This window comes from Blautia pseudococcoides (assembly GCF_001689125.2).
In the GTDB taxonomy this organism is placed as follows: Bacteria; Bacillota; Clostridia; order Lachnospirales; family Lachnospiraceae; genus Blautia; species Blautia pseudococcoides.
Genome location: NZ_CP015405.2, coordinates 2,056,860 through 2,114,530, shown reverse-complemented (window position 1 = coordinate 2,114,530; position 57,671 = coordinate 2,056,860). Strand labels below are relative to the sequence as shown.

47 protein-coding genes and 1 pseudogene (1 of these 48 only partly in view) are annotated in these 57,671 nt (G+C 46.2%); 40 read left to right on the top strand and 8 right to left on the bottom strand.

What is annotated here, in order from left to right; all coding sequences use genetic code 11:
• Together A4V09_RS10100 and A4V09_RS10095 are read right to left on the bottom strand one after the other, a co-directional pair.
• Positions 1-355: the start of an acyltransferase domain-containing protein gene (locus A4V09_RS10100; RefSeq protein WP_065542229.1), read on the bottom strand. Its footprint begins 563 nt before the window's first position; 355 of the gene's 918 nt are visible here — the first part of the coding sequence; it begins with the start codon at positions 353-355; its stop codon lies beyond the left edge, outside the window.
• A gap of 46 nt (positions 356-401) precedes the next feature.
• Positions 402-905, bottom strand: coding sequence for a DUF5721 family protein (locus tag A4V09_RS10095; protein ID WP_065542228.1), 504 nt, complete (start codon positions 903-905; stop codon positions 402-404).
• Between the two features lie 154 nt (positions 906-1,059).
• Between A4V09_RS10095 and A4V09_RS10090 the strand changes: the two genes are divergently transcribed.
• From A4V09_RS10090 to A4V09_RS10065, 6 genes are all read left to right on the top strand, one after another.
• Positions 1,060-1,899, top strand: a complete 840-nt coding sequence (locus A4V09_RS10090) for a DegV family protein (protein WP_065542227.1) — start codon at positions 1,060-1,062, stop codon at positions 1,897-1,899.
• A gap of 257 nt (positions 1,900-2,156) precedes the next feature.
• Positions 2,157-3,542: an MATE family efflux transporter gene (locus A4V09_RS10085; RefSeq protein ID WP_065544721.1), complete on the top strand. Its 1,386-nt coding sequence runs from the start codon at positions 2,157-2,159 to the stop codon at positions 3,540-3,542.
• A gap of 51 nt (positions 3,543-3,593) precedes the next feature.
• Positions 3,594-3,896 carry a GNAT family N-acetyltransferase gene (locus tag A4V09_RS10080; protein WP_408606819.1) on the top strand — a complete coding sequence of 101 codons (303 nt, stop codon included), beginning with the start codon at positions 3,594-3,596 and terminating at the stop codon, positions 3,894-3,896.
• A 27-nt stretch (positions 3,897-3,923) separates the two neighbouring features.
• Positions 3,924-6,395, top strand: a complete 2,472-nt coding sequence (locus A4V09_RS10075; protein WP_065542225.1) for a beta-mannosidase — start codon at positions 3,924-3,926, stop codon at positions 6,393-6,395.
• Positions 6,396-6,410: 15 nt separating this feature from the next.
• Entirely contained in the window at positions 6,411-6,944 is a 534-nt protein-coding gene (locus tag A4V09_RS10070) for an NUDIX hydrolase (protein WP_065542224.1), read from the top strand.
• Entirely contained in the window at positions 6,944-7,567 is a 624-nt protein-coding gene (locus tag A4V09_RS10065; RefSeq protein ID WP_065542223.1) for a YdcF family protein, read from the top strand. Before A4V09_RS10070 ends, A4V09_RS10065 begins: the two co-directional genes overlap by 1 nt.
• A 28-nt stretch (positions 7,568-7,595) precedes the next feature.
• Here the strand turns inward: A4V09_RS10065 and A4V09_RS10060 are convergent, their stop codons facing one another.
• Entirely contained in the window at positions 7,596-8,321 is a 726-nt protein-coding gene (locus A4V09_RS10060; protein WP_065542222.1) for a YesL family protein, read from the bottom strand.
• Positions 8,322-8,386: 65 nt separating this feature from the next.
• Positions 8,387-9,667, bottom strand: a complete 1,281-nt coding sequence (locus tag A4V09_RS10055) for an HlyC/CorC family transporter (RefSeq protein ID WP_065542221.1) — start codon at positions 9,665-9,667, stop codon at positions 8,387-8,389.
• A gap of 313 nt (positions 9,668-9,980) precedes the next feature.
• On the opposite strand from A4V09_RS10055, the gene A4V09_RS10050 reads away from it, so the two are divergent.
• The 15 genes from A4V09_RS10050 (at position 9,981) to A4V09_RS09980 (ending at position 28,638) form a co-directional block, all read left to right on the top strand.
• A complete protein-coding gene (locus A4V09_RS10050; protein ID WP_065542220.1) occupies positions 9,981-11,948 on the top strand; it encodes a hypothetical protein in 1,968 nt (655 codons plus the stop codon).
• Positions 11,949-12,013: 65 nt separating this feature from the next.
• Positions 12,014-12,388 carry a TIGR04086 family membrane protein gene (locus A4V09_RS10045; protein ID WP_065542219.1) on the top strand — a complete coding sequence of 125 codons (375 nt, stop codon included), beginning with the start codon at positions 12,014-12,016 and terminating at the stop codon, positions 12,386-12,388.
• Between the two features lie 133 nt (positions 12,389-12,521).
• Positions 12,522-12,662 carry a six-cysteine ranthipeptide SCIFF gene (scfA, locus tag A4V09_RS10040; protein WP_015541285.1) on the top strand — a complete coding sequence of 47 codons (141 nt, stop codon included), beginning with the start codon at positions 12,522-12,524 and terminating at the stop codon, positions 12,660-12,662.
• Positions 12,663-12,969: 307 nt separating this feature from the next.
• Positions 12,970-14,322, top strand: coding sequence for a thioether cross-link-forming SCIFF peptide maturase (gene scfB, locus A4V09_RS10035; RefSeq protein WP_065542218.1), 1,353 nt, complete (start codon positions 12,970-12,972; stop codon positions 14,320-14,322).
• A gap of 196 nt (positions 14,323-14,518) precedes the next feature.
• Complete coding sequence (locus A4V09_RS10030; RefSeq protein WP_065542217.1) at positions 14,519-16,753, top strand: protein translocase subunit SecDF; 2,235 nt, start codon at positions 14,519-14,521, stop codon at positions 16,751-16,753.
• Between the two features lie 66 nt (positions 16,754-16,819).
• Positions 16,820-18,535, top strand: a complete 1,716-nt coding sequence (gene recJ / locus A4V09_RS10025; protein ID WP_065542216.1) for a single-stranded-DNA-specific exonuclease RecJ — start codon at positions 16,820-16,822, stop codon at positions 18,533-18,535.
• A 210-nt stretch (positions 18,536-18,745) separates the two neighbouring features.
• The gene (locus tag A4V09_RS25350) at positions 18,746-18,946 is read left to right on the top strand and encodes a hypothetical protein (RefSeq protein ID WP_065542215.1); all 201 of its coding nucleotides are present in this window, start codon (positions 18,746-18,748) and stop codon (positions 18,944-18,946) included.
• Positions 18,947-19,238: 292 nt separating this feature from the next.
• Complete coding sequence (locus A4V09_RS10015) at positions 19,239-19,763, top strand: adenine phosphoribosyltransferase (protein ID WP_065542214.1); 525 nt, start codon at positions 19,239-19,241, stop codon at positions 19,761-19,763.
• 17 nt (positions 19,764-19,780) lie between these two features.
• Positions 19,781-22,090: a RelA/SpoT family protein gene (locus A4V09_RS10010; protein WP_065542213.1), complete on the top strand. Its 2,310-nt coding sequence runs from the start codon at positions 19,781-19,783 to the stop codon at positions 22,088-22,090.
• 11 nt (positions 22,091-22,101) lie between these two features.
• Positions 22,102-22,734: an MBL fold metallo-hydrolase gene (locus A4V09_RS10005; RefSeq protein WP_065542212.1), complete on the top strand. Its 633-nt coding sequence runs from the start codon at positions 22,102-22,104 to the stop codon at positions 22,732-22,734.
• Positions 22,735-22,758: 24 nt separating this feature from the next.
• Positions 22,759-24,273, top strand: a complete 1,515-nt coding sequence (gene hemZ, locus A4V09_RS10000; protein ID WP_065542211.1) for a coproporphyrinogen dehydrogenase HemZ — start codon at positions 22,759-22,761, stop codon at positions 24,271-24,273.
• Positions 24,245-24,787, top strand: a complete 543-nt coding sequence (locus A4V09_RS09995) for an HD-GYP domain-containing protein (protein WP_065542210.1) — start codon at positions 24,245-24,247, stop codon at positions 24,785-24,787. The genes hemZ and A4V09_RS09995 overlap by 29 nt, the downstream gene beginning before the upstream one ends.
• 17 nt (positions 24,788-24,804) lie before the next feature.
• Positions 24,805-26,055, top strand: coding sequence for a histidine--tRNA ligase (gene hisS / locus A4V09_RS09990; protein ID WP_065542209.1), 1,251 nt, complete (start codon positions 24,805-24,807; stop codon positions 26,053-26,055).
• A 21-nt stretch (positions 26,056-26,076) separates the two neighbouring features.
• Complete coding sequence (gene aspS, locus A4V09_RS09985) at positions 26,077-27,873, top strand: aspartate--tRNA ligase (protein ID WP_065542208.1); 1,797 nt, start codon at positions 26,077-26,079, stop codon at positions 27,871-27,873.
• A 99-nt stretch (positions 27,874-27,972) separates the two neighbouring features.
• Positions 27,973-28,638 (top strand): sulfite exporter TauE/SafE family protein, encoded by a 666-nt coding sequence (locus tag A4V09_RS09980; protein ID WP_330396576.1) that lies wholly within the window; start codon positions 27,973-27,975, stop codon positions 28,636-28,638.
• Positions 28,639-28,720: 82 nt separating this feature from the next.
• Here the strand turns inward: A4V09_RS09980 and A4V09_RS09975 are convergent, their stop codons facing one another.
• Positions 28,721-29,842: a hypothetical protein gene (locus tag A4V09_RS09975; protein WP_065542207.1), complete on the bottom strand. Its 1,122-nt coding sequence runs from the start codon at positions 29,840-29,842 to the stop codon at positions 28,721-28,723.
• A gap of 136 nt (positions 29,843-29,978) precedes the next feature.
• The gene (locus A4V09_RS09970) at positions 29,979-31,874 is read right to left on the bottom strand and encodes a PfkB family carbohydrate kinase (protein WP_065542206.1); all 1,896 of its coding nucleotides are present in this window, start codon (positions 31,872-31,874) and stop codon (positions 29,979-29,981) included.
• A gap of 292 nt (positions 31,875-32,166) precedes the next feature.
• On the opposite strand from A4V09_RS09970, the gene A4V09_RS09965 reads away from it, so the two are divergent.
• The 6 genes from A4V09_RS09965 to rbsK all read left to right on the top strand — a co-directional run bounded on the left by A4V09_RS09965 (position 32,167) and on the right by rbsK (position 38,932).
• A complete protein-coding gene (locus A4V09_RS09965; protein WP_065542205.1) occupies positions 32,167-33,147 on the top strand; it encodes a nucleoside hydrolase in 981 nt (326 codons plus the stop codon).
• Positions 33,148-33,338: 191 nt separating this feature from the next.
• On the top strand, positions 33,339-34,319 hold the full coding sequence (locus A4V09_RS09960) for a nucleoside hydrolase (RefSeq protein ID WP_084043529.1): 981 nt from the start codon (positions 33,339-33,341) through the stop codon (positions 34,317-34,319).
• 511 nt (positions 34,320-34,830) lie between these two features.
• Positions 34,831-36,168 (top strand): sugar ABC transporter substrate-binding protein, encoded by a 1,338-nt coding sequence (locus A4V09_RS09950; RefSeq protein ID WP_065542203.1) that lies wholly within the window; start codon positions 34,831-34,833, stop codon positions 36,166-36,168.
• 106 nt (positions 36,169-36,274) lie between these two features.
• Positions 36,275-37,132, top strand: a complete 858-nt coding sequence (locus tag A4V09_RS09945) for a carbohydrate ABC transporter permease (RefSeq protein WP_065542202.1) — start codon at positions 36,275-36,277, stop codon at positions 37,130-37,132.
• Positions 37,133-37,136: 4 nt separating this feature from the next.
• Positions 37,137-37,985 (top strand): carbohydrate ABC transporter permease, encoded by an 849-nt coding sequence (locus A4V09_RS09940; RefSeq protein ID WP_065542201.1) that lies wholly within the window; start codon positions 37,137-37,139, stop codon positions 37,983-37,985.
• Positions 37,986-37,999: 14 nt separating this feature from the next.
• On the top strand, positions 38,000-38,932 hold the full coding sequence (rbsK, locus tag A4V09_RS09935; protein WP_065542200.1) for a ribokinase: 933 nt from the start codon (positions 38,000-38,002) through the stop codon (positions 38,930-38,932).
• Positions 38,933-38,993: 61 nt separating this feature from the next.
• Here rbsK and A4V09_RS09930 read toward each other — a convergent pair whose 3' ends face one another.
• Entirely contained in the window at positions 38,994-39,326 is a 333-nt protein-coding gene (locus A4V09_RS09930; RefSeq protein WP_065542199.1) for a sporulation initiation factor Spo0A C-terminal domain-containing protein, read from the bottom strand.
• A 307-nt stretch (positions 39,327-39,633) separates the two neighbouring features.
• Between A4V09_RS09930 and A4V09_RS09925 the strand changes: the two genes are divergently transcribed.
• The 3 genes from A4V09_RS09925 to A4V09_RS09915 are packed head-to-tail and all read left to right on the top strand — an operon-like array spanning position 39,634 to position 44,406.
• Positions 39,634-41,016 (top strand): efflux RND transporter periplasmic adaptor subunit, encoded by a 1,383-nt coding sequence (locus A4V09_RS09925; RefSeq protein ID WP_065542198.1) that lies wholly within the window; start codon positions 39,634-39,636, stop codon positions 41,014-41,016.
• 13 nt (positions 41,017-41,029) lie between these two features.
• Positions 41,030-43,135 (top strand): efflux RND transporter periplasmic adaptor subunit, encoded by a 2,106-nt coding sequence (locus tag A4V09_RS09920; protein WP_065542197.1) that lies wholly within the window; start codon positions 41,030-41,032, stop codon positions 43,133-43,135.
• Positions 43,136-43,152: 17 nt separating this feature from the next.
• The gene (locus A4V09_RS09915; protein ID WP_065542196.1) at positions 43,153-44,406 is read left to right on the top strand and encodes an ABC transporter permease; all 1,254 of its coding nucleotides are present in this window, start codon (positions 43,153-43,155) and stop codon (positions 44,404-44,406) included.
• 54 nt (positions 44,407-44,460) lie between these two features.
• Here A4V09_RS09915 and A4V09_RS09910 read toward each other — a convergent pair whose 3' ends face one another.
• Complete coding sequence (locus A4V09_RS09910; RefSeq protein ID WP_065542195.1) at positions 44,461-45,096, bottom strand: lactate utilization protein; 636 nt, start codon at positions 45,094-45,096, stop codon at positions 44,461-44,463.
• A gap of 155 nt (positions 45,097-45,251) precedes the next feature.
• On the opposite strand from A4V09_RS09910, the gene A4V09_RS09905 reads away from it, so the two are divergent.
• The 10 genes and pseudogenes from A4V09_RS09905 to A4V09_RS26450 all read left to right on the top strand — a co-directional run.
• Positions 45,252-46,127 carry a DegV family protein gene (locus tag A4V09_RS09905; RefSeq protein WP_065542194.1) on the top strand — a complete coding sequence of 292 codons (876 nt, stop codon included), beginning with the start codon at positions 45,252-45,254 and terminating at the stop codon, positions 46,125-46,127.
• A gap of 9 nt (positions 46,128-46,136) precedes the next feature.
• Entirely contained in the window at positions 46,137-47,903 is a 1,767-nt protein-coding gene (gene argS / locus A4V09_RS09900) for an arginine--tRNA ligase (protein WP_065542193.1), read from the top strand.
• Positions 47,904-48,025: 122 nt separating this feature from the next.
• Positions 48,026-49,627, top strand: a complete 1,602-nt coding sequence (locus A4V09_RS09895) for a serine/threonine-protein kinase (protein ID WP_157766937.1) — start codon at positions 48,026-48,028, stop codon at positions 49,625-49,627.
• Positions 49,624-50,940 (top strand): hypothetical protein, encoded by a 1,317-nt coding sequence (locus tag A4V09_RS09890; RefSeq protein WP_065542191.1) that lies wholly within the window; start codon positions 49,624-49,626, stop codon positions 50,938-50,940. Before A4V09_RS09895 ends, A4V09_RS09890 begins: the two co-directional genes overlap by 4 nt.
• 24 nt (positions 50,941-50,964) lie before the next feature.
• Positions 50,965-52,917 (top strand): fructose-bisphosphatase class III, encoded by a 1,953-nt coding sequence (locus A4V09_RS09885; protein WP_065542190.1) that lies wholly within the window; start codon positions 50,965-50,967, stop codon positions 52,915-52,917.
• A gap of 15 nt (positions 52,918-52,932) precedes the next feature.
• On the top strand, positions 52,933-53,781 hold the full coding sequence (locus A4V09_RS09880; RefSeq protein WP_065542189.1) for an alpha/beta hydrolase: 849 nt from the start codon (positions 52,933-52,935) through the stop codon (positions 53,779-53,781).
• A 241-nt stretch (positions 53,782-54,022) separates the two neighbouring features.
• Complete coding sequence (gene rpsB, locus A4V09_RS09875; protein WP_065542188.1) at positions 54,023-54,763, top strand: 30S ribosomal protein S2; 741 nt, start codon at positions 54,023-54,025, stop codon at positions 54,761-54,763.
• 24 nt (positions 54,764-54,787) lie between these two features.
• Positions 54,788-55,726, top strand: a complete 939-nt coding sequence (tsf, locus tag A4V09_RS09870) for a translation elongation factor Ts (RefSeq protein WP_065542187.1) — start codon at positions 54,788-54,790, stop codon at positions 55,724-55,726.
• A gap of 701 nt (positions 55,727-56,427) precedes the next feature.
• Positions 56,428-56,838: a hypothetical protein gene (locus A4V09_RS09860; RefSeq protein WP_330396550.1), complete on the top strand. Its 411-nt coding sequence runs from the start codon at positions 56,428-56,430 to the stop codon at positions 56,836-56,838.
• A gap of 167 nt (positions 56,839-57,005) precedes the next feature.
• Positions 57,006-57,629: pseudogene (locus A4V09_RS26450) on the top strand (thioester domain-containing protein); the annotation flags it as partial.
• Positions 57,630-57,671: the final 42 nt, after the last annotated feature.

Genomic DNA, 57,671 nt, shown 5'->3' with positions numbered 1-57,671 from the left:
CCATCATGGATGCACGGAAGATTTCAGGTGCGATGCTCCGCTCCTCGTAAATTTTCCTGGTTTTTCGTGACAGGATAATGAAAAAGAGCATGTGCAGGGTATAGGTGTGGACACCGCAGCGCGGGGAGACCGCCTTCAGCTCTTCCAGGACTTTTTTATAGTCCATATGGATGTTTTCGCTGTATGTGCAGTCAGCAGATGTAAGTATATGGAGCACTTCCGGGCATTGGAATACCTGTTCCAGGGACTGCGTAAGAGATTCGGCAGCCTCCTGCGGATACTCCATCTCACCGGTGAACAGATGCAGGTTATCTATCCATTCCTGCTTTAAAACATTTGTCTCATGATTTTGCATATTTTTCCTTCTTTCACATAAACTATTTATAACGATCCCATGTAAATCAGACAGGCAGTACAGGAATCTGCTGCTGCCTGAAGAATTTTGTTACCATTTCATCCCACACCCGGTCCAGGGACTTGTCCATGGAGAAGGTTTTGAGGGACGTGCCTGTTGTGCAGTTCACATGACTGCCGTCGTACTGCAGGTTCAGATACAGGCCGAAGACATCTGCCGGTGTCCAGGAAAGTCCGCTTCCTGTCAGCAGTTTTTCTACATTCTGCCTGGAGAGCTGGAACACGATTTTAAAGTGCAGCGGGGTATGTTTTCCTTTCATGATGGAGAAGCAGAAGGGTTTGATCTCCTTCCACGTAGAGAAGGTGCGCTCAGTCTCATGGAGCATTTCCGCCTGTTCTGAATCAAAGAACTCCTTGTGGAGGGAACCGTCAATTTTGTAGGAGACAAATGTGGTCACATTGGCCTCACAAAGCCAGAAAGCATCAAAATCGGTTCCTATAAGCAGACGGGACATAAATTCTTTTACATCCTGTACCTGTAAAGCTATCATGATATTATTTCCTCTTCCTGTCATAGTCTAATGAATAGTATATACGAAAAACGGGAAAAATCAAAGTATTTTCATGAAAAAAGCCCTTTTCAACAGCATGGTTTTGTGTTATCATAAAACATAGTATTAAAAACTACATATAAGAGGTTGCAAGATGAGATATAAAATAGTAATAGACAGCTGCGGAGAATTAATAGAACGTTGGAAAGAAGACCCGGCCATTGAGCGGGCATCCCTGACTCTTACTGTCGATGAAGAAGATATTGTGGATGATGAGAGCTTTGATCAGGCATATTTCTTAAAAAGAGTGGCAGAATCACCCAACTGTCCCAAATCCTCATGTCCCTCCCCGGAGAGATATATGGAGGCCTATGACTGTGAGGCTGACCATGTGTATGCAGTGACACTCTCCTCAGAACTGAGCGGCTCCTATAACAGCGCTGTTCTCGGCAGGAACCTTCTTCTGGAGAGCCAGCCTGAGAAAAAGATCCATATATTTAATTCACGCTCCGCGTCTGTGGGCGAGACCCTGATCGCTCTGAAGATCGAAGAGTGTGAGAGCAAGGATATGGAGTTCGAGGATATTGTCCGGGAGGTGGATGCTTATATTGAAAGCCAGAACACTTATTTCGTACTGGAAAGCCTTGAGACCCTGCGCAAGAACGGACGCCTGAGCAATCTGAAGGCGTTTGTGGCAACAGCCCTGAAGATAAAGCCTGTCATGGGAGCTACCCCGGAAGGCACGATCATACAGCTTGACCAGGCAAGAGGCATCAACAAAGCGCTGATGAAGATGGTGGACTATATTGTGGAGCGCTCAGCAGACAGTGCGGACAGAATTCTGGGTATTTCACACTGTAACTGCCGGGAACGGGCAGAGATTGTGAGAGATGCCATTTTGAAACGGATTCCGGTAAAAGATGTGGTCCTTTTAGATACAGCGGGTGTCAGCAGCATGTATGCCAACGACGGCGGGATTATTGTGGTGATTTAAAGATCAAGAGGTGGGAGCGGAACAGAGAAATCCGTTTCCGCCTCTTTTTTGCTGCTTTTTCATAGGCACTTGAAAAAAACCAACCTTCCCCGTAAAATACATTTTGACCGGACAGTCATTTTATAGTAGGATATATGTATATCCTATTTAGCAGAGCTAAATAGGCTTATCATATTTAGCAGAGCTAAATAGGCTTATCATATTTAGCAGAGCTAAATAAGCATGAGAAAAATGTGACAGAAGAAGGTAAACGTATTATGGGAGGACAACTAAAGAAATTATTTGGCCCTGTGGACATGACAGAGGGCAAACCGTGGGAGAAGATCGTGGCTTTTACTGTGCCGCTGGTTATCGGCAATATCGCACAGCAGCTCTACAACACGGTGGACAGTATTATTGTAGGACGGTATGTAGGTGACAATGCCCTGGCAGCGGTGGGCAGCGCCGGCCCGATCCTCAATCTGCTGCTTGTTTTATTTATCGGTATTTCCGTGGGGAGCAGTGTAATGGTTTCCCAGTATTTCGGGGCAAAGGAGAGAGAAGAGCTTTCAGGGACCATAGGAAGCTGCGTTACCCTGACAGCCATTGCTTCCATTATTATCATGGCATTGGCCCCCTTTGTTATTATGCCTATGCTGGAGCTTCTGCGCACGCCGGACACCATCATTGACTGGTGTAATTCCTATCTGAGGATTTTATTTATCGGCATTGCAGGTGTGGCTTACTATAATATTCTGAGTGGTATTTTGAGAGGTCTCGGGGATTCCATATCAGCCCTTTTATATCTGCTTGTGGCAACAGTATTGAATATCATTCTGGATTTGTGGTTTGTGGCAGGTCTGGGACTGGGAGTGCCGGGTGTTGCCCTTGCCACAGCCATTGCACAGGCAGTATCCGCAATTCTCTGTATGTGGAAACTGACCCGTATGAAGGAAATCTTTGATTTCAAACCCCATTATCTGAAGATGAAAAAGAACCATGCTGTCAATATTATCCGTCTGGGACTTCCCTCAGGCCTTACCCAGGCTATTTTCTCCTTGGCTATGGTCATTGTACAGTCACTGACAAACAGCTTTGGGGAAATGTTCATAGCAGCCAATGTGATCGTCATGCGTGTGGACGGATTTGCCATGATGCCCAACTTCTCTTTCGGAACCACCATGACAACCTATGCAGGCCAGAATGTAGGTGCAAACAGTTATGACCGGGTGGAAAAAGGAGCCAGGCAGGGAACTCTTATAGCAGCGGGAACCTCTGCGGTCATCACAGCCATGATCCTGCTGTTCGGCAAAAATCTTATGGGGATTTTCACCAGTACCTCTGAGCTTGTGGAGCTGAGTATGCGCCTGATGTGTATTCTGGCTGTGGGATATATTGCCATGGCTGTGACCCAGAGCCTTTCCGGTGTTATGAGAGGGGCAGGTGATACCATGACACCTATGTGGATATCTATTATTACCACTGTGCTGATCCGTGTGCCCCTTGCCTACGGAATATCCTGGGCTACCAGAACACCTGAGCTTCCAAATGGCCGCAGTGAATGTATCTTCATCTCCCTGCTGGTCTCCTGGGTATTGGGAGCCATTGTCACCGGATTTTTCTACAGAAAAGGAAAGTGGAAAACAAAAGCCCTTGCATCATAAAAACAGAACCATAAAAGCCGGTTATGCCGGCTTTTATAATAAATAAAAAAGATGAGGAGAATGATTATGGAATTTACGAAGGAAAAAGCAAGAATTGCCTACTACAACGAAGAAGGAATAATGCTGGCAGAAATCACATTTCCGGCTGTGAACAAAAACACGGTGAACATAAACCATACCTTTGTAGATGAATCCCTGCGCGGGCAGGGGATTGCGGGAAAACTTATGCAGGCAGCGGCACAATATCTGGATGAGAGCGGGAAAAAGGTACTTCCCACATGTTCCTATGCGGTTGGCTGGTTTGCAAAACATCCGGAATATAGTCATCTTCTGATTGACGGCAGTGAAGAATAATAGGTGGAAAGAGGAGAAGGCAGCTAAATGATAAAACAGATTCTGGATAAAAACTGGGAAATGCACACAGCAGGGTGGGATGACTGTCAGCAGGCAGTGGTGCCCGGAACCGTATACACAGATTTTTTGAGAAACGGCAACATGGAGGACCCTTTCTGGAAAGACAATGAAAATAAAGCTCTGGCGCTGATGGAAAATGATTTTGAGTATGAGACCATATTTGCCTGTGAACCGGGCCTTCTGGCCTGTGGCAGCGTTCTGCTGCGTTTTGAGGGGCTGGATACCATTGCGGATATCTATGTGAACCATGAATATATAGGCAGGGCAGAGAATATGCACCGTACCTGGGATTTTCCTGTGCGGCATCTGCTCCATGAAAAAGAAAACTCTCTGCGGGTTCTTTTTCATTCGCCGCTGGCTTATATCAGGGAGAAATTCGCGGAGGCACCCACAAGGGGCTCTGAGGATGCGATGGATGGCTTTGTGCACATCAGAAAGGCACACTGTATGTTCGGCTGGGACTGGGGTGCGCATCTGCCGGATGCAGGAATCTTCCGCCCGGTATCCCTGCTTGGGATACAAAAGGCATGTCTTGACAGTGTGTATCTGCGCCAGGAACACCAGGCCGGATGTGTCCGTCTGACTCCACAGGTGTATGTAAGGACAGCTAAGGACGGGGCGGCAAAAGAGCCTGTGAAGATCAGCAGGGAGGTTTCCGGCTGCTCTTACCGGATAACCATAGAGGACCCTGCCAGGGAGAAACGTGTCTATGAAGGCTCTCCGGAGGAGATCCTGGTGGAAGATCCAAGGCTCTGGTGGCCCAACGGTATCGGGGAACAGCCGCTCTACACAGTCAGGACAGAGCTAATATGCTCTGGGACGGTGGTGGATGAGCATACGCAGCGTATAGGACTCCGCACCATGACCATGCATGTGGAGAAAGATGAATTCGGGGAGAGCTTTGCCCATGAAGTAAATGGGGTACAGGTGTTTGCCATGGGTGCCGACTATATTCCGGAGGATCATCTGCTGGGCAGGACAACTCCGGAAAAGACAAGAAAACTTCTGGAAGACTGCAAGGCTGCCAATTTTAATGCTGTGCGCGTGTGGGGCGGCGGCTATTACCCTGAGGACTGGTTCTATGATATCTGCGATGAGCTGGGGCTTATGGTATGGCAGGACTTTATGTTTGCCTGTGCCGTCTATGATCTGACGCCGGCCTTTGAGGCGAATATCAGAAAAGAACTGGCGGACAATATAAAACGTATCCGTCATCACGCCTCCCTGGGACTCTGGTGCGGTAACAATGAGATGGAAATGTTTGTGAAGGAAGGCAATTGGGTATCCAAACACTCTGAAGTAAAGGATTATCTGCTCATGTACGAGAGGGTGATACCGGAGGTGCTGAAAGAATATGACCCCCAGACCTTTTACTGGCCTGCAAGTCCTTCCTCAGGCGGTTCCTTTGACGAACCCAACGCCCCGGACAGAGGTGATGTACATTACTGGGATGTATGGCATGGCAGCAAGCCTTTTTCAGATTACAGAAATTATTTCTTCCGCTATGCGTCAGAATTCGGTTTTCAATCCTTCCCATGCCTGAATACCATCAAGACTTTTACAGATGATCCGGATGACTGGAATATCTTTTCCTATGTGATGGAAAAGCACCAGAGAAATGCAGGTGCAAACGGAAAGATCATGAATTACATGCAGCAGACGTTCCGCTATCCCTCAGCTTTTGAAACCGTTCTCTATGCATCGCAGCTTCTTCAGGCAGAGGCGATACGCTACGGGGTGGAGCATTTCAGGAGAAACAGGGGAAGGTGTATGGGCGCTATTTACTGGCAGCTGAACGACTGCTGGCCTGTGGCCTCCTGGTCTTCCATTGACTATACCGGCCGCTGGAAGGCACTGCACTATTATGCCAAGCGTTTCTTTTCCCCTCTTATGGTGTCCTGTGAGGAGGAGGGATGGCTGACCCGGAAGCCGGATATGAACCGGGAACATTTTGAATTTGAAAAGTCCATCCGTCTGAATGTAGCCAATGAGACCAGAAAAGAACAGCAGGTACTGGTCAGATGGGCAGTACGGAACAGGAGTGGGGAAATCGTTTCATCCCATGAAGAGCTGGTCTGCGTACCGGCCATGTCAAGCGTCTGGCTTGATAAGATGGAGTTCCCCCATATTCAGGTTTTTGACAGGTATGTGAGTTATGAGCTGCTGAAAGACGGAGAAGTCATCTCAGAGGGAACGGTGATCTTTTCCCTTCCAAAATACTTTTCCTATGCAGACCCGAAGCTTACCTGCCAGGTGGAGGGAGATGAAATTGTGGTTCAGGCGCAGGCTTACGCCAAGAGTGTGGAGATACGCAATGATACGGAAACGCTTCTTTTGTCTGATAATTATTTCGATCTGAATGCCGGAGAGAAACGTGTCAGGATTCTGGGCGGAAAGCCGGAGAACTTACAGCTGAGAAGTGTTTATGACATTCGGTAAATGGGAGGAAAAGAGATGGAACTCTGGGATATATGTGACAGCAAAGGGATTCCTACGGGGAGAACCATTGAAAAGGGCAGTGACTTTGGGGAAGGGGAGTATCATATTGCGGTGGAGGCCTGGATCGTCAACAGGAAGGGAGAATTCCTGATCCAGAAGAGAAGCAGCAGATGCCAGCACTATCCCAATGTCTGGTCTCTGACTGCGGGAAGGATCCAGGCAGGTGAGGATGCCAGGGACGGCTGTGTTCGAGAGGTCAAAGAAGAGATAGGCCTTGCCCTTGAGAGGGAAGAACTGATACATCTGGCCCATGTGAACCGGGAAGACAACAGCCATATGATATGGGAGGTGTTTCTTGCCCGGCGGGATATCTCTGTTTCTGGCCTTACCCTTGATCCGGATGAGGTGGCAGAGGTCAGATGGGTGACAAAAGAGATGCTGGAGGATATGATACGGACGGAAGATATATTTACCTATCCGGAGATGATGGATTTTTTCCATCTGATCACAGAAAATTATCTGGACAAAACAGCAGAGAGGAAAGCGTAATGTTTAACAAAAGGTTTTTAAACCAGATGACAGAGTTCATATTTGTGGAACAGGAACCAAAGCCGGCGGATATTATTTTTGTCCCCGGCGGCGGATTTCCGCAGATTGCAGAAAAGGCAGCCCAGCTGTACAGAGAGGGTTTTTCCACCTGCGTTCTGCCCTCTGGAAAGTACAGCATCCTGCAGGGAAAATTTGCAGGAGTCCAGGCAAAGGCGGAAGTGTATGAAGGAGAGTACAGGACAGAATGGGAATTTTTAAAGACAGTCCTTGTAAGAAATGGGGTGAGAGCGTGTGATGTATGGCGGGAAGAAAAGGCAGCCTACACATATGAAAATGCCATCCGCTCCAGAGAGGTGACAGACGCTGCAGGTCTCCATGTGGACCGGGGGATCATCTGCTGCAAACCGGCACATGCCAGACGGGCGCTTCTATATTACCAGCTTTTATATCCGGATACGGAACTTCTGGTCTGCCCTGCGGACGACTGTGATATCACCCGAGAGAACTGGTTCTTGAGTGAAAAGGGATGTGAGACCGTCCTCGGTGAGATCGCCCGCTGTGGGGAGCAGTTCCATGAGATTATGAAAAAAATGAGAGATAAAGAAAAGAAGCCTTCCGCATAGTGCGGAACGGCTTCTTTTTAAGAAGATGTTATTTCTTTTCTTCGATTTGTTCAAGGGGCTCCTGTTTGTTAAAAAGTTCATCTTCCGGCACCGTGTAATCATCCGGATTGACCTGTTCTTCTGCCTCCTCCTGAGGTTCGTATTTTGCAAATACCTTGCGGAAGATGTAGGAGTTACAGAAGGCAATAAAGGAAAGCCCGATCAAGAACCAGAATAAGCTTCCGTAAACCAGTGTAGTGGAGTTGAACATAGTGATAAACACCAGCCCCACCGGAATGCACACAACCAAAATGGTCTGTGGCAGGTTCAGAATGCTGATAAGCAGTGCATTCTTGACTGTGTTTTTTACATTGTTCTCAAATCTTGCCACATAGGGGAAGACATAGGTCATCAGCAGGAGGTAGAAGGTTATCACAACACCCACAAGGATGCGGAAGATATTCTTCATATTATCAGGCAGGAACTGGGTTGCTTTGTAATCCGCAAAGATCAGCAGACCCAGCAGTGCCAGGATCAGCCAGATTATGGTGGAGATTTTAAAGTTCTCCTTGAAAGCCTTGAAGAATCCTTTAAAGATATAAGATTCCTCCCCTCTTACCATTTTCAGGGTGACAGAGTAAAGCGCAGTGACCGATGCTCCTATGGTCACAATGGGAATGCAGCAGATCAGGCACATAAAATTTAAGATCATCAGGTCACATACGCGGGACAGAAACCGCATAACAGGGCTGTCCATGTTAAAAAAACCGCTCATAATTCGTTGTTGTCCTTTCCATTTGTGTTGTCAGCGGCAGAATTCCGGGATTTTCCGGCTGCCAGTCATTCTTCTTCAGGCTGTTCCTGTATCTTGGGCAGGTATATATGTACAGCCTCAATTCGGTTCTTCTCTATCTTGTCCACAACCAGGCGGACATGATCCGGGGTGGTGATGCTTTCCCCCGGTTCCGGGAAACGGTCAAGCTGTTCGATGATGTATCCGCCGATGGAATCGTAGTCCTCAGACTCAATCTCTACAGGCAGCACCTCATTCAGATCATCCAGCCTTGCGGATCCAAGTGCCACATATTCCCGTCCGGGAATGATTTCCGTCAGGTCATCTTCCTCGGTATCGTCGTATTCATCATGGATATCCCCCACGATTTCCTCCAGCAGATCCTCCAGGGTTATGATCCCTGCTGTAGCCCCGTATTCATCAAGCACAACAGCAAAGGAAACGCTTTCTTCTTTCATTTCAACCAGAAGTTCAGAAGTCTTTTTGTACTCAAAGGTAAAGTAAGGCTCCCGCATAATATTCCTGAGAGAGAAGCTTTCCCTGGACCCCATAAGCAGCAGGTCCTTTACATTTACAATACCAACCACATTGTCTGTGGTGTCCTCATAGACAGGAAACCGGGTATGTTTCTCCTCCCTGAACATGGAGACCAGGTCATCATAGGAGCTTCCGATATCCGCGAAAGCTACATCAATACGGGGCACCATAACATCTTTGGCCTGGGAATCCCCGAAATCAAACACATTGTATATCATCTGGCGTTCTTCACTTTCAATGACACCCTCCTCATGGCTGACATTGACGATGGTACGCAGTTCGTGCTCTGTGATCTTGCTGCCGTTTCCATTCTGATCCACACGCAGCAGGGACAGCACACCTGCGGAAAGCTTATTCACAATATAAATGACCGGCGTGAGGAGCACCATCAGTCCGTGAATAGGTCCTGCGTAAGACAGCGCAAGCCTTTCGGCGTTTAAGGTTGCCATGGTCTTGGGTGTGATTTCTCCAAAGATCAGAATAAGCAGTGTCAGAACACCGGTACAGATGCCCACTGCTGCATTGCCGAACATGCGGATCGCCATGGATGTAGCCAGGGAAGAGGCCCCGATATTCACCAGGTTGTTGCCTATCAAAATGGTGCTGAGCATCTTTCCGGAATTGCCTGTTACTTTCAGAAGGGTTTTTGCCTTCTTGTTCCCCTGTTCGGCCAGGGTCTGGATGCGTATTTTGTTTGCGGTTGTCATAGAAGTTTCTGCGGATGAAAAGAATGCCGACAGGCATATGAGAATAATCAAGACGAGAAACTGTATGGCGTCACTGGAATCCAATTAAATTTCAACTCCTTTGTAATATAAAATTATATTAAGAAATGATACATGATTTTGGGAAGGATTGCAAGTATAGCAGAAAAAATAAAAAAATTGAATTTTAGGGGTGTCGAAACAAACAGAAATATGCTATAATATCTCCGATAGAGGTATGATGATTATGCCTAAAGAAAGCGTATTAAAATTGTCTAATATGCACAATGTGCGAAATGGCAGTTTTTACATATATAAGATACTTGGGGTGTGTCTTGGCATTTATATCTGACACGCTCTGACAGACAACGGTGAGATAGATTTAAAAAAGGGGCAGATTATGAAGAAAAATTACAGCGGGAATAACAGTAAATCATATAAAAACAGAATTTGGAAAACAACACTGGGTATCACTCTGGCAGCAGTGCTGGTGGTACAGGGAACGGGCACCGGTATGCACATGGGATTATCCCAGGTGGCAGCAGCGGAGCAGCAGGCAGACAATACCGCCAAATTAAAGACTGTTTATTTAAGCGGAAGCGGTAAAAAGAGCGGAGACGGCACTTCCAAGGATACGGCAGTGTCCAGCTTCGAGAAGGCGAAGTCCCTGGCTGCTGACAACGCAACGATCCTGGTGTGCGGGACCATAACCATTTCCAGTGAGACAAAGCTTCCCATGCCTTCCGGCATTACTGTGAAGCGGGCGGACGGTTTCAGCGGCCCTGTCATTAAAGTGGAGGGCAGCGGCAGGCTTACGCTGACCTACGGATGGCTGAGCGCTTCTGATGTGGATACAAAAAGTGCGGATCTGGGAGCGGATGCTTTTGTTATAGGAGAAAATCCGAAAGAGGAGAACAAAGAGAATGCTTCCGGGGAGAGCGGCGGGAATAAAGAAGAAGTAAAAGAAGACCCCAAGGAAGAGGCAAAAGAGGAGCCAAAGGAAGAACCTAAGGAAGAGCCCAAAGAGGAGCCAAAAGAAGAGACACCGGTCAAAAAGCAGGAAGCTCCTGCAGTGACAGTGCCGGATACTATGACTATGAAAGAGCCTGCCACACTGGAGTCCCTGATTATGGGAGACGGCTTTAACGGTGACGGTACCTTCCGTTTTGCGGAACCGGAGAAAGTGCCCGATACATACGAGAGCGACCAACAGATAATTTTTACACCAAACGACACAGAGACATATGACTATTCCAATATCCCCGGCTGGAGCCAGGAGGGACAGCAGGTGATCCGCAGTGTGACCGTGTACGTGGAATCCTTAAAAGCACCGGAACCACCTAAGGAAGAAGAGAAAGAGGAGCCCAAGAAGGAAGAGGCAGGCACAGACGACCAGGAACAGGATGCGGGCAGCAGCGACACCGGCAAGGGTGAAGAGGCGGAAAAACCGGCAGACGATAAAGATACAGACCAAGATAGGACAGAAAAGCCTTCAGATGATAAAAAGGGAACAGAGGATAACAAGAAGGAGTCCCCAAAGGATGACTCTAAGAAGGCGAAATCCAATAAGGAGGATTCTAAGAAAGACGGCCAAAAGCAGGAGGAGTCTTCCAAGAAAGATAATTCCAAGTCAGAAGAGTCCAAGAAAGAGGAGTCTTCCAAGAAGGCGGAGCCTGACAAAAAAGATCCGGTGGGAAGTCTCTGGGACAAAGCCACAGATGTTAGAATATCCGGTGATTTTATTCCGTCCTATGTGGAGATCAGGGTTTCACTGAATACAGATGTGGACAGTATGCCGGCGGCTAATATAGAGCAGATTCTGAAGGCGTACGAGATTGAACTGTGGGATTTAAAGGCTGATAAAAAGTACAGGATACCGGACGGTAAAAAAGTAACTGTGTCCATCCCATTGCCCAAGGACGCAAACCTCTATGAGAAGCTGGTAATCGGACATTATCTTGAGGAGACTGGAAGTTATGAATACTTTACGCTAGGTGAACCAGAAAGCAATATGAAGGTTGTTGACGGATATCTGGTATTCGAGACTGGTTCTCTGAGCCCGTTTAATGTGGGCGGCAGTCAGCTGGTAGGAATCGGCACAGCAAGTCCGAATCATAAACCTGCGGTGCCGTCGACCGGTATATCAGGTAATAACAGCGGTTCTTCCATTAACCAGAACAACAACAGCGGCGGTTCCTCCAGTGTGAAGAAGCCTACCAACACATCCGTAAAGAAAAACAACGGGACAGTGATCGTAAACCCCAGAACAGGCGACGAGACACCAATACTCACTTATGTACTGGTAGCTGCAGCGGCGGTTATGGTGGTAGTGGTTCTCTTAGTTTTCAGTAAAAAGAAAAAGAAATAATTGGGAATTACATAGTAATACATTAGTAAGCCCTTCCATATATATACATATGGGAGGGTTTCTTTATGGAGCAGACAGTTGCGAAACAATCAAAACCTTTACTGATGATGAAAGCGCTGCTGGCGGCTTATCTGGCAACAGGGATCATGCTGCTTCTTCTGGCGCTTCTTCTGTACAAGACGGGACTGGGAGAGAACCAGGTGAATCTGGGCATCCTGATTATTTACATAGTGTCCTGTTTTTTGGGAGGCTTCTATCTTGGAAAAAAGGTAGGAAACCAGAGATATCTTTGGGGAATGGCCCTGGGGATTGGATATGCAGTGCTGCTGACAGCCGTCACTTTTCTGACGGAGCATCAGATTTCCGCTGATTTCAAGGAAATGGCAGTGACCTATTTCCTCTGTTTTCTGGGCGGTGCGCTGGGCGGTATGCTGTCGTAGCGGTGAAGGCGTGGGCCGGGATGGGGTCCTAAAAGACGAAAGAAATACTTGCCTTGCTGGTTATAGATATGCTATAATAGCCACAAGCGTGCAGACGCATAGAATTACATTTAAGCACAGGGAGGAATATGTTATGGAACATATCAAAACATTAAATACAAAAAACTTACAGAATACAGTAAAAAAAGGCGGATGCGGTGAATGCCAGACATCTTGTCAGTCAGCCTGTAAAACATCCTGTACAGTAGGGAATCAGAGCTGCGAGAATAAATAATGGAGATCACGCTCCGCGGGTTTTCTATTATCATGAATAATATGCTGTCATAGAAAGACATCAGAAGCAGCGGTATAAAAGCCGCTGCTTATTCATTGTCATACGGGAATGCCCCTGAGGCAGAATTCTTTTTTGTATTCAGCATAAGAAGAAAGGAAGTAGCTATTCAGTAGGTCTGCGTGTTTACTGCGCTGATCGTAAGAAAATGTTCAGCAGCCAGGCAAAAATCCCATCGCCAAAGGCGATTCTGCATGGATCTTTGCTTGTAACTGTGAGGGTACTGAACAGTTACGAAAGGAAAAATACTGTGATTCATCGTTATAAAAATAATGGCTACAATATTGTTCTCGATGTGAACAGCGGTTCCGTACATGTGGTGGATGAGATCGTCTACGATATGGTTGGACTGCTCGATGAAGGGAATAGTGAGGAGGAGATCCTGGCTGCCCTGAAAGACAAGTATCAGGAGGGGGATATCAGGACCGCTCTTGAGGAATGCGCAGAACTGAAAAAAGAACAAATGCTGTTCACAGAGGATGTGTACGAGAAAGCGATCGACAGCTTTAAGGACAGGCCCACTGTGGTGAAGGCCCTCTGCCTGCACATTGCCCATGACTGTAACCTGGCCTGCCGCTACTGTTTCGCGGAGGAAGGGGAGTATCATGGACGCAGAGCCATGATGACTTATGAAGTGGGAAAACAGGCGTTGGATTTCCTGATCGCCAATTCCGGCAACAGAAAGAATCTGGAAGTGGATTTCTTCGGCGGGGAACCGCTTATGAACTGGAAGGTAGTCAAAGACCTTGTGGCCTATGGGCGCTCCCAGGAAAAAATACATAACAAGCGTTTCCGCTTCACACTGACCACAAACGGTGTCCTGCTCAATGATGAGATGATGGAATTTGCCAACAAAGAAATGGACAATGTGGTACTCAGCATTGACGGCCGCAGGGAAGTCCATGATTTTATGCGTCCCTTTAGGAAAGGGGCGGGCAGTTATGACCTAGTCGTGCCAAAATTTCAGAAATTTGCGGACAGCAGAGGCCAGAAAAAGTACTATGCCAGAGGAACCTTCACACGTCATAATCTGGATTTTTCCCAGGATGTGCTCCATCTGGCAGACCTGGGATTTGAGCAGATTTCCGTGGAGCCTGTAGTGGCGGACGAAAAGGAAGAGTACGCCCTGAAGTGGGAAGATGTTCCGAAAATCTGTGAGGAGTATGACAAGCTGGCAAAAGAGATCATCAAGAGGGAAAAAGAGGGAAGAGGCTTTCATTTTTTCCACTTTATGATAGACCTGACGGGAGGTCCCTGTGTATACAAAAGGCTTTCCGGCTGCGGTTCCGGAACAGAGTATCTGGCCGTGACACCCTGGGGAGATCTGTATCCCTGCCACCAGTTTGTAGGTGAGGAGAAATTCCTTATGGGCAATGTTTGGGACGGTGTACAGAAACCGGAAATCCGTGATGCGTTCAAAGAGTGTAATGTATATGCAAAGGAAAAATGCCTGAAGTGTTTCGCCAGATTTTACTGCAGCGGCGGATGCGCGGCAAACGCCTATAATTTCCACGGCTCCATCAATGAGGTCTACGACCTTGGCTGTGAGCTGCAGCGCAAGAGAGTGGAGTGTGCCATTATGATAAAAGCCGCTTTGACATGACAGTTTAAACAGGTCTGCGCATTTACTGCGCTGACCGTATGAATGTGTAATAGCAGTGAGCATCCAGCCCATCGCGAAGCGATTTTTAATGGAAGGATGCCGTAACAGTCCAGGTGCCTGAACTGTTACGCTTTGGCAGACCAGTGAGTATAAACATCACACACATTAAGAATAAAAGTAAAGAAGGGAAAGAACAATGAAGAAAAGCAGAGGTATCCTCGTACTTGTGCTGACGGTTCTGATTACCGGTTTTCTGGTATTCACCTCCGCAGTGGGACTTGGTCCCACCGGAACAGGTGCCGCCAAACACATTAAGACCGGACTTGATCTGGCAGGCGGTGTCAGCATAACATACGAGGCATCAAAAGAGAATCCAACAGACGATGAGATGGCAGATACCATCTACAAATTACAGAAACGTGTGGAGCAGTACAGCTCTGAAGCCCAGGTATACAAAGAGGGTACAAACAGGATCAACGTGGAAATCCCGGGAGTGACAGATGCCAACAAGGTTCTGGAAGAGCTGGGAAAACCCGGTTCCCTGTATTTTATTGCCCATAAAGGTTCTGACGGTTCTGAGAACTACACCTTCAACGGCTCTGAGTATGTTCTGAATAAAACCATTGAAGAACTGCAGGAGGATGGTTCCATTGTTCTGACAGGTACTGAGGTAAAGACGGCGAAAGCCTCCATGATCGAAAATGATCTGAAGAACAAAGAGAATGTGGTGGACTTGACTCTGACAGAGGAAGGTACTACAAAGTTCGCAGAGGCAACAAAAGCTGCATATGAGGACAGCCATGACAGCATTGGTATTTACTATGACGGCAAGTTCGTCAGTGTGCCGAATGTAAACGCTGAGATCAAGGACGGCAACGCCCAGATTTCCGGTATGAAGGACTCCGCTGAGGCGGAAAACCTGGCTTCCACCATCCGTATCGGTGGTCTGAAGCTGGAACTGAGCGAACTGCGTTCCAACGTAGTTGCTGCCCAGTTAGGTGAGGAAGCGATAGCAAGCAGCTTAAAAGCAGCAGGGATCGGCCTTGCCCTGGTTATCCTTTTCATGATATTTGTATACAGAATTCCAGGACTTGTATCCGGTATTGCGCTGATCATTTATACATGTCTGGATTTGATATTCCTGAATGCTTTTGACCTGACCCTGACATTGCCGGGTATTGCAGGTATTATCTTGTCTATCGGTATGGCTGTGGACGCAAACGTCATCATCTATGCCCGTATGCAGGAGGAGATCGCACTTGGCAGAAATGTTCGGACTGCTATCCAGAATGGTTTCCAGAAAGCGTTCTCTGCCATCTTTGACGGCAATATTACAACATTGATCGCAGCGTTTGTATTGAACTGGCTGGGTTCCGGTACTGTAAAAGGCTTTGCCCAGACGCTGGCACTTGGTATTGTTCTGTCCATGTTCACTGCGTTAGTGGTTTCCCGTTTTATTGCCTACGCTATGTATGCAGTGGGAATCCGCGATGAAAAGTTCTATGGCAGAAAGAAAGAGAGACAGCCGATCCGTTTTCTGCAGAAGAAAAGAATCTTCTTCGCAGTTTCCATCATCCTGGTTCTCTGCGCACCCATTGCTATGGGCGTGTTCAAATCCAGCACAGGGGATGCACTGAAATACAGCCTGGAATTTAAAGGCGGTACATCTACCAACGTGACCTTTAATGACAATATGGACATTAAGGAGATTGATGCCAAAGTGGTTCCCGTCGTGGAAGAGGTTACAGGGGACAACAATGTACAGGCCACTAAAGTGGTGGGTACCAATCAGGTCATCATTAAGACCATTACTCTGGATGTGCAGACAAGAGAGGAACTCAACCAGGCTCTGGTGGATGAGTTTGATGTGGATAAAGATTTGATCGCAACCGAGAGTATTTCCTCCACAGTCAGCAGCGAGATGCGGGCCGACGCGGTGAAAGCAGTGGTGATCGCTACAGTCCTTATGCTGCTTTACATCTGGTTCCGTTTCAAAGATATCCGGTTTGCCAGCAGCGCAGTTGTGGCACTGCTGCACGATGTGCTGGTAGTTCTGGCTTTCTATGCAGTAGCCAGAGTATCTGTGGGCAACACATTTATTGCTTGTATGCTTACGATCGTGGGTTATTCCATCAATGCGACCATCGTTATCTTTGACCGTATTCGTGAGAACCTGGCAGTGGCCAAAAAGAAATCGGATTTGGAGGAGCTGGTCAACAACAGTATCACCCAGACTCTGACAAGAAGTATCTATACTTCACTGACTACCTTTATCATGGTATTCCTGCTGTTCGTGCTGGGAGTTTCCTCTGTAAGGGAATTTGCCCTGCCTCTGATGGTTGGTATTGTGTGCGGCGGATATTCTTCCGTGTGCATCACAGGTGCCCTGTGGTATGTTATGAAAACAAAAATCAAAAAGAAATTCGCGTAAAAAATGATGGGGGTGCTGCACAGCAGTACCCCTTTCTTTTTCAACATGAAAAGGAGAGGACAAAAGATGGAAAAGTGGGTGATCTCCGCTAAGAAAGCGGATTTTTATGAAATCAGCCGGAAATTCGGTGTGGACCCGGTTATTGCAAGGCTTATCAGAAACAGAGACCAGATCACGGACAAGGAGATTGACCGGTATCTCCACGGAAAGATGTCAGGCCTTCATTCCTGGAAGCTTTTAAAAGGAATGGATGCTGCCCTTGCTATTCTTGAACAGAAAACCAGGGAAGGGAAAAAAATCAGAATAATCGGTGATTATGACATTGACGGTGTCTGCTCCACCTATATTCTGCTGACAGGACTTCGCCATGCAGGCGCCTGCGTGGATGTTGATATACCGGACAGGATGAAAGACGGGTATGGGGTCAGCAAAGAGCTTATTGATCTGGCTTATGAGGCCGGGACAGATACCATTGTTACCTGTGACAACGGTATCAGCGCCATAGAGCAGATCGCTTATGCCAAAAACCTTGGCATGACTGTGGTGGTCACAGACCATCACGAAATCCCATACGAGGAGCAGGAAGACGGAAGCCTGCGGACGTTTGTGCCTGACGCGGACGCCATTGTGAATCCAAAACAGCAGGATTGTCCCTACCCTTATAAGGGAATCTGCGGGGCTATGGTGGCCTATAAAGTCATCTGCGGGCTTTATGAGCGCATGGGTTTTCCTGCTTCTGATATGGAGGAGCTAATAGAATTTGCCGCCATCGCCACCGTGGGAGACGTGATGGATCTGCAGGATGAGAACCGGATCATAGTAAAAGAAGGGCTGAAAAGGATCATGCGCACACAGAATCCCGGATTAAAAGCCCTGATCCATGTAAACCACCTGGAAGATAAGCCCCTCACGGCATATCACATTGGATTTGTTATTGGTCCCTGTATGAATGCCAGCGGGCGCCTGAGCACTGCCAAGAGAGCGCTGAAGCTGCTTTTGTGCCGGGACCGGGAGGAAGCAGCAGCACTTGCGGAAGATTTGAAAGCACTTAATGACAGCAGAAAAGATATGACAGCTAAAGGCGTGGAGGAAGCGGTACAGATGGTGGAAAATACATCCCTTAAAGAGGACAGGGTACTGGTTATCTATCTTGCGGACTGTCATGAAAGTCTGGCGGGAATTATTGCAGGCCGTATCCGGGAACTCTACAGCAAGCCGGTGTTTGTGCTCACAAGAGCGGAGGAGGGGGTCAAGGGCTCAGGCCGTTCCATTGAGAGTTACCATATGTTTCGGGAACTGACCAGGTGCAGGGAACTGCTGACCAAGTTCGGCGGTCATCCCATGGCTGCCGGTTTATCCCTGCCGGAGGAAAATGTGGATCCTTTCAGGCGGATGCTCAATGAGAACTGCACACTTACAGAGGAGGAAATGGCTGAAAAAGTGCTGATTGATGTGCCTATGCCCATCTCCTATGTGAATATGCCCCTCATACGCCAGCTTTCCCTTTTAGAACCATTTGGAAAGGGAAATACAAAGCCTTTGTTTGCCCAGAAAAATGTCCGTGTTGAAAACTGCCGGGTCTTTGGAAAAAACCGCAACGTGGTGAAAATGGATCTCTTTGATGAAAACGGATGCCAGGCTCAGGGTGTCTGGTTTGGGGACGGGGATGCCTTTGCTGAAAAGATAAAGGAGAAGCCAAGGTGGTCCGTTGCGTATTATCCCTCCATAAACGCCTACAACGGCAGGGAGAGCATAGAAATCATCATACAGAATTTTATTTGATCGCCCCAGGCCGAAATGCGTTATTTTTGCTGTCTGTAATGATTGTATTACGCAGAATTATCATGTATGATATATCTATGATCTGATGCAGCCAAAATATTATCTGGGAGACCAGACCCTGCACAGCGCCGAGGCTCTTGTCCGCTGGTGTTCGGAGGACGGTATGATGCATTACCCGGATGAATTTATACCGGTATTTGAGGAGAACGGATGCATCACAGAACTGATATGTATATGCTGGAGGAGGCGTGTAAAAAGGTTTCCTGCTGGGTGAAGCAGGGGTACCAGGTAAGACCTATTTCGGTAAACCAGTCCCGGGTGTTTTTTTATGACGATGAGTATCTTGTGGAGGCGTTTGAAAACAAAGTGCTTCATGGACCGCTGACAGAGCCAAAAACGGACGGGAATTGAATGAAATGGAAAAAGATGGGGATATTGTATATATATATCCCCGCATTTCCCGGCAATATACCAGGTATTACCTTTACTGCCTGGGAGAAAATGTAGAAAAATGTATAAAATACAATTGGTATATAAAAACCATTAGGCAAATGTGTATGAATATAGATAGATAAAGTCTGATAGATAGCAATTGCATTTGATTCCGACAAAAAAAGATGATATACTAAAGACTACACCCAAAATTTGAGTATAATTGACATATCGTGAGATAACAAAAAGAAACTAAAAGCAGGAGAGAGTTATGAAGAAGATTGAGGAATATGTGCGCAGTATCCCGGATTTTCCTGAACCGGGAATCATTTTCAGAGATGTGACAAGCATATTACAGGATGCAGATGGATTTGCACTGGCTGTGGATTCCATGCAGGCCCTTTTGGACGGCGTGGAGGTAGATGTGATCGCCGGAGCAGAGTCCAGGGGCTTTATATTCGGGGCGCCTATTGCCTACAACTTACATAAGCCCTTTGTACTGATACGAAAGAAAGGGAAACTGCCCTGCGAGACTATAGAGAGCAGCTATGATTTGGAATACGGCAGTGCAACCATCGAGATGCACAAGGACGCTGTCACACCGGGCCAGAAGGTGGTACTGGTGGATGACCTGATCGCCACAGGCGGAACCATTGAAGCCACAGCCAGGATGGTGGAGGAGCTTGGAGGCAAAGTGGTGAAAATTATCACCCTTATGGAGCTGGAAGGTCTGAACGGCAGAAAACGTCTCAAAGATTATGATGTGGCTTCCGTTATATGTTATGAAGGTAAATAGAAATCAGGTGATGGCAGATGGAGAAAAGTAAAGAGGCAGCGCTTCAGGATGATGAAATAGCGAAAATTAAAAAGGCTGATGCAAGTGTGAAGACCATGGAAGATTTTACAAGCCCTTCTGTTCTGTATGAAGAGCTTATTTCCAGTGTCCGAAAGTACCATCCCTCCACCGATATATCTATGATCGAGAAGGCTTACCGGATTGCCAGAGATGCCCACGAAGGGCAGGTGCGCAAGTCCGGCGAGCCTTATATCATTCATCCCCTCTGTGTGGGCATTATCCTGGCGGATCTGGAGCTTGACAAGGAGACTATTGTGGCAGGCCTGCTGCACGATGTGGTGGAAGACACAGTCATGACTACAGAGGAGATCACCCAGGAATTCGGCGCGGAGGTGGCCCTGTTAGTGGACGGTGTTACAAAGCTGGGACAGTTGAATTATTCCGCAGACAAAGTGGAAGTACAGGCAGAGAATCTGAGAAAGATGTTCCTTGCCATGGCAAAGGATATCCGGGTGATCCTGATAAAACTGGCTGACCGGCTTCACAATATGAGAACGCTGAAATATATGCCGCCCCACAAACAGAAGGAAAAGGCCAGGGAGACCATGGATATCTATGCTCCCATTGCCCAGCGGCTTGGTATTTCCAAAGTAAAAATAGAACTGGACGATTTGTCCTTAAAATACCTGGAACCTGAAGTGTATTACGATCTGGTGGAGAAAATCAACCTGCGGAAAAGCGAGCGGGAAGCTTTTGTCAGCGGAATCGTGAACGGCGTCAGGGAACAGATTGAATATGCGGGTATTCACGCACAGATCGACGGGCGTGTCAAACACTTTTTCAGTATTTACAAGAAGATGGTCAATCAGGATAAGACCCTGGATCAGATTTACGACTTGTTTGCAGTCCGCATTATTGTGGATACAGTGAAGGACTGCTATGCGTCCCTGGGAATCATCCATGAGATGTATAAGCCCATACCGGGACGGTTCAAAGACTATATCGCCATGCCAAAACCCAATATGTACCAGTCACTGCACACTACTTTGATCGGACCGAACGGACAGCCTTTTGAAATACAGATCCGTACGTTTGAGATGCACCGTACAGCGGAATACGGTATTGCTGCCCACTGGAAATACAAAGAGGCATCAGGCAGCAGCAAGGCCAGTGTGACCCAGCAGGAAGAGGAAAAAATGAGCTGGCTGCGCCAGATCCTGGAGTGGCAGCGGGACATGTCCGACAACAAGGAGTTTTTAAGTCTTTTAAAAAGCGATCTGGATTTGTTTTCCGAAAGTGTTTACTGCTTTACCCCGGCGGGTGATGTGAAGACACTTCCAAACGGCTCCACCCCCATTGATTTTGCCTATAATGTACATAGTGCGGTAGGTAACAAAATGGTGGGAGCCAGAGTGAACGGAAAGCTGGTTCCCATTGACTATGTGATCAAGAACGGGGACCGGATTGAGATCATCACCTCACAGAACTCCAAGGGACCAAGCCGTGACTGGCTGAAGGTGGTTAAGAGCACCCAGGCCAAGAACAAGATAAACCAGTGGTTTAAGCAGGAGTTAAAAGAAGACAACATTTTAAAGGGCAAAGATATGCTGGCCCAGTATGCAAAGTTAAAAGGCATAGGACTGGGAAATCTGACAAAACCAAAATATCTGGAATCTGTTATGAAAAAATACGGATTCCGGGACTGGGATTCTGTATTGGCAGCCGTGGGACACGGCGGTCTGAAAGAAGGCCAGGTCATTAATAAGCTCCTGGAAATCTACACCAAGGAGCACAAGAGCGAACTGACAGACGAGAAGGTGCTGGAAGCTGCGGAGGAGACAAAGGATAAGCTCCATATCCGCAAGAGCAAGAGCGGTATTGTGGTGAAGGGAATCCACGATGTATCCGTGAGGTTTTCCAGGTGCTGCAACCCCATTCCCGGAGACGAGATCGTGGGATATGTGACAAGGGGACGGGGGGTGACCATCCACCGTACCGACTGTATCAATATTATCAATATGTCCCTGGAAGACAGGGAGCGCCTGATCGATGCGGAGTGGCAGTCAGAAAGCGTGGGGGACGGGGAGCAGTACACAGCGGAGATCAATGTGTACGCCAATAACCGCACCGGGCTTCTGGTTGACATTTCCAAGATATTCACGGAGAGGAAAATTGATATCACATCCATGAATACAAGGACCAGCAAACAGGGACGTGCCACCATAAATATTGCCTTTGATATTAAGAGCAAGGAAGAGCTGGGCAGCCTGGTGGAAAAAATCAGACAGGTAGAGAGCGTTCTGGATATCGGGCGTACTACCGGCTAAGGAGTCGAGATATGAAGAATCTGAATCTGAGAGGAATCGTGGTTGGCCCGGTCATGACCAACTGCTATTTCCTGAAAAATACACAGAGCGGGGAAATCCTGGTGGTTGACCCCGCCGCTGAGGCGGACCGTATCTGCCGTACCATAGACAGGATAGAGGGAAAACCGGCAGGGATACTTCTGACACACGGGCATTATGATCATATTATGGCAGCAGGTGAGCTGCAGAAGAAGTGGCAGGTGCCCGTCTATGCGGCCAGAGCGGAGGAAGAGATGCTCACAGACCCGCAGCTGAACCTGTCAGCCTCCTGGGAGGGAGTCGGTTATACGGTGAAAGCCGACCGTTTCCTGGAGGACGGGGAGACCTTTTTACTTGCAGGCTTTCAGATCAAAATGTATCTGACTCCGGGACATACGGAAGGCTCCTGCTGCTATTATCTGGAGGACGAGGGTGTGCTCATGAGCGGGGACACCATTTTCTGTGAAAACTGCGGCAGATGTGACCTGCCCGGAGGCAATTTTGCAAAAATGCAGGAGAGTCTGAAGAAAATCATCAACCATTTACCCGAGGATGTGAAGATTTATCCCGGACACGGGGAAGAGACCAGCATCCATCATGAGCGATCATATAATCCCTATCTATAAAAAATCAAAGAAAGAGGAACCTATATGATTGGCATTTCATTTAATAAAAGAGAGTTTGAATATGATGCCTACACTCTGGTCAAGGCCTTTTATCCCCAGGAAGAAGTGGAAAACTTTTATGCGGAAGAGACGCAGGAAGAGAAAGCTTATGAACTGCTGGTGAGAATCGCCTACGGGGAGGAAGAGACGCACCTCTCCCTGGAGAGGGATGGAGAAATTATATTCGGAGAAGCGGCCCGCTTTGAAAAAGGGCAGGACAGAAAAGAAAGAAAGAACATACTGAAACAGATTTTGTACAGAGGCCTCACACAGGAGACAGGGATCACCCTTCCCTGGGGGAACCTGACCGGAATCCGGCCTACCAAGATCGCCATGGGACTTATTGAGTCGGGAATGAGCAATGCGGAGGCTGCAGACTATATGCGCCGTACTTATTTTACCGGCAACGCAAAGACGGCACTGGCAATAACCATTGCCAACCGGGAGCGGGATTTATTAAAAAATATTGATTATCAGAACGGATACAGCCTGTACGTGGGAATACCCTTCTGCCCAAGTATCTGTCTTTACTGTTCTTTCAGTTCATCCCCCATAGAGAGATGGCGGGATAAAGTGGATGAATACCTGGATGCGCTCTGCAGGGAGCTGACTTATATGGGAGATACCATGAAAGTGCGCACCCTTGACACCATATATATCGGCGGTGGGACTCCCACCACTTTGGAACCAGAGCAGATGGAACGGCTGCTGTCACATATTGAAGCATGCTTTCCGGTGGAACAGGTGAAGGAATACACAGTAGAAGCGGGAAGGCCGGACAGCATCACCAGGGAGAAACTCATGGTGATCAAAAGGCATCCGGTGACAAGGATTTCCGTAAATCCCCAGACTATGAACCAGAAGACACTGGATTTGATCGGACGCAGACATACGGTGGAGGACACAAAGCACGCCTTTGCCCTTGCCAGGGAGTGCGGATTTGACAATATCAATATGGATCTGATCGTAGGCCTGCCCGGGGAGTGTGCGGAGGATGTAAGACACACCCTGGAGGAAGTAAAGGCTCTGGACCCGGACAGTCTGACGGTACATTCCCTGGCTGTCAAGAGGGCCACCAGGCTTCATCTGTTCCGGGAACAGTATGAAGAGATGACCTTTGAAAACAATCAGGAGATCATGGACATGTGCATGGACTACGCACGGCAGTGCGGCATGGGGCCATATTATTTGTACAGGCAGAAGAATATGTCAGGCAATCTGGAGAATGTGGGATATGCCAAACCGGGCAAAGCGGGTATCTATAACATTCTGATCATGGAAGAGAAGCAGTCCATTCTGGCGGCGGGAGCGGGAGCTTCCACCAAGTTTGTTTTCCAAAACGGGGAGCGGATAGAACGGGCTGAAAACGTAAAAGATGTGACAAATTATATTACAAGGATCGAAGAGATGACAGACCGAAAACGGATTGGGCTGGAAACGTATCTGAATATAAAGAGCGGGGATGGCGGGAATGGCAAATACGCAGAAGCATCTGATTAGTTTCAATCTGGAAAAGGAAATCGAACATGGTATTCAGGTGAGCAACCTGGCTTTCCGTGTGGGAAAACAGATGGGACTTTCTGAGGAGGCCTGCCATGAGCTGGCAGTGGCCGGAGTGCTTCATGATATCGGAAAGCTGAGGCTTTACAACTACATTGCCGGGGAAGAAAATCCTATGGTGGTGGAGGAAATGAAGTATGTAAGGCGTCATCCGGAATTGGGATATGAGAGCCTGAAGGACAGGGGATATTCCCGGTTTGTGCTGGACAGCATTTACTACCATCATGAAAACTATGACGGCAGCGGATACCCGGAAAATCTGGCGGGGGAAAAGATTCCCGTGGGTGCCAGAATCATTAGGATCTGTGATGTCTATGCAGCGCTCACATCCAAAAGGACATACCGTGACGCGTTTTCCGGCGAGACTGCCATGAAGATGGTGATCGACGAAGTTAAAAATTTTGATATGCAGGTTTTTCTTGCATTTCAGAGAGCAATACATGAAAATGATTAGAGATAGGAGAAAAGATTATGCAGTTAAAGAAAAAACCAGTTACAGGAATGAAAGATATTCTGCCAAGAGAGATGGAAATCCGTGATTATGTGATCGGATTGATCAAGGAAACTTATAAGGAGTTCGGATTCACTTCCATGGAGACTCCCTGCGTGGAGCACATTGAAAACCTGACCAGCAAACAGGGCGGGGATAATGAAAAACTGATTTTCCGTATTCTGAAAAGAGGGGAAAAACTGAAGATCAATGAGGCGAAAGAGGAGAATGACCTGGTTGACAGCGGGCTGCGCTATGACCTGACCGTTCCGCTCTGCCGTTTCTATTCCAACAACGCCAATGAACTGCCCTCCCCTTTCAAAGCTCTGCAGATGGGAAATGTATTCCGTGCGGACAGACCGCAGAGAGGCCGTTTCCGTCAGTTTATGCAGTGTGATATTGATATTCTGGGAGACCCTACCAATCTGGCTGAGATAGATGTTATTCTGGCAACCTCCACACTGGTTGGCAAGCTGGATTTTGAAAGCTTTGCCATCCGCATCAATGACCGCCGTTTCTTAAAAGCCATGGCCGCTTACAGCGGATTCCCGGAAGAGTCTTATGACCAGGTATTCATCATCCTGGATAAAATGGATAAGATTGGCCTGGAAGGCGTGGCAGCAGAGCTGGAGGGATCCGGATTTGCGAAAGAGGGTATTGAAAAATACATTGCACTTTTCGACGCCATCGGAGAAGGTCTTGACGGAGTAAAATACTGTAAGGACAAGCTGGAAGGATTCCTGGAGCCGGATGTGGCAGACAATATGTCCACCATTATTGAGAGTGTGACAGAGGCGAAAACGGCTAACTTCAGGATCATCTTTGATCCTACATTAGTGCGCGGTATGTCTTATTATACAGGACCGATCTTTGAAATCTGTATTGACGGTTTTTCCGGCAGTGTAGGCGGCGGCGGACGTTACGACGAGATGATCGGCAAATTCACGGGAACCCCCACACCGGCAACCGGATTTTCCATTGGTTTTGAGCGTATTGTTATGCTGCTCATGGAGAGAGGATTCCAGGTACCGGGCAGTGCGGATAAGAAAGCGTATCTGCTGGATAAGAAGCTGAGCTCTGAGAAACTGGTGGAGGTTGTGAAAAAAGCCGGGGAAGAGAGAAAAGCAGGCAAGAGCGTTAATATTGTATATATGAAAAAGAATAAAAAATTCCAGAAGGAACAGCTTCAGTCTGAAGGCTATGAGATCATTGAAGAGATATATAACGACTGATATTTAAGGAGAACTGACACAATGGCAGAATCAATGTACGGGTTAAAGAGAACCCACAGATGTACGGAAGTGACGAAAGAAGAAATCGGCAGCACAGTAACCCTCATGGGATGGGTACAGAAGAGCCGCAACAAAGGTGGTATTGTTTTCGTGGATCTGCGTGACCGTTCCGGAATCATGCAGATAATCTTTGAAAACGGTGATATTGACGGGGAAGGCTTTGAGAAGGCCGGCAGATTAAGAAGTGAGTTTGTTATCGCTGTGACGGGACGCGTGGAGGCGCGTTCCGGTGCAGTGAATGAGAATCTGAAGACAGGTGAGATTGAAGTGCGGGCAAACGCTCTGCGCATCCTGTCCGAGTCAGAGACCCCTCCTTTCCCCGTTGAGGAGAACAGCAAGACCAGGGAGGAAGTACGCTTAAAATACCGTTATCTGGATCTGAGAAGACCGGATCTGCAGAGAAATCTGATCATGCGTTCCCAGGTTGCTGTGCTGGTTCGCCAGTTCCTGGCAAATGAAGGATTTTTGGAGATCGAGACACCGATTCTGAATAAAAGTACACCGGAGGGAGCAAGGGATTACCTGGTTCCAAGCCGTGTGCATCCGGGCAGCTTTTACGCACTGCCTCAGTCACCCCAGATTTTTAAGCAGCTTCTTATGTGCTCCGGATACGACAGGTATTTCCAGATCGCCAAATGTTTCCGCGATGAGGACCTGCGTGCTGACCGTCAGCCGGAATTCACACAGATCGACATGGAGCTTTCCTTTGTGGATGTGGATGACGTCATAGATGTAAATGAGCGTATGCTGGCGTTTCTGTTTCGCCAGGTACTGGGTGTGGAAGTGCAGCTTCCCATTCAGAGAATGACCTGGATAGATGCTATGAACCGCTTTGGTTCCGACAAACCGGACCTGCGTTTCGGCATGGAGCTTACGGATGTGTCAGAAGTGGTAAAAGGCTGTGAGTTTGCGGTATTTAAAAATGCTCTGGAGGCAGGCGGCAGTGTCCGCGGTATCAATGCCAAAGGACAGGGGGCTATGCCCAGAAAGAAAATCGACAAGTTAGTGGAATTCGCCAAAGGTTACGGTGCCAAAGGCCTGGCGTATATTGCCATCCAGGAGGACGGCAGTGTGAAATCTTCCTTCGCAAAATTCATGCAGGAGGAGGAGATGAAGTCCCTTATAGAAGCTATGCAGGGTGAAGCGGGCGATCTGCTCCTCTTTGCTGCGGACAAAACCAAGCTTGTGTGGGATGTTCTGGGTGCGCTTCGTCTTGAACTGGCGCGCCAGATGGAGCTGTTCGATAAAGACGAGTACCGTTTTGTATGGATCACAGAGTTCCCGCTTCTGGAGTGGTCAGAGGAGGAACAGCGCTTTACAGCCATGCATCATCCGTTTACCATGCCTTTTGAGGAGGATATTCCGCTTCTGGATACAGATCCGGGTGCAGTGCGGGCTAAAGCCTATGATATTGTGCTCAACGGCAATGAGATTGGCGGCGGCAGTGTGCGAATCCACCAGAACGATGTACAGGAAAAAATGTTTGAGGCTCTTGGGTTTGAAAAGGCACAGGCATACAAGCAGTTCGGCTTCCTTCTGGATGCCTTTAAATACGGAGTTCCGCCTCACGCCGGACTGGCTTACGGCCTGGACCGTCTGGTCATGCTCATGGCAAAGGAGGAATCCATCCGTGAGGTGATCGCGTTCCCGAAGGTGAAGGACGCTTCCTGTTTGATGTCGGAGGCACCGAATACCGTGGATGTAAAACAGTTGGATGAACTGGGGATTGCTCTGAAAGCACAGGAGAGTGAGCAGTAATGGAGCCAGGCATCGTCTCCTATCTGATCGTCTGTCCGCTGGTGTTTTTGGCCAGTTTTGTAGATGCCATAGCAGGCGGGGGAGGATTGATCTCCCTGCCTGCTTATCTTTTGGCCGGGAGTTCCCGTACACAATGCCATTGCCACCAACAAACTGTCCTCAGCGGCCGGTACGGTTATCTCCACAGCCCGTTACTGCAAAAACAGGTATGCGGATGTGGCGCTTGCGGTTCCTTCTTTTCTCGTGGCGCTTTTGGGGTCCTTCATGGGGGCGAATCTGGCTCTTATTACAAGCGATAAAGTGCTGAAGCTTATGCTCATTGCAGTGTTGCCGGTGGTGGCGTTCTATGTGCTGAAGAATAAAAGAATGGAGTCGAAGTTAAAAAGGCAGCTTACAAAAAGGCAGAAGTATGCCATTGTGATCACGGCTTCTTTTGTCATCGGTACATATGACGGCTTTTACGGGCCGGGGACAGGAACCTTTCTGCTGCTTGTCTACACAGGGCTTGCGGGGATGGATATCCGAACCGCTTCCGGAAACACAAAGATTGTGAATCTGGCTTCCAACCTGGCAGCTCTTGGGGCCTTCTTTTTCAGCGGCAAGATCGTGGTTACTCTGGGCCTGGCGGCAGCCGTGTTCAGCATTGCGGGGCATTACATCGGCTCCGGCATGGTAATAAAAAACGGTACCAGGATTGTCCGTCCTATTGTGGTCACGGTTCTTATTTTATTATTTATTAAAATTGTATCAGGCTTTTTTGTATAGAAAAATGCCCGGCTTTTGTCAGACCCAAGCCGGGCATTCATTTTGTCTGTTCATAACAGTTCCTTGATCGGAACAACCATATCTATTCCACGTCTTCCGACACGTCTGCCAGGGCGCTGTCCACGCCTCCCAATATGGCTTGTGCCACATTTTCATCCATCTGCATTTTCCAGCTTGTCCCGTCATTGATAAGAGAAATATCCACGTCGCGGGTAGTGGAAGCCTGGTTCTGTTCTATGCTTTCCAAAAGGAGCTGCCGTTCTTTCTCACGGCGTCCCTCAGCCCCGCCTGCCATGGCCTGGGAAGTCTGAAGCCACTGGGAGAGCTGCCCCTGGTAGGAGGCCATAATGCTTTTGAAATCACTGCTGGTTATCTGGACTTTTACCAGAGCATTGCGCTCGTCGTTCTGAGTATCCAGAATCTTAAAATCAAAACAGGCCTGAATCTGTTCTGCCATAGCGTGGGCAATAGAACTGCTGTATGTGTCATCCGTATCCAAAAGGCTGTCCAGAGACAGATAGATGTTGAGCTGTTCCGTATCAAATTCTTTTATCGTATTAAAATGGATTTTGACCACTTCCGGGGGCGGCAGCAGATCAGAATCTGCCATATAAGTGAGAAATCCGCCGGTGATCTGATTGTCCAGGTCTTCGCTGTGGACAATGGCCCAGGTTTCCCCTTTCTTTTTCAGTTTCAGGTCAAAGGAGGTATCCACCTGTTTATAATTGTTCTTTTTCAGCGTCTCTCCAAGCAGCAGGTAAGAATCTTTCAGGGAAAATTCCACCTGACTGGGGTTGGCGTCGCAGGTGATCCGTTTTTTCAGCGCAGCGGCTGTGTAATCTTCGGCAAGCGCATGGGCATCCAGATTGGTTATGGTGACTGTGGCGCTGGCTTTTTTTTCTTCGACTTTGACAGTATCCACGGTGTAAGAGAAGTTTTTAAAGTAGCGTGAGAAGATCTTGATGATCTCAGGGTCTGCGCTTTCTTTTTCGCTGTCGTTTTCGGCTGTGTCCTCTTCGGGGAACAGTTGATGGGCGGAAAGGTATGTTTCAATGGTCTTTTTATCCGGACTTTTCAACTGGTCAAGTTCTGCTGAAACTGCCTGCTTTACCGCGCGTTCCTCCTTGCTGTCACATCCCGTAAGCAGCAGGGCAGATGTCAGGAAAACTGCGGCGTATAACCATTTCTTATGTCGAATCTTCATGTGTCATCTCCTGTTTGCGGAAGTTACCGTATTTGTTTAGTTTAACAGAAATGACGGAAAAGTCAACTTTTTAATGGAGACGGAAGGGACCGGACGGAAGAGACTGCGGGAAGGCCGGTGCGTTTGGGCTGAACGATTATTTAAGCAGGTTTGGTTCAAGTTTTTTAATATGGGTTTCCAGGGTGTTGTGGTCTATCAGAGCGGGGACTACGCCTTGTCTGGAGACGCAGAAGCCGGCGGCATAGGTGGCTATGCGGATGGCTTTTTCCAGAGAGTAGCCTTCGATCAGGAAGGAGGCCAGGGCGGAGATAAAGGCGTCTGCACCGCCGGTGGTGTCTATGGAAATAAAGTCGGCGGCAGGGAAGTATTTTGCGGTTTCTGCGGTTTTCAGGTAGCAGCCTTCGTGTCCAAGGGTTATGATGACAGCCTCGATCCCTTTTTGAAAAAAGTATTCGGCTTGTTTTTCTACAGTAGTGTGCTGTGGGCACAGGGCGGCAGCTTCTTTTCGGTTGGGGATGAAGATATCCGTGTTCTGAAGAAGCTGATCGGGAATGGATTTTAGGGCAGCCGGTTTGACGATGTTTTTGGCACCGTATTTTCTGGCGATTTTGGCTGCTTCCAGGACCGTGTGGATGGGAATCTCTGTGGAGAGCAGGCAGAAACCGGCATTTTCAAAAAGATGTTGTCTTTTTTGGATGTCTTCGGGGCTTAGATTACCGTTGGCCCCGGACATGATGGTGATGGTCCCTTCACCGTCACGCTCGATGTAAATGTATGCTTTTCCGGTTTGGGCTTTCATGTCTCTGTGGACACCCTGGGTAGTCACCTGTTCTTTTTCCAGTATATCGAAGATGAACGTGGAATCCGTGTCGTTTCCGATTTCCCCAATGAGGGAAACCTCGCGTCCCAGTTTGGCGGCACCTACGGACTGGTTGGCCCCTTTTCCTCCAAGGGTGGTGGTGGAGCTTAGGATCGTGGTGGTCTTTCCTGCCTGGGGAAGCCAGTCCACATTGAAGGTTATGTCTGTGTTAATGCTTCCTACGACCACGATTTTTTTTGCGCGGAAGAAGGAAGGGATGTCCAGGCTGTCCTCGTTGTCAAAGATGCACTGGGATACAAAGGTATATTCCGGTTCCCCCTGGTCTTTTTTTTCGCATTTTTGAATCAGGTTTCTGCACACATAGTAGCCGAATTCCCGGTAAGGGATTTTGATGCTGGATATATGAGGGAAGGAGATGGCTTCCCGTACATCATCTTTTAAGCTTACCAGAGATAAGTCGGAGGGTACATAGTAGTGCAGTTTATTCATCTGTTCATACAGAATCAGGGAGGAGGCAAAATGAGAACTGACAATGCCTGAAAAACCATGGCTCAACACTTTGGAACAACAGGCAGGGTCAGAGATAAAAAGCCTCATTTTGTCATGATAGGGAATTTGATTGTCAAATAAACATTTCTTGAATCCCGCAAATACCATTTGGGAGCGCCTGCTTTTTTCTTTCATCAGGCAGGCAATTTTGCTGTGCTTGTATTCCAGAAGCTTCTGGGTCAGGACATAGCCCATTTTTTCAAAGTCAATATTGTAGGCAGTGTCAGGGCCATTTATATAGCAGACAGAGATGTTCTGCTCTGCAAAGTAATGCTCATATTGGGAGCTGTTCTCATCCACTGGCTCCCAGATCACACCGTCCACATTGTTCTTGCACAGGGAGGTGATATGCTTTAGTTCGGTGTCTGTACTGTTCAGACTATCCAGAAGCAGCACATTGTAACCCTGCTCCTGTGCTGCCTGCAGGATGCCGTTCAGCATCAGATTGGACTGCGAGGCTGTGCGGAGCAGGACCCCCAGTAAAAAGGTCTTTGCACTGGATATATTTTTTACCATGCCGTAAGGCGTATAGTTGTATTCTTTTACAATTTTCAGTACCCGGCTGCGGGTCTCAGGGTTGATATTCTGGTCTTTGTTATTTACGATTTTGGAAACCGTTGAGATAGAGACACCGGCCAGGCTGGCGATTTCTTTGATTGTCATATGAGAACCCTCGTCATAATTTTTTCTTTTATTATGAAGGATAAGGAAAGATTTGTCAACGGAAAAATAGTAGCGCTATGTGAAATGTGCACAAGAAAGTGGTATCATAAATAGTTTTAATTAACAAAAAATAAAAAAATAGTTGACAGGGAAGAGCAGAATAAGTACAATACATGCATAGAAAAATACTTTACGAAAATGATTTCATTACACTTTGTTACTAATACGCCGTTTAGGTGTTTTTGTCAGCCTGCAAGGCGGAGAAGAAAAGAAGAAAGGAAGGGAAAGACTTATGGAACGGATCATTATTGATACGGACCCAGGGATAGATGATGCGATGGCCATTTTGCTGGCGGTCAGTGCTCCGGACAAAATAAAGATTGAAGCGTTGACTACAGTGGATGGGAATACAGATATTGATCATGCCACGCAAAATGCATCCGCTATATTAAAGCTCTGTGGGAGGGAGGACATACCTGTTTATAAAGGAAGAGGGGAACCTCTCAGGGGAAAAGCGGAAATATGTGAAAGCTCTCATGGAGATAATGGCCTGGGGGATGTGAAGATTGACAACGGCAGGATTCCTCTGCAGAGAGAATCCGCAGAAGAATATCTGGTACGCGCAGCACAGGATAACAAAGATGTACTTACCCTAATGCCCATCGGTCCGCTGACAAATATAGCCGGAGCTGTACAGAGAGATGAGAATTTCGTGAAAAATATTAAAAAGATTGTTCTGATGGGGGGAGCAGAACACTGCGGAAATATGTCACCAACGGCAGAATTTAATTTCTGGCATGACCCGGAAGCTGCAAAAGTTGTCTTTGAGGCCGGTTTTAAAGAAATTGTAATGGTAGGGCTTGATGTGACGAGAAAAGTATTCTTGACACCGGCAATGAGAGAACTGCTTTATCAGATAAACACGCCACTTTCCGGATTTATTCATCAGATTACCAGAGTTTACGTTGACAGTTATTGGGAAAAACTTAAAAATCTGGGATGTGAACTGTGCGATGTTTTGGCAGCGGCTTATCTCATTGATGATTCCGTTTTAAAATTAAAGGATGCATATGTAGAGATAGAGACGGCAGGTCTATGCAGGGGTACATCTGTGGTCTATCCTGTTGAAATATGGAAAGATAAGAAAAAAAACTGTAAAGTTGCATCTGATTTGGATGTAAAAAGGTTATTCAGACTTTTTTTTGAGAAGCAATTTCCGGATCATAAAGAAAGTGCAGCTGCATTGATCGAGCAGGAATACAGAGATCAATAAAGAAAAAAAGCACTGTTGGTGTACAATGTGCACAAGAAAAATCTTTCGTAAATAGTTTTATTTAACAAAAAAACAAAAGAATATTGACAGTAGAAAAAAAGCGATGTACAATACATGCATAGGAAAACACTTTAAGAAAAACTTTTCTTAAAGCATGATAACAGAGGAAAGTGGTATGAGAAAGGAGTAATATGGTAAAGAAAGAAGCACAGAAGGACTGGGATGAATTTACCAGCTCAAGAGTAGTGGAGAAAAGTAACATTGATAATGCAAAACTTGTTGTGAGGCTGCAGAAGCCCAAAGGTAAAGTGGATGTGGTGATTGATACGGACACTTATAATGAGATTGATGACCAGTTTGCAGTTGCTTATTTGGTTAAATCAGATGAAAAGCTTAATTTAAAAGCAATCTATGCAGCTCCGTTCCACAATGAAAAATCCACTGGTCCTGCAGATGGTATGGAAAAAAGCTATCAGGAAATTATGAATATCCTTGCATTGCTGGAAAGAGAAGATTTAAAACCCTATGTATACAGAGGCTCAACAGCATATATGCCTTCTGAGACAGAACCGGTAATCTCAGACGCGGCGAAGGATTTAGCTGAAAGAGCTATGGATTATTCAGAAGAGAATCCATTGTATGTGATTGCGATTGGTGCTATTACCAATGTATCCTCTGCTCTTTTAATGAATCCTGAGATCAAAAACAGGATTGTACTTATCTGGCTGGGAGGGAATGCCCTTCACTGGCCTCACAACAGGGAATTCAATCTGTTTCAGGATGTCGCCGGAGCAAGAATTGTATTTGGATGCGGTGTTCCTCTGGTTCAGCTTCCATGTATGGGGGTTGTATCTGCCTTTACCACAAGCGGACCGGAACTGGAATACCATCTTCGCGGTAAGAACAAGCTTTGTGACTACCTTGTGGATGTGACCACAAAAGAAGCGCTGGAATGCTACGGAGGCTCTACCTGGACGAGACCTATCTGGGATGTAACTGCTGTTGCATGGCTTCTTGACGGTGACTTTGAGGAGGATTGCCTGATGCACAGTCCGATTCCGGAATATGATGACAGATATGCATTTGACAATAACCGGCACTTTATAAAATATGTGTATCACATTAAGAGAGATAATCTTTTTGCAGACTTGTTTGCAAAACTAGCAAAATAGAAGAGAGAAAAATAAGATGGACAAGATACAGAAAGGATCCTACTTTCGCTGGTAATGTGAAAGAGACCGTTTTGATGGGGGAGCTAAGTATACCAGGAAACGTAAGCCCGGTGGCTGAGTATCCTGACGCACAATGCAGAGATTCACTTTGTATTTTTCACAACAGATCATCGCGGTTTACATACCATATAACGAAATCAGGCATGGATGAAAACTGGGAGATCAGGTATAAAATGTTATCTCCCATGCATGATATATTAACTATCGCATATCTGATAGATGAAAAGGTGTTTCTTTAATATTGATATCGTAGAAGATGGAATTACATGAGGGCAGTCAGTTGTAGATGTTGATGGGCACTGGCATGGAGAAAAGTGTAATGTGCTTTATGCAGTGGATGTGTACGCACTTAAATTTTACCGGTTGTTTTTAACTACAGTTTTTAAAGAACATAAAAAAGAGATAACTGCGTATCTGAAACAGATACCTGGAGAAAAGGAGAGACAAGAATATGAAAACAAGAAAAGTACTGGCATTGACAGTTAGTGCAGCGATGATAGCGACTTTAGGTCTCGCAGGATGCGGGAAATCAGGGGATTCAGGAAAAAGTGACAGCAAGACAGAAGCTAAGGGCGGCTCAGACAGCGTGACATTAAAATGGGTCTCTCAGGGACCTGGTGAGGACTCTTGGGAAGGTCTTACAAAACCCATACTGGAAGAATATGAAAAAGAAACGGGTGTACATATTGATGCTGAATTTTATTCTTTCAACGATTTATTTGAGGTTATCGAGACAAAAGCGGCAGCAGGAAATGCAGATTTTGATGTTATGAGTGTCGATGTTACCTATATCGCAAAATATGGTACCAGCGGCTATCTGGAACCACTGGATCAATATTTCTCTGATGAAGATAAAGCAAAATGGGATGATGCTTCCTACCAGGCAGGAGTCTGGGAAGACACTATGTATGCAGCACCGGAAAACACATCCACACAGGAATTATATTACAATAAAACATTACTGGATAAGGCAGGCATCACGATTCCTGAAAATGATGAGAATAACCGCCTTACATATGAGCAGGTAGCGGATTTGGCAAAACAGGGCCTGGAAAAATTGGATCCGGATGGCACACAGGGATTGATTGGCTTTGATTTCCAGCAGGTAAGCCGTGTATATCAGATGAATATGCTTGCAAATGCCATGGGCGGTAAAAATATCAGCGATGACGGCTATTCTTTAGACGGTGTCGTGAACACAGAGCCGTGGATCAATGCAATGACATGGTATCAGGGCTTAGTAAATGATGGAATCGCATCCAAGGGATATGATGCCGACCAGTTGGGTGACCAGTTCTATGCAGGCAAAATGCTGTTTATGGTAGGCGGAACTTGGACACCGTCAAGCATGAAGGCAGATGATGAGATCGGTTATACTTATGCACCATGTTTTGAGGGATATGAAGATAAAGCGGCTACATCTACTGGAAGCTGGTATTTTGGTATTAATTCCAATTCCAAAAATAAAGATGCGGCAGCAGATTTTATTAAATGGTTTACTTTGGAAAAAGGCAGTGATATGTGGCTGGAAATAAATGGAGATGTACCGAGCCGTCTGGACAAACAGGATGAGATCAAAAATGACCCGGAAGCTTCTATGGATATGAAGATTGCTGCATATGAAGCTGCAAATACTGCAGTTCCTCGTGCGGTCACACCTGTATTCGGTGAGTATTCCACAGTTTTAGACCAGGCATGGGAAGATGTGCGCAATGGAGCGGACGTAAAAGAGACTTTAGACAATGCAATAGAACAGTTTGAATCTGCTGTAGCAGCATATAAAAAGTAATTGACAGTTGATAAATGGCGGTATGCCTTACCCGGCATTCCGCCATCTATGCGAAAAGATCAGGAAAAGAATAGATGGTCATGACTTAGAAAGATAGGAGGATACTATGGGTGGTATCTATATTAAAAATAAATGGCTTCCGTACCTTTTAATATTGCCGACAATTGTTTTGATATGCGTTTTTAAGATTTATCCTATTATAGACAGTGTTATTCAGGGAGTTCTTTCCACGGAGGGCAGTTTTACACTGGACAATTACAAATTATTGTTCGCTGACAAAACATTCTGGAGTTCTTTGTGGGTTACTCTGAAATTTAATGTCATTATAATTCCGCTTCAGATAATCATTGCATTTATCATGGCGATGATGGTTAATGTCAAAGTACGTGGTATTGAAATATTCAGGACTGTTTTTTATCTGCCGTTCTGTATCTCTTTGACCATAGCAACGGTTATTTGGCAGATGATGCTGAATGTCAACAATGGTGTGGTAAACAGTGTTCTTGGAATCTTGGGAATCAGTCCGGTTGGCTTTCTTATTGATAAGAAGTGGGCACTTCTATCCATTGTTCTGATCGCATCCTGGAGAGGCTGTGCTTATTGGATGATGTTTATCCTTGCAGGGCTGAAGGGAATTGACACTGCTGTATATGAGTCGGCCAAGATTGATGGTTCGGGATTTTTCAGTACATTATTCAGAATTACAATTCCACTGTTAAAGAATACCCTGCTTTTTGTGTTCGTTGCCAATACCACAGCTAATTTCCTGCTTTTTGCACCTATTCAGATTGCTACAGAAGGCGGTCCTCAGGGAAGCACCAATGTCTTGATGTATGAGGCTTACAAATCTGCGTTTAAATATTCAAACCGTCCGAGACAGGCTTGTATTGTTACCATCCTTCTTGTGATCGTAATGCTGGTATGTTTTATTCAGAATAAATGTCTGACAGAAAAGGAGGCGTAAGGTTATGACACTGAGACAAAAAAGAATTACGAAAAAAGTTGTTATATACATAGTGTTAGTGATTATGACAATTGCGTCCTTATTTCCGATTTTCTTCTGTCTGTCAGCATCTCTGAGGACACAGGAAGATTTATTCCAGAACATGTTTCCTTTTACGATCAGGTCCCTGATCCCAACAAATATTACCGGAGAGAATTACAGTATAATTTTTACCAAATATGAGTTCTGGCGTCCAATCATGAATACAATGATCGTTACAGTGGTTTCAATTATTTTTGGATGTCTGATCAACTCCATGGCAGGGTTTGCGTTTACCTGCTTTGAGTTTAAGGGGAAAAAGATTTTCTATCCGCTTGTTTTGATTTCCTTTATGGTTCCGTTTGAAGCAATTGCAATTCCGTTATATAATGTTGCCAACGGACTGGGTATGGTTGATACATATGCAGGTATGATCATACCTGCAATAGCAGATGGATTGGTAACATTCCTGTTTATCCAGTTCTTTAAAGATATTCCGCCAAGTCTGGTGGAGGCAGCGCGTGTGGACGGTGCGAAATGGCCAACTATATTTGTAAAAGTTATTATGCCGATCTCCATTCCGGTATTTGTAACAGCAGGTCTTATGATTTTTATGAATCAATGGAATTCTTATATGTGGCCTCTTTTAGTGGCACGTTCCAAAGAGATCAGAACAATTCAGATTGCCATCAGCCAGTTTAGCGGAGAGCGTTCCATTCAGTGGACTTATATTTATGCCGGTTCACTGATTTCAGCTATAATTCCAATTTGCCTGTTCCTTCCATTCCAGAAATACTTTGTTGAAGGTATCACAGCGGGAAGTGTAAAAGGATGATAGGAGAAAATAGTATGAAGAAAATTTTAGTCATTGGAAGTTTGAATTTGGATATGACAGTACAGGTCGACCACACTCCCGTTGTGGGGGAGACTATCCTCAGTAATAAGATGGAGATGAATGCAGGAGGAAAAGGGGCTAATCAGGCCTGCGCATTAGGAAAGCTGGGAGCTGATGTTATAATGCTGGGGGCTGTTGGCCGGGATATGTATGCAGATATTCAGATGGACAGCCTGAATAAAGCGGGGGTGGATACTACCAGGGTGATCGTCAAGGATGAGGTAAGCACCGGTATTGCGCTGATTACGGTCAACAGAGATGGGGATAATAGTATTATTGTAGTCTCAGGCGCAAATGCAACCTTGTCAAAACAGGATATAGATGATAATCTGGATGTGATCAAAGAAAGTGATATCGTCATTTTCCAATTGGAAGTGCCTTTAGAAACGGTATGTTATGCCGCTGGGATTGCAAAAAAAATGGGGAAGATGGTGATCTTGGACCCGGCCCCTGTGCCAAAAAATTTTCCGGATGAATTATACCATCATGTAGATATCATTAAACCCAACGAAACAGAATTAGGAATGCTGACAGGGGTTGATAACCCGGAAGAACATTTGGAAAAGGCAGCTGCGTGTCTGAGAAAAAAAGGGGTCAAAGATGTAATAGTGACTTTGGGAGAAAAAGGTGTATATCTGGATGATAAGATATCCGGAGCAGAGAGGATACCTGCCATGAAAGTCCAGGCCGTGGACACAACGGCAGCAGGGGACTCCTTTACCGCAGCACTGGCGATCATGCTTGCTGAAGGAAAAGGTCTGAGGGAAGCGGCAATATTTGCAAATTATGTTTCTGCTATTGTGGTAACCAGAAAAGGTGCACAGTCCTCCATCCCTACTTTGGAGGAAGTGAAGCGTTATATTGAACAGAAAGAAGTGGCTGTATAAAATCATTGCATAGAAGAAGGGAGCACCGTACAGGTCTGCTCCCTTCTTCTGCTTATTTTCCCTAATCCTCTTCTTTATGATTTCGCACATAATATGCAAGCATGGATATAAATTCTCCGGTAGTAGGCTTGCGCTGCAGTTCATATCCGGCGATGTGGTTCAGCAGCCCGCGGTTTCCTTCATTCCAGCAGGTGGTGATGACCGTACGAAGCGACCGCTCGATTCTGGTGCTGGTGGAATGGAAATGTTTCGCCACATCCGGATATAATTCCTTAGTTATGTAGAGTAGATATTCTTCATTTTTGACTGCCAGTTCAACTGCGTAGATAAGGAAAGAATAGCCCCGATAGATGGAGCAGATACCAAGACGGTGAACAAGACTTTCCACGTTCATAAAATACCCCCTTTATTTGTATTATTTTATTAATAATAAGAATAACTTAAAAAGTCATAAAAATATCTGATTAGATAAAAATAGATATTATTCGTTATATAAAGCTATAATTCGACAGAATATGACAAAAATACGGTTGATATATTATATACGAAATTAGAACAGGAAAGATTACATAAAGATTTCAAAAGGTTATAAAAAGTTAAAAGACAGAATCTTTAAAATCTGTTATAATTTGTGTAGAGTTGTTTTCACGCGTCTTCTAAACAGACATTAGTTGTATTAAATAATAATCAGGGGGAAATGTATGAATAAAAAAAATAAGATATTGATCGGAGCAGGCGTTGTATTGCTGGCAGGTGTTATTGGTACAGGCCTTTACATGCAGAGGGGAAAGGGCGAGGAAAAAAGTACAGAACTGGCTTATGTGACCAGTGTCTCATCCATGGACCCGTCTTCCCAGGTCCAGAGGCTGGCCGGGGTGGTGGAGCCGCAGAAAACATGGGAAATACAAAAGAACGCAGAGCGGGAAGTAAAAGAAATTTTGGTTGAAGTGGGGAGCGAAGTGGATGTAGGAACGGCTCTTTTTGTCTATGATACAGAGACTCTGGAAGCGGATCTGCAGCAGGCTCAACTGGATCTGGAGCGTGCTGATACAGACATGGAAAACCTTCGCAGCCAGATCGCACAATTGGAAAAAGAAAAGAAATCCGCTTCTGAGGATGACCAGTTTTCCTATACAACCCAGATTCAGACAGCCCAGATGGATTTGAAGAAAAGTGAATACGAACGTAAGAGTAAAGAGGTGGAAATTTCTCAGATACACGAAAAAATTGCGAACTCTTCAGTCACAAGTGATCTGCAGGGTGTTGTGAAGAGCATTAATGACGGCAACGAAACAGATCCTTACAGCGGCAATTCCCAGGCATTTATGACAATTCTTGCAACCGGTGTCTATAGAGTAAAAGGAAAAGTAAATGAGCAGAACATTGGGGCTGTGCAGGAAGGAGCAAAAGCGCTCATCCGTTCCAGAGTCGATGAAACCAAGACATGGACAGGAACTTTTACCGCTGTTGACACGGAAAACAGAGAGGGAAATAATAACAATATGATGTACGGAGGCAGCAGTGACAGTGGTGAAATGATGTCCTCCTCCTATCCTTTTTATATAAATCTGGATACTTCCGACGGCCTTATGCTGGGTCAGCATGTGTATATAGAAAACGATACGGGAATGGAAGAAAAAGAAGGCATATGGCTGGATGAAGGCTTTATCATGGATGCGGACAAGCAGCCTTGTGTCTGGGTGGAAAACAAAGACGGGAAACTGGAAAAACGTGACGTGACACTTGGTGAGCATGATGAAAATCTGTTCCAGTATCAGATAAAAAGCGGCCTGAAAGTGAATGACTATATTGCTTTTCCGCAGGAATTCTTAAAAGAAGGAATGAAGACAACACACGAAGAAATTCCGGTAGGCAATGCAGAAACAATGCCTGCAGATGGTGAGATGCCTGAAGGAAGCCAGGCTCTTCCGGAAGCAGTCGACGGAGCCGATGAAGGAAATACAGCGCCATTAGACGGGGAGACCCAAGGCGGGGAGCTTGAAGGAAACTTCACAGAAGGCGAAGCGGGAACAGAAGGATCAGACGGGGCAGCAACAGCCAGCCCGGAAGGTGAGGCACAGTAGAGGGGAGGATTCTATGAAGGCGAGAAATAAAAAAATCTTAATTGCCGTCATCTGTGTGGGTGCCGCAGCGCTGGCCGGCACAGGAATCTGGTATGGTGTAAAAAAGATGGACCAGACAAAAGTGGATGTCTACCCCGTGGCTGATCTAAAGCAGCAGATATGGGGAATGAGTACCAGTATTGACGGAACCATATCCTCCAGTGTATCACAGGAGGTTCATTTGGTGGACAAGCAGGTGGTGGACCAGATATATGTACAGGAAGGACAGGAAGTAGTGGAAGGAACTCCTCTTCTCTCATATGATATGACGCTGGTCAATATTGACTTGGAGATGGAGAAAATCAACAAAGAGCAGCTATTGGTAAAGAAAAAAGGTATGGAAAAAGAACTGGAAAAACTTAAAAATGCCAATATCATTCCCGACAGCCAAAAGTCAGAGAATGACGAGAACGAGGGCAGCTCTGACGGAAACATTGTGGGAGCGGGCAGTAAATCAGGAATCCTTCCGATGGGACAAAAGGAGATAAATGACAGCCCAGACGGACGATGGGCGGAAGCGTTCAGCAGGATGGCAGCTACTCAAAATGCCAGAACTTCTGCGGATTCTGGAAATCCTGATAAGTCAGATTCAAAAAACCAGAATTCGGATAATACAGGAAAAAATAATGCCAATACGGACAATTCTAATCCAAATAATCCGGATCTAGATAACCCGGACCCCGAAAACCCGAACAACCCGGACCCCGAAAACCCGGGCAACCCGGACCCCGAAAACCCGAACAACCCGGCCCCAGAAAACCCGGAAAACCCGGGCGATCCGGACCCGGACAACCCGGACCCAGACCCGGACAACCCGGACCCAGACCCGGACAACCCGGACCCAGACCCGGACAACCCGAATCCGGATGGCCCAGACAAACCACAAAAGCCGTCACCGGCCATGGTCTACGACAAACTATACGGAGACATAACGCTGGAAACACTACCCGGCCAGAAAATAGAAAATGCGGTTCCATACAAGGGAACCGGCACCAAAGAAGATCCTTATTTCTATCTCTGTAAAAAAGATGTCAAAATCCAGGGCGCTTTTCTCAACATGACAGCAGGCTATGGAACTTCTGATGTTAAAGAAAAAGAACCGGTATACTGTATCCTGGAAGTCAGGGACAAAGATGATAAGGATGGATTTCTCATTGCAGCCCTCTGTATTGACGGCAGTAAAATAACTCAGAAAGTGGAATCCCAGACATGGTATCTCACTCATCTTGGAACCTATACAGAGGAAGAACCCCAAATCCCCGATGAGGAAAATCCGGGCGGAAAGGAATTCCCCGGTGAGTGGGATTTCATGGAAGAAATCCCTCAGGATGATATCATAGACGGTTATACAAAAGATGAGCTGGAGAAAGCGATCACGGGTAAGAAAAAAGAAATTAAAACAGCAGAACTGGATATCCGCCACAGTGACTTGAAAATCAAGAATGTGGAGAAAAAACTGGAGAACCAGACAGTAGAGTCCATCCTGAACGGGGTGGTCAAGAAAGTGGGAGACCCAAGCAAAGGAGAAGTGGACGGAGAAGCATTCCTTGTTGTGGAGAGCTCAGAGGGCAGTTACGTGAAAGGACTGGCAGATGAGTATCAGCTCCAGCGGCTCCAGCCAGGCTCTGTTCTGACAGGATTCACATACGAGTCAGGACTTCCCATAGAAGCGGAGATAAAGGAAATATCCAATTTCCCATCCTCCGGCAACATGTACGGATACGGCAGAGAAGTATCGTATTATCCTTTTACTGCCTATATCAAAAACAGTGACGGCCTTAAAAATATGGAGGGTGTCAACCTGGAACTTTCCGCAGAGACGGAGAATCCCGCAGGTCTTTACATCAGCAAAGAATTTGTGCGGAATAAAGACGGCAAGGACTTTGTGTATGTGGAAAACAAGGCCCATCAATTGGAAAAACGGACGGTCCAGGTAGGCAAAAACTTTTACGGCAGTATGCTGGAGATTAAAAGCGGTCTCACAGAGGAGGACAACATTGCTTTTCCGTACGGCAAGAAAGTAAAAGAAGGCGTTAAAGTCAGACGGGCAGCCATAGAAGACCTATACAACATGTACTAGAGGAGGGAGGATAAAACATGGTAGAAAATATTAGATTGTCCTTCCAGGGACTCTGGTCTCACAAGATGCGTTCTTTTCTCACTATGCTGGGTATTATCATTGGAATCGCATCGCTGATCTCCATTGTGTCAACGATCAAGGGAACCAGCGAGCAGATCAAAAAGAACCTGATCGGCGAAGGGGACAATGTGGTGGATATCACCCTGAATGAAGGCAGCAATATTTATCAGATGGAGTATCAGGGAATACCACAGGGTGTACCGGTTGTCACAGAGGAGCAGAAACAGCAGATTTTAGAATTGGACAATGTGGAGAATGCGTCTCTTTACAGACTGCGTCAATATGCGGACAGTATTTATTATCAGAACCAAAGTATGGACGGCGGTAAAGTCCTGGGAGTGGATAAGAATTATCTGGACACCTGCGGATATCAGATCGTACGGGGCCGGGGATTTTCCGGAAAGGATTTTGAGAATTTCCGAAAAGTGGTCCTGCTGGACGAGACGGCTTCCAACAATTTTTTTGAAAAAGGCAAGGAAATCGGCAAAACCATAGAAATAAAAGGGGAACCGTTTACCGTTGTAGGTATTATCAAAAAGTCAGATGAGTATGAGCCGGTCATTAACAGTATGGAGGATTATTACACATACTACAGCGATGACAGCGGAATGGTTCTGATGCCTGACACCACATGGCCCGTGGTCTACCAATATGATGAACCGCAGCAGGCAGTCATCCGGGCGGCCAGTCCGGAGGCTATGAGCAAAGCCGGCAAAAAGACCGCTGAAATATTGAATGCGTCCATAACATCCGCATCAGACTCTATCAAATATAAGGCTGAGGATATTATGGAGAAGGCAAAAGGTCTTCAGCAAATCAGTGAGAATACCAACCGGCAGCTTATCTGGATCGCCAGTATCTCTCTTTTAGTTGGCGGTATTGGCGTCATGAACATTATGCTGGTGTCCGTTACGGAACGTACCGGTGAGATTGGCCTGAAAAAAGCCATCGGTGCCAACAAACGGCGGATCCTGGGCCAGTTTTTGACCGAGGCGGCAGTGCTTACCAGTGTGGGCGGTGTCCTGGGTGTGGCTGCAGGTTTTATATTGTCGAAAGTCATATCAAAGATATCGCAGACGCCAATGGTCATCAGTATCCCGGCAGCCGCAGCCGCCGTGGTATTTTCCATGATCATCGGCCTGGTATTTGGATTGCTCCCATCCATAAAGGCGGCGAATTTAAGTCCAATAGAAGCACTCCGGAGAATGTAAAAAAGAATCCAGCAGTTTTCCTGTAAGCAGGGAACTGCTGGATTCTTTTTGGTTTCAGAACCCGTAAGATCCGCCGATCAGAATAACTGTTATCCGGTCTTTTACACGTGAACGTCTTGTGATCACTGTCTGGCAGCAGATACAGTCAGGGCTTTGACAGTCTGCGCAGACACCGGTTTTGGAGCATGGTGTATGAGCGCCTACCCGGATACTGTTTGGCGGTGCTGCCATATTGCGGGCCCGGCGGATTCCGTCTTCCTCTGTGACAGCGACCTTGTTCATGCCGGCAACCACGAGAACATGCTGAGGGCCTGTGATAAGACAGGCAGCCCGGTTTCCCACGCCGTCCACATTGATCAGTTCCCCGTCCAGGGTGATGGCATTGGTGCTGGTGAGGAAATAGTCCGCCGTGACTATCTGTCCATAGAGTTTCCTGGATTCTTCAGGCGTTTTTGCTGCCTTCCGGTCAAGCAGTATGTAGCCGCTCTCCTTCAAAGTCTCCATAATGCCTGTCTCCACAAGGGTTTCCGAACCGCCCCAGGTCACTGTGGCGTTGACAGGAATAAGGCTGTGGATGAGCGCTCTGGCCTCCTGGGCATTTTCACAGTAATACCCCAGCATGTTTCTTTTTTCCAGATTGGCAATGATCGTTTTTGCTGTGTGTGCGTAAGATTCTGTCTGAAATGACATGATATCCCTCCTTGTCAGTATTTTATCTGAAATCTATTATAGCATGCAGTGGTTTTTTCGTCAAAATTTTCCCAGGGGAGACATTGTATTTAACACCGGTCTATGATATTATTAAAAATAGTAACCCAAAATGGGGAAAAGGAGTCAAGGAATCAATGGAAAAAAAGAAGATTGCAATTGTGACGGACAGTAACAGCGGCATTACCCAGCAGCTTGCCGGGGAGCTGGGGATTACGGTTCTTCCAATGCCTTTTTATATTAATGAGCAGCTTTTCCTGGAGGGGATCACCCTTACCCAGGAGGATTTCTACCAGCGGCTGGCTCAGGATGCGGATATTTCCACATCTCAGCCTTCTCCAGCGGATGTGCTGGAGACTTGGGAGCGGCTGCTGGAAGACCACGATGAAATTGTGCACATTCCCATGTCCAGCGGTCTGAGCAACTCCTGCCAGACAGCGTTTGTGCTGGCCAGAGAATATAAGGGGCGTGTACAGGTTGTGGATAACCAGAGAATTTCTGTTACGCAGAGACAGTCTGTACTGGATGCGATAGACCTGGCAGACTCCGGCAAAAATGCAGTGGAGATCAAAGAAATTCTGGAAGCCGAAAAAGGGGAGTCCAGTATCTATATCACTCTGGAAACATTGAAATACCTGAAAAAGGGGGGCAGGATCACGCCTGCTGCCGCTGCACTGGGTACTGTGCTGAATTTAAAACCGGTTCTGCAGATCCAGGGGGAAAAGCTGGATGCCTTCTCGAAAGCCAGAGGCAAAAAGCAGGCAAAGCGTACTATGGTCAAAGCCATGGAAGACGACTTAAAAAACCGTTTCAAAGAATATAAGAAAAAGGGCCTTATGTGCCTGGAAGCAGCTTACACCGGCAATGAGGAGGAGGCCCTGGAATGGAAGGCAGAGCTTGAGAAGCATTTCGATATGGAAGTGCATATGGACCCTCTTTCCCTGAGCGTTGCCTGTCACATTGGACAGGGTGCCCTTGCGGTGGCGGTGGCTAAAAAAGTAGAAGTGGAGTAGTGAACAGTTATGAAGAAAATCATCGAATGCATGGAAGCAGTCATCAAAGACGCATTCACAGCTTCCGGATATGACGAAAAATTTGCCAGAGTGAATGTATCCAATCGCCCGGACTTGTGCGAATATCAGTGCAACGGAGCGATGGCAGCAGCCAAGACATACAAAAAAGCACCAATTATGATTGCAAACGATGTGGTCGGAAAAATAAAAGAAAGTAAAATCTTCAGCCAGGCAGAGGCTGTGAATCCCGGATTCATTAATCTGAAGCTGAATCCCGAATTCCTTGCCTCTTATCTGAATGATATGCAGGCGGATGAGAATCTTTCTGCTGAAAAGGCGGAGTCTCCCAAGACGATCATTATTGATTACGGCGGACCAAATGTGGCAAAACCTCTTCATGTAGGGCATCTCCGTTCTGCCATCATTGGTGAGAGCTTAAAACGCATGGGGCGTTTTCTGGGACACCGGGTAATCGGTGACGTGCATCTGGGGGACTGGGGACTGCAGATGGGTCTGATCATCACAGAACTGAAAAAACGTTCCCCTGAACTGGTGTATTTTGATCAGACGTACGAAGGGGAATACCCCGCAGAAGCACCCTTTACAGTCAGCGAACTGGAGGAGATCTACCCCACAGCCAGCGGCAGATCAAAAGAAGATGAAGCATACAAAAACGAAGCTTTGGAGGCAACACTGGAGCTTCAGCAGGGCAGAAGAGGATACCGTGCCCTCTGGAAACACATTATGGAAGTTTCTGTCGCAGACCTGAAAAAGAATTATGAGAAACTGCATGTGGACTTTGACCTCTGGAAAGGTGAAGCGGATGCAGACCCATATATACCTGATATGGTGGCATATTTAAAAGATAAAGGATATGCATATCCGGACCAGGGAGCACTTGTTGTAGATGTAAAAGAAGAGAGTGATGCAAAAGAAATTCCTCCCTGTATGATCCTCAAATCAGACGGTGCGTCTCTTTACAACACCACAGATTTAGCTACGATCGTACAGCGTATGGAGGATTATCATCCGGATGAGATGATTTACGTGGTGGATAAGCGCCAGGAACTGCATTTTATCCAGGTGTTCCGCTGTGCGAAAAAAGCCAAGCTCACAGAGGATGACACCCAGCTTGCGTTTGTTGGTTTTGGAACCATGAACGGCAAGGACGGCAAGCCGTTCAAGACCAGAGAAGGCGGCGTTATGCGTCTGGAACGCCTCATCAGTGAAATCAATGAGGAAATGTATAAGAAAATCGTTGAGAACCGCAGCGTAAAAGGAGACGACGCCAAAAAGACAGCCGAGATGGTGGGAATCTCCGCCATCAAATACGGAGATTTGTCAAATCAGGCTTCCAAGGATTATGTATTTGACGTTGAGCGTTTCACTTCCTTTGAAGGCAATACAGGGCCGTATATTCTGTACACCATTGTACGGATCAAATCCATTCTGGAGCGCTACCGTGAGGAAGGCAAAAATCCGGAGGAAGGCAAGATGCTCCCGGCCGCCAATGCCAGTGAGAAAGCCCTGATGCTGGAACTGTCCAGATTTAATTCTGTGATCGCACCTGCTTTTGAAGAAAAAGCACCGCATAAGATATGTTCATATATCTATGATCTTGCAAATGCTTTCAACAGCTTTTACCATGAAACAAAGATTCTCAGTTCGGAGAATGAAGTGCAGAAGACATCCTGGATCCGTCTGCTGGTCCTGGCAAGAGATGTATTGGAGACATGCATTGACTTACTGGGATTTGAAGCACCTGAGAGAATGTGATCTGACACAAAGGGAATCGGGCCGCTGCATGCGGCGGCCCATCCCAATTTATAAAACTTTCTGGCATATCTGCCAAATATTCCATTTAAAATTCAAATAATGTTTAAGAGGTGATGCTGTTCGTGTATGAGAAAAGGCGTCTTCTCCAAGAGCGCTACCGCCTGGATAAAATGCTGGGAAAAGGCGGACAGGGACAGGTATTTCTGGCTTTTGATATGAAACTGGAAAAATACTGGGCCATCAAAAAGATTCCCGCAGACAGCAGCAGAGAAGTGGACATCATGCGGCATCTGGAGCACCCGGCACTTCCCAGGATCGTTGATATTCTGGAGGAGGACGGATGCCGTTATCTGGTCATGGATTATCTGGAAGGGTTCACCCTTGAGGAAATAAAGAAAAGCGGTAAAAAGATACCCTGGGATAAGCGGATAAAATGGGCGGTACAGCTCTGCAGCCTTCTGGAATATCTTCACGGCCCTGCAAAGGGGATCATCTATCAGGACATGAAACCTTCCAATCTGATGGTGCATATCTCAGGTGATATACGGATTTTTGATTTTGGCATTGCGTCCCTGTCTGAACAGAACAGCAATGCAGGGAAACACAGCAGCAAAAGCAGGTTCGGCACTCCCGGATTTGCGGCACCTGAGCAGTATTTGGGAAATGCGGAGGAGCGGTCTGATATCTACGGGTTTGGAGCTATACTTCGTTACATGGAACAAAAAGAGGAACGGGAGACGAGGCTCTGTAAAAAGTGGAGACATATTGCGGAGAAATGTATGGAACCTTCCCTGGGGAAAAGATACCGGAAAATCAGAATGGTCAAAAAGGAGCTGCAGAATCTGGAAGCGTGGATACAGGCCAGAAAACGTGCCTATGCCGGTTTCGTTTTCCTGGCAGCCGGTTTTTTAATGCTTTTAGGCGCGCAGATAAAGAAACAGGAGCTGCTGATGGATGCAGGAAGGATTCTGGGGATCCGGGAGGGCACAAGCCTGGCAGATACAGCAGATCATGAGGAAGCGCGCAGATATTTTCTGAGGGAGCAGGAGGGAACAAAAAAAGGAGAGCTGTACCGCAGAATTTTGGATGCCATAGAAGAAAAACATTCCAAGGCCAACTGGGAGGCTGCACAAAAAGCCATAAAAGACTTGGAGGACAGTGAAGGCACCTCCTGGGAAAAGACTGGTGAATCCATATTTCTGGCAAATGTAATACAGGCGTACAAAACGGAACTGGGATATTCCTGCAGTGAGGGGGACGAGAAAGCCCGAAAGCTTCTCCAGCAGGCAGAAAAAAATCTGGAAGAAAACAAAAGAGAGACGTATGCGCCTATATACCGGACCGAAATATGGTATCAGCTGGCAAAGGTGTACGGAAAACAAAATAATCCGGTACAGAGTATAAAGTATTACAACCTACTTTTGAAAGAAAAGATACCTGTGAAGCTGGAACAGGAAGTCCGACTCTCCGCAGCAGCCCTCTGCCGTCAGATGCAGAATTATGAGGAGGCGGAAAAGCAATATGAAAGTTATATCAAAGATTTCCCTGAGGACGCAGAAGCTTACTGTGCCTATGCTCTTATGGAGGCAGTGGAACGGCAGAATCCGGAGAAAGCAGAGCGCCTGCTTAACCTTATGGAGAAAAGAGGGGCAGAAAAATCAGGTTTTAACAGTGAAAAAGTAAAAAGAAAGATCAATGGACTCACAGAGGAGGAAATACAATGAAAAGAAGAAATATGTTTATGGCTGTAGCCGGTCTTTATTTATATTTGGGTGCTGCAGTCTCAGTATCAGCATCTGTAGCGGATAAGGAGCCGGATGAAACATTACCGGAGATCACGCAGATTGTGGAACTGCAGAAGGGAGAAGCGCTATTTCTGCCCGATAACGGCATTGTACAGATAGAAGATGAGCGCGTTGCGTGTGCAGGTAGGAACGGAAATATTGAGGCCTTAGAGGAGGGGGAAACAGAGGTGGTGGTCCGCTATAAAATAAGGGTGAAAAAGACTGCCGAAGAAGCAGATATGGATACTAAGGAACCGTATGACACCGGGAGAGAAGATGGTGTTGCGGAAAAGCCGAAAGAAACGGAAAACAATACGGATCAAGGTACAGAGGGAGGCAAAATAGACCCGGAAAAGGATACAGGGAAAGAGATGAGCGAGGCCGATGATATAAAAAACGGGCATAAGCCGGAAGAGGTGATAGATGCAGAACAAAAATCCCAGGCAAATATAAATGCAGATAACAGTACAGGTTCAGATGCCAAAGCAGCACCGGAGGAAAAAGCGAAAGTTCCGCCGCCTATGACGGAAATAAAAATCCCTGACTGTAGTTACCCTGTCATCACTCTTGCCAATTTAAAGAACCTTTCCTCAAACAACAGCCAGGTGTCTCCATGTATCACCGTGCAGGACGAAAATCTGGACAAGAGCAGTGTAAAAATACGGCTGACGGGGAAACGTACTGGTGAGAGAAATATTTCCATCCGAAGTAAAGACAAGGGAGGAAAGCTGTCCTTTACTCTGGACCCCGTGGCAGAAGATGATGAATATGTACTCCTGTGCGAGGCCTCCGACCAATACGGCAACCGGACAGTACAGCGTTTTCTTTTTTCAGTCAACCAGTCAGGGACAAGCTTTGTATATAACGGAGAAGAGATGGACCACAGTGCGGGATTCGCCCCGGAAATCACTCTTGAGAATGCGGATGCGGTCCGGATCGTCTCCTGTGCGGTGAACGGTGAGCCTGTGCTTTATGAATGGAAGGATGGAAATCTAATGATTCCAAGCGAATGCCTGAAAAGCGGGAAAAACAGAATTACCCTTTCCGTTCAGGACGAGGCAGGCAATATAAATGATATGGAACCCTGGGATTTTACCATGCCGTTGAAGGAAGACTTGGAGGCAGATAGCGAACCAGGACCGGGGACAATAAAAATGCAGAAAGAAAATCCGGCCGGAATTATTTTTTTGCTGATTGGCAGTGTTCTTGTTTTCTGGGAGAGGAAAATGTGTTACAATGGCAACATGTATTAATCTATCAATATTGGGGGAGAACAAATGGAAAAATTGGAGCATAAGTATCTGGAACGCCTTTCCGAATTATATCCGACCATCGCCAAGGCGTCCACAGAAATCATTAACCTGCAGTCGATTCTCAACCTGCCCAAGGGAACCGAGCATTTCCTGACGGATATCCACGGGGAATATGAGGCTTTTTCCCATGTTCTGAAAAATGGTTCCGGTTCTGTGAGACGGAAAATCAATGAGGTATTCGGCCATACGCTCAATGAGCAGGACAAGCGTTTTCTTGCCACACTGATTTATTATCCAAAAGAGAAAATGGAGCTGACGAAAAAGACAGAGGATAATATGGAGGACTGGTATAAAATCACCCTATACCGTCTGATTGAGGTGTGCAAACGTGTTGCGTCCAAATACACCCGTTCCAAAGTCCGCAAAGCCCTGCCGCCTGATTTTGCCTATGTCATTGAGGAACTTATCACAGAGAAACCGGAGCTTAATGATAAGGAAGCCTACTATGAGCAGATTATTGAAACGATCATAGCCATTGGCAGGGCAGAGGTATTTATCATAGCCCTTTCAGAGCTGATTCAGCGTCTGGTTGTGGACCATCTGCATATTCTGGGGGATATTTACGACAGAGGGCCGGGACCGCACCATATTATGGACAAACTGGAGGAGTATCACTCCCTGGATATCCAGTGGGGCAATCACGATATTGTCTGGATGGGAGCTGCGGCGGGACAGCGTTCCTGTATCGCCAATGTTATCCGTATCTGCGCCCGCTATGCTAATCTGGATCTTCTGGAAGATGGTTATGGCATCAATCTGCTTCCTCTGGCTACCTTTGCCCTGACGTATTATCAGGAGGACCCGTGCGAATGTTTTAAAATAAAAGGGGGCAATACCCTCAACCCTGCAGAGACTGTGCTGAATATGAAGATGCACAAAGCTATTTCCATTATCCAGTTCAAGCTGGAAGGCCAGCTTCTCATCCGGAGAAAAGAGTTTCATATGGCAGACAGAGCGCTGCTGGATGATATCAATTATGAGGAGGGCTCTATACGTTTATACGGAAAAGAATACAATCTCCTTGACCATGCGTTCCCTACTGTGGACCCGGAGAATCCCTATGAGCTGTCAAAGGAGGAGGAGGAGGTCATGGAACGCCTTGTCTCCGCCTTTGCCAACTGTGAGAAGCTCCAGCGGCATATGCAGCTTCTGCTTAAAAAGGGAAGTCTGTATAAGGTATACAATAACAACCTGCTTTATCACGGCTGTGTTCCCCTTAATGAGGACGGCAGCTTTAAGGAAGTGGAGGTATATGGCAGGACCTATAAAGGGAGAGAGCTCTATGACGTGCTGGAAGCGTATGTAAGGAAAGCTTTCTTTGCCCTGGATCAGGATGAAAAGCAACGGGGAAGGGATATTTTGTGGTTTATCTGGAGCAGCCCGGCGTCTCCTTTGTTCGGAAAAGATAAGATGGCTACTTTTGAGCGCTATTTTCTGGCGGAGAAAGAAACCCATGTGGAGAATAAGAACCCATACTACAGACTGCTGGAAGACGATAGTGTGGTAAATAATATTTTTCGGGAATTCGGAATCGAGGGAGACTGCTGCCATATTATAAACGGCCATGTCCCGGTACATCATACCTCAGGGGAAAGCCCCATCAAGTGCGGCGGCAAAGTGCTGGTCATTGATGGTGGGTTTTCAAAGGCATACCAAAAGGAGACGGGAATTGCCGGATATACCTTGATCTATAATTCCTGGGGAATGATCCTGGCGGCCCACGAACCATTTACTTCGGCAGAAGATGCCATTACAAGAGAGAGTGATATTCTCTCTGACAGTATTTTAGTAAAACGAACCTCTCTCAGAAAAACAGTGGGAGATACGGATAATGGGCACCACCTCCAGGAGAGTATTGATGAGCTGAAGCAACTGCTGAAGGCTTACCGAAACGGTCAGATCATTGAAAAGGAATAAGAGGAGAGCAAGAGTATGATACATGAAAAGATTCCCATTCAAATGTCAGGGTCTTCAAAAGAGACACATTTGACAACTTATATTTTAGATACTTATGAGGAGCTGCCAAAGGATTTGTTACGCCCTTTGATTTTGATCTGTCCAGGCGGCGCGTATCGTTTTACTGCTGACAGGGAAGCGGAGATGATCGCCCTGCAGTTTAACAGTATGGGATATCACGCAGCCGTTCTGCGTTACTCCTGTGCGCCCGTTGTTTTTCCTACAGCATTGTCAGAGGTGGCCCGCTCTGTGCAGGTGATACAGGAAAAGGCCGATATGTGGCATGTGGATACTGATAATATCTTTGTTATGGGATTTTCAGCGGGAGGACATCTGGCAGCCAGTTTTGGTGTTTTCTGGAACAGAGATTTTCTGTCAGAGGCTGTGGGATGCAGCAAAGAGAGTTTAAAGGTGAAAGGACTGATCCTCAGTTATCCGGTTATCACATCCCGGGAGGATTACGGACATCTGGAAAGCATCCATAACCTGCTGGGCAGTGATTATGAGGAGAAGAAAGAGGAAATGGCACTGGAGACTCAGGCAGGTGTCCATGTGCCGCCTGCCTTTATCTGGCATACCTTTGAGGATCAGAGTGTGCCTTTTCAGAATTCCCTGTTATTTGTAGAAGCTATGGGAAAAGCAGGTGTCCCGGTTGAATTTCACCTCTACCCAAAAGGCAGTCACGGACTTTCCTTAGCCAACGAGACACTGATGCGTGTAGACGGCACCGGAGTGCAGAAAGAGTGTCAGAGCTGGATGCCGCTTCTGCATACCTGGCTTCAAAACGTTACTGCACAACCTGCTTCGGGGGACCGCAGTGTGTGAATAGTACCTTAAGAATGTCCGTTACAGAAAAGAATTTGGACAAAAGTGGTATAAACCTTGTAAAAACAGGAAAAAATCTTAAAAACAGCTTGCAACCTATGTGTCAGCTATGCTATAATACCAACGTTGCAAAATAACCACGTCTATGAATACCAAAGGACGGTGCCTGCGGACAAGCATCCGACAGTGTCCCTGCGGAGAGGAAATAGACGGAAGAAAACAACCAAAAAGGAGAAAAAACATGAGCGTTATTTCAATGAAACAATTACTGGAAGCAGGTGTTCATTTCGGACATCAGACCAGAAGATGGAACCCTAAAATGGCTCCCTACATCTACACAGAGAGAAATGGTATCTACATCATCGACCTGCAGAAATCTGTAGGAATGGTTGACGATGCTTACAAAGCAGTTGCAGACATGGCAGCTGACGGCGGTACAATCCTGTTCGTAGGAACTAAGAAACAGGCTCAGGACGCTATCAAAGTAGAAGCAGAGCGATGCGGAATGTTCTATGTAAACGAGAGATGGTTAGGCGGAATGCTGACAAACTTCAAGACCATCCAGAGCAGAATCGCAAGACTGAAAGAAATCGAAGCTATGGAAGCTGACGGTACTTTCGACGTACTGCCGAAAAAAGAAGTTATCGAGCTGAAAAAAGAGCAGGCCAAATTAGAGAAGAACCTGGGCGGTATCAAAGAAATGAAGAAACTCCCGGATGCCATCTTCATCGTAGACCCGAAAAAAGAAAGAATCTGCGTTCAGGAAGCACATACATTAGGTATTCCGTTAATCGGTATCTGTGATACAAACTGTGACCCGGAAGAACTGGACTTTGTAATCCCGGGCAATGACGATGCGATCAGAGCCGTAAAATTAATTGTTTCCAAAATGGCAGATGCCGTGATCGAAGCTAACCAGGGTGCTGCCGAAGACAGCGAAATCTTTGAGGAAGCAGCTGAAGAGGAAACAACAGAGGAATAATAAGAATTCAGGAGGAATATCACGATGGCTATTACAGCAGGAATGGTAAAAGAATTAAGAGAAATGACCGGCGCCGGCATGATGGACTGCAAGAAAGCTCTTACAGCTACAGAAGGCGATATGGATAAAGCAGTTGAATTCCTGAGAGAAAAGGGACTTGCAACTGCACAGAAAAAAGCAAGCCGTGTTGCAGCAGAAGGTCTGTGCAAAACTCTGGTATCTGCTGACGAGAAGAACGCAGTTGCTGTAGAGGTTAATGCAGAGACAGATTTCGTTGCAAAGAACGAAAAATTCCAGGAATATGTTGCTCAGGTTGCTGAGCAGGCTATGGAGACAGAAGCTGCGGATATCGAAGCTTTCTTAGCAGAGCCATGGAAATTCGATACAACAAAGACTGTTCAGGAAGCACTGGCAGGCCAGATTTCTGTTATTGGCGAGAACATGAACATCAGAAGATTCACTAAAGTGAATGAGCCCAATGGTTTCGTATCTTCTTATACACACATGGGCGGAAAAATCGGTGTTCTGGTTGACGTTGAGACAGATGTTGTCAATGATGCAGTAAAAGAGATGGCTAAAAACATCGCTATGCAGATTGCAGCCCTGAATCCAAAATACACAAACAGAAGCGAAGTAAGTGAGGAATTCATTGCACACGAAAAAGAGATCCTGCTTGCTCAGATTAAAAATGACCCGAAAGAATCTTCCAAACCGGAAAAAGTTATCGAGGGTATGGTAAATGGCCGTATCAACAAAGAAATGAAAGAGATCTGCCTCTTAGACCAGGTATATGTAAAGGCAGAAGACGGCAAACAGGCTGTTGCAAAATACGTTGAAGAAGTTGCAAAAGCAAACAACGCAAAAATAGCAATCAAAGGCTTCGTTCGTTTCGAGACTGGTGAGGGTATTGAAAAGAAGGAAGAGAATTTTGCTGAAGAAGTTGCTAAACAGATGGGAAACTAAGCAAAGTTTTCGAAATGATTTAAATTTCAATAATTAGAGGTTCCAAAAGCCTTATAAACACTATATTCTCTAGTGATTATAAGGTTTCTGGGGCCTTTTTCTATTTCTCAAATGATTCCCAGCGGAGACATTGTCACAAGTTATTAATATTGTATTTATCAGAAGCGTTGACAAGTGGTAGCGGGCGATGACATACTGGTTGAGGAGCCGCACAGTGCTGTTATAAACTTCAAATTTTTCCAATACCATATACCCCATACGGATAGAGGGGGAAAGAGCCTTTGAGAATTTGATTGTCATGATAGGAGTTTACCTGGTGAAGGCGCAGTATTCCAATCAATCACACAAAGCAATCTGAAGAGGAAACAGCAGTTATTTCTGATGCGGGGAACCTGCTTAATCCTCATTTTTGCTGAAATACTATTTTGGTAAAATGTAATTTTGTTGTCGAGATCACTTAAATAATCAGCCCATTTATGCTGCTGAAAAAGGACATATTCCCTGTACTTTTGAAGCATAGATAATCGTTCGGGCATCGTGGGTTGTTCGGGCGTTCGCTTTGTTCAATCAGGATAATATTGAGAGGAAATTAAAAAAATGATTGTTTTAATAAAGGCGCATCTCATACCGGTAAGACAGCACTTGCACAAAAATTACTGGAAAAGTATATGTACCCGTACCTTTCTGTGGACCACCTAAAGATGGGACTTATCCGCAGCGGAAATACAAATCTTACGCCTATGAGCGATGACAGTGCATTAACAGATTATCTATGGCCAATTGTATGTGAAATCATTAAAACAGCTGTTGAGAATGAGCAGCATCTTATTGTAGAAGGGTGTTATATTCCTTTTGACTGGTCTAAAGACTTTGCAGCGGAGTATTTGACTAAAATTAAATTTTATTGCTTGGTCATGAGTGAAAAGTATATTAACAATCATTTTCATGAGATTATTAAATATGCAGATATTATCGAAAACCGTATAGAAGATGAAGGACTTACCAGAGAAACGGTACTTGGGGATAATGCGGAAATCTTGGAACAATGCCGCAGCCATAAAGTGGAATATATTCTTATTGACAATGAGTATCAAGTGGATCTTGAACTGTAATTGTTTCGGTAGTAGTAGAGTAATTGTTGACAAAATTACCGATGAAAATAGATAACACCAATCCATATAGCATCTTGTCTATGTACATAACTTTCGCCTTTTTTTATGTAATATCTAAAAGTGAATTTTAAAGTAAGACACCATAAAAGCTGTTTGGACCTCCAGATATGAGACAAACAAGCAAATCTTATATACTGGCATATATTAATTGTGTAATTATCTTCTTATTACAATCAAAAAGTAAGGAGGGATATTTCATGATTGATATAGAAGCATTAAGGGCGCTACGCCCTTTTATTATCTATTCTGATAAAGATATCAGCGGTACCGCTGGTGGTAATCCAGAGGTGGAGAGTTATTGTGCGTTGGACTATACTTCCGCTTCACGATACCGCCTGAAAAGAGAGGATCACAACCAAATATTCCAGTTCTTTGGAAATATTTTGGGTAGTACTAATAAACCGGTTTATTGTCTGGATAAATTCGCCGATGGGCCTTATAATGATGTGCCTTATGAAAGTCGGCCATTTGAAACATTGTTTCCGGCTGCTACAGAACGGCAGAAAGAGATGCTTGGCTGGATTTTGGCAAATACCTATCCTGCCATAAGTGCTGATGCCACATTTGAGCTGGCAGGGGTAGATGCCGCGGCCAGCCCGGTTCTTGACAAGAATGATGCCTATGCGGCAGTCCAGATTGCACTTTGGGTACTGCTTGGACAGATAGATCTTGATGAAGTGTATTTTTTGGACTGCACAAGTGGGGAAACGCATCCGAAATCTGAAAGAATGCGTACTGCGGTTCTGGAACTTCTAAGGCTTGCAGGAGAATAT

Bases quoted from the DNA above. Each gene is read 5' to 3' on its own strand.
- A4V09_RS10085 (WP_065544721.1), top strand. From the start codon at position 2,157: ATGGGAGGACAACTAAAGAAATTATTTGGCCCTGTGGACATGACAGAG.
- A4V09_RS09975 (WP_065542207.1), bottom strand. From the start codon at position 29,842: ATGAAGATTCGACATAAGAAATGGTTATACGCCGCAGTTTTCCTGACA.
- A4V09_RS09930 (WP_065542199.1), bottom strand. From the start codon at position 39,326: ATGAACGTGGAAAGTCTTGTTCACCGTCTTGGTATCTGCTCCATCTAT.
- A4V09_RS10005 (WP_065542212.1), top strand. From the start codon at position 22,102: ATGAAGAATCTGAATCTGAGAGGAATCGTGGTTGGCCCGGTCATGACC.
- scfA (WP_015541285.1), top strand. From the start codon at position 12,522: ATGGAACATATCAAAACATTAAATACAAAAAACTTACAGAATACAGTA.
- aspS (WP_065542208.1), top strand. From the start codon at position 26,077: ATGGCAGAATCAATGTACGGGTTAAAGAGAACCCACAGATGTACGGAA.
- tsf (WP_065542187.1), top strand. From the start codon at position 54,788: ATGGCTATTACAGCAGGAATGGTAAAAGAATTAAGAGAAATGACCGGC.
- A4V09_RS09950 (WP_065542203.1), top strand. From the start codon at position 34,831: ATGAAAACAAGAAAAGTACTGGCATTGACAGTTAGTGCAGCGATGATA.
- rbsK (WP_065542200.1), top strand. From the start codon at position 38,000: ATGAAGAAAATTTTAGTCATTGGAAGTTTGAATTTGGATATGACAGTA.
- A4V09_RS09880 (WP_065542189.1), top strand. From the start codon at position 52,933: ATGATACATGAAAAGATTCCCATTCAAATGTCAGGGTCTTCAAAAGAG.
- A4V09_RS09920 (WP_065542197.1), top strand. From the start codon at position 41,030: ATGAAGGCGAGAAATAAAAAAATCTTAATTGCCGTCATCTGTGTGGGT.
- hisS (WP_065542209.1), top strand. From the start codon at position 24,805: ATGCAGTTAAAGAAAAAACCAGTTACAGGAATGAAAGATATTCTGCCA.
- recJ (WP_065542216.1), top strand. From the start codon at position 16,820: ATGGAAAAGTGGGTGATCTCCGCTAAGAAAGCGGATTTTTATGAAATC.
- A4V09_RS09995 (WP_065542210.1), top strand. From the start codon at position 24,245: ATGGCAAATACGCAGAAGCATCTGATTAGTTTCAATCTGGAAAAGGAA.
- A4V09_RS09970 (WP_065542206.1), bottom strand. From the start codon at position 31,874: ATGACAATCAAAGAAATCGCCAGCCTGGCCGGTGTCTCTATCTCAACG.
- A4V09_RS10010 (WP_065542213.1), top strand. From the start codon at position 19,781: ATGGAGAAAAGTAAAGAGGCAGCGCTTCAGGATGATGAAATAGCGAAA.
- A4V09_RS10065 (WP_065542223.1), top strand. From the start codon at position 6,944: ATGTTTAACAAAAGGTTTTTAAACCAGATGACAGAGTTCATATTTGTG.
- A4V09_RS09910 (WP_065542195.1), bottom strand. From the start codon at position 45,096: ATGTCATTTCAGACAGAATCTTACGCACACACAGCAAAAACGATCATT.
- A4V09_RS10070 (WP_065542224.1), top strand. From the start codon at position 6,411: ATGGAACTCTGGGATATATGTGACAGCAAAGGGATTCCTACGGGGAGA.
- hemZ (WP_065542211.1), top strand. From the start codon at position 22,759: ATGATTGGCATTTCATTTAATAAAAGAGAGTTTGAATATGATGCCTAC.
- A4V09_RS09965 (WP_065542205.1), top strand. From the start codon at position 32,167: ATGGAACGGATCATTATTGATACGGACCCAGGGATAGATGATGCGATG.
- argS (WP_065542193.1), top strand. From the start codon at position 46,137: ATGAAGAAAATCATCGAATGCATGGAAGCAGTCATCAAAGACGCATTC.
- A4V09_RS09925 (WP_065542198.1), top strand. From the start codon at position 39,634: ATGAATAAAAAAAATAAGATATTGATCGGAGCAGGCGTTGTATTGCTG.
- A4V09_RS10045 (WP_065542219.1), top strand. From the start codon at position 12,014: ATGGAGCAGACAGTTGCGAAACAATCAAAACCTTTACTGATGATGAAA.
- rpsB (WP_065542188.1), top strand. From the start codon at position 54,023: ATGAGCGTTATTTCAATGAAACAATTACTGGAAGCAGGTGTTCATTTC.
- A4V09_RS09940 (WP_065542201.1), top strand. From the start codon at position 37,137: ATGACACTGAGACAAAAAAGAATTACGAAAAAAGTTGTTATATACATA.
- A4V09_RS10090 (WP_065542227.1), top strand. From the start codon at position 1,060: ATGAGATATAAAATAGTAATAGACAGCTGCGGAGAATTAATAGAACGT.
- A4V09_RS09885 (WP_065542190.1), top strand. From the start codon at position 50,965: ATGGAAAAATTGGAGCATAAGTATCTGGAACGCCTTTCCGAATTATAT.
- A4V09_RS10080 (WP_408606819.1), top strand. From the start codon at position 3,594: ATGAGGAGAATGATTATGGAATTTACGAAGGAAAAAGCAAGAATTGCC.
- A4V09_RS09915 (WP_065542196.1), top strand. From the start codon at position 43,153: ATGGTAGAAAATATTAGATTGTCCTTCCAGGGACTCTGGTCTCACAAG.
- A4V09_RS09960 (WP_084043529.1), top strand. From the start codon at position 33,339: ATGGTAAAGAAAGAAGCACAGAAGGACTGGGATGAATTTACCAGCTCA.
- A4V09_RS10015 (WP_065542214.1), top strand. From the start codon at position 19,239: ATGAAGAAGATTGAGGAATATGTGCGCAGTATCCCGGATTTTCCTGAA.
- A4V09_RS10095 (WP_065542228.1), bottom strand. From the start codon at position 905: ATGATAGCTTTACAGGTACAGGATGTAAAAGAATTTATGTCCCGTCTG.
- A4V09_RS09905 (WP_065542194.1), top strand. From the start codon at position 45,252: ATGGAAAAAAAGAAGATTGCAATTGTGACGGACAGTAACAGCGGCATT.
- A4V09_RS10060 (WP_065542222.1), bottom strand. From the start codon at position 8,321: ATGAGCGGTTTTTTTAACATGGACAGCCCTGTTATGCGGTTTCTGTCC.
- A4V09_RS09890 (WP_065542191.1), top strand. From the start codon at position 49,624: ATGAAAAGAAGAAATATGTTTATGGCTGTAGCCGGTCTTTATTTATAT.
- A4V09_RS09860 (WP_330396550.1), top strand. From the start codon at position 56,428: ATGGGACTTATCCGCAGCGGAAATACAAATCTTACGCCTATGAGCGAT.
- A4V09_RS09945 (WP_065542202.1), top strand. From the start codon at position 36,275: ATGGGTGGTATCTATATTAAAAATAAATGGCTTCCGTACCTTTTAATA.
- A4V09_RS10075 (WP_065542225.1), top strand. From the start codon at position 3,924: ATGATAAAACAGATTCTGGATAAAAACTGGGAAATGCACACAGCAGGG.
- A4V09_RS10030 (WP_065542217.1), top strand. From the start codon at position 14,519: ATGAAGAAAAGCAGAGGTATCCTCGTACTTGTGCTGACGGTTCTGATT.
- A4V09_RS10050 (WP_065542220.1), top strand. From the start codon at position 9,981: ATGAAGAAAAATTACAGCGGGAATAACAGTAAATCATATAAAAACAGA.
- A4V09_RS25350 (WP_065542215.1), top strand. From the start codon at position 18,746: ATGCATCACAGAACTGATATGTATATGCTGGAGGAGGCGTGTAAAAAG.